Raw genomic sequence first — 57,671 nt, forward strand, 5'->3', positions numbered from 1 at the left:
TTATTAAATTAACTAAAAAATATTATGGCTAATATATTTGAAGTTCCTAATCCAGGTAAAGATCTTTTAGAAAAAGCTGACCAAGTTCGTTTGGCATCAATAAACATAAGTCAGACTGAAAATAAAAATAGAATTAAAGCTTTAAATTTTATGGCTGATAATCTAGAAAAAAATACTAAAGAAATTTTAGAGGCTAACAGTGAGGACTATAAAATTGCAGAAAGGAAAGGAATATCAAAGGCTTTACTCTCTAGATTAAAGCTTTCGAAAGAAAAATTGAATTCAGGAATCGAAGGAGTAAGAAAAGTCGGAGACTTGGCTGATCCTGTAAATCAAGTTCAAATTAAAAGAGAGCTTTCAAAAGGGCTGATCCTAGAAAGAAAAACAGTGCCTATTGGAGTCTTAGGAGTTATTTTTGAATCTAGACCTGATGCTGTTATGCAGATTAGTTCTCTAGCAATAAGATCAGGTAATGGAGTAATGCTAAAGGGCGGTAGTGAAGCAAATTTAACAAACAGTGCAATAGTCAATGCCTTACAACAGGGGTTATACAAATCAGGGCTTGATAAAAATGCAATATGCTTACTTACTAGTAGAAAAGATAGTATGTCGATGTTAAATCTCGAGAACTATATCAATTTAATAATTCCAAGAGGAAGTAATGAATTAGTTAAATTTATTCAAGATAATACAAGAATTCCGGTGCTAGGTCATGCTGATGGAATTTGTCACTTGTTTATAGATACTGAGGCAAATCTTGAAATGGCTTTATCAGTCGCTCTAGATAGTAAAATTCAATATCCTGCAGCATGTAATGCTATTGAAACTTTATTAGTGCATAAAGATATTGCACCAGCTTTTCTTGAAAAGGCTATTCCATTATTTGGATCTAATGATGTAAAGTTAATAGGAGACAAAAGATCTTTGGAATTAGGGTTGAAGTATGAAGCTTGTCTCGAAGACTGGCAAACTGAATATTTGGATTTAATCTTATCTATAAAAATTGTTGAAGATTTTGACGAGGCAATTACTCATATTCAAAAATTTAGTTCAAAACATACAGATGGAATAATTACTGAAAATTTAACTACTGCTAATAAATTCATGAATATAGTTGATAGTGCAGGTGTTTTTCATAATTGCTCTACTAGGTTTGCAGATGGCTTTAGATATGGATTCGGAGCTGAGGTTGGTATATCTACTCAAACTCTCCCACCAAGAGGACCTGTAGGCCTAGAAGGTTTAGTAACGTATAAATATTTCTTAAAAGGCGATGGAAATGTAGTTGATGATTTTTCATCCGGTAATGCTATCTATACTCATAAAGATCTTTAAAAGTGTTGAAGATGGAAACGTTTTTAAAAATTGAGGATATAAGACTTTGGGCTAGGGTTGGTGTTCTTGATGAAGAAAGAAAATTAGGTCAATTATTTTGTTTGGATATATTCTTATGGACTGATTTCGAAAAGTGTACCGTAAGTGATGATGTAAAAAAAACAGTTGATTATTCAAAATTAGTTCAAATTTTAAAAGATCAATCAAAAAAAATTTATTGTTTCACAATCGAAAAATATTCAAACGCGATTTTAGAAATCATTGATCATGAATTTAAGCTTTCTAAAATTAAAATTATTTTGACAAAATGTAATCCTCCAATTACAGGTTTTGATGGGAAGGTTTCAATAGTAAGAATTCTTGAAAATAATTAAAAGTATTGGAAAAAAGAAATCCCATCATATTGATTCATGGACTGTGGAATACTTCAAGTATTTTTTCTTCTATTACCTCAAAACTTGATGAAATTGGAATTGAATATTTTGCTCCAAATCTTAATCATTCATATGGAATGACTTCAATTATTGATTTAACAAATATAGTAAATGAATTAATTCTAGAGAAATACGGTCTAGAAAAAAAAATAGATATTTTAGGATTCTCTATGGGAGGAATAATTGGTAGGTATTGGCTGCAAAAATTTAATGGATATAAAAGAACAAGAAGATTCATATCTATAGGAGCCCCTCATAAAGGAACATTGATAGCGCAATTAGTACCTAAATTCCCATTTAGAGGAATTTCAGAAATGAAAATAAATAGTTATTTCTTGCGAGAACTTGCAAAGAATGAGTTTTTGCTTAATGATATTGAGTGTATAAATTTCTTTACTTATTGGGATCTAATGGTTTTCCCTGGCTGGTGGACTAACTTGAATTTAGGAAAACAAATATCACTAAAAGTATATAAACATAGAAATCTTGTTAGAAATAAATCTGTAGTAGAAAAAATAATAAATGAAATTATTATCTAGCTCCTGATAAACCCAAGTGTCTTATCAAGGAATCTGTTTGAGGCTCTCTTCCCCTGAATAGCTTGAAAATGTCTAATGGAGGTAAGCTGCCACCCAAGCTAAGTATCGTATCTTTAAATTTCTTTCCGATGAACTTTAAATCTTCAGAGTTTTCTAGATCAGCTTCTTCGAACATAGAAAAAGCATCAGCGCTTAGAACTTCAGCCCATTTATAAGAGTAATATCCTGCAGAGTATCCACCTGCAAATATATGACTAAAACAACAAAGAAATTGATCTTCTTGAATTGGAGCAATAACAGTAGTTTGTTTTGCAATTTCTCTTCTTATTTCATCTGCTGTTTTACCATCATTTTTATCAATACTACTGTGTAATCTAAGGTCTGTAATCGCAAAATGTAGTTGTCTAAGAGTAGCCATACCACAATTAAAAGTTCTATTCTTTAGAAGCTTCTCAAAATTTTCATCAGATAATTTTTCCCCTGTTTTATAGTGCTTAGCAATATTCAGAAGTGTATTTTTATGGAAACACCAGTTTTCCATAAATTGACTTGGAAGTTCGACTGCATCCCATTCGACATTATTGATGCCAGCTGCCTGAGGAAGATTTACAGTGGTAAGCATGTGTTGAAGACCATGACCAAATTCATGAAATAGTGTCTGAACTTCTTCAAAACTCATCAAACTAGGTTTGTCTTTTGACGGTGGAGTTTGATTACAAATAAGATAAGCTACCGGTAGGGTCTTTTTCCCAACATTATTTTTATTCAAACATTCATCCATCCAAGCCCCTCCTCTCTTTGTTTCCGGACGAGAATATGGATCGAGGTAAAAAGATGCTATTTTGTTATCTTCTTTATTGAGAATATTAAAAAATAAAATGTCATCATTCCATAAAGGTGCTTTATCAGTTGCCTCGACTACTTTAATTTCAAAAAGCTTTTCGCTTAATTTGAATAAACCATTCAACACATCATTTAGAGGAAACCAAGGTCTCAAAGACTCTTGATCTAAATTGAGATTTTCCTTCCTAAGTAGTTCAGACCAATAGCTAATATCCCATGGCTCAATAGTCTTCAATTTTGGAAAACCATTAGCTTTAGAAAACTTATTGAGCGTTTCTAATTCAATTTTTGCGGTTTTTAATGCAGGTTCTCTCAATTCTTCTAAAAGGTTTTCAACATTTTTAATTTCTTTGGCCATTTTCGTTGACAAACTTAGTTCTGCCCAACTTTTATAACCGAGAAGATTAGCCTTTTTAGTTCTAAGAGATAATATCTCTTCAATGATTTGAGAATTATTATTTTCTCCTTGAGACGCCCTACTTACGAATGCCTTATAAAGTTTTTCTCTAAGGTTACGGTTGTTGGCATATGTCATGAACGATGTATAAGTTGGAATATCTAGACTTAATTTCCAAGGACCATTTTTAATGTCAGCTTCACCATCTTTTTTTAAGTGATTGTGAGCAGAAATTGCCATCAATTCAAGTACTCGAGCAGGAAGACCATCAATTTCAGATTTTTTATTTAATATTAAAAACCATTTATTAGTTGCATCAAGAACATTGTTACTAAAATCAGTTGATAGCTTTCCAAGCTTTTCTGATATTTTGTTGAATTCTTCTTGATCATTTTTTTGTAGTGAAATTCCTCTATGTTGCATTTCAAGAATTTCTTTATCTAAAATTCTGTTTTTTATTTGATCAAAATCATTTGTCTCTTTAAGCTTTACTAAAGAATTGTAAATTATTTTACTTTGCCCGAATTTGTTACTTAAGCTAATTATCTTGGGTAGAAAGTTTGAATAAATATCTCTAAGACTTTCAGAATTATTTACTGCATTTAGGTGACTTATGACACCCCAGCTCCACCTTAGAATTTCATTGACTTCATTTAAAGGATTTATTACATTATTCCAATTTAAGTTATCTTGAATCAAATAATTAGATAAATTTTTCTCAATGTTTTTAAAATCTTCGGCAATCTTTTCTAGTACTAATGGAAATTGTTTATTGATATTTTCTGGGGTGAATTTATTGAATTCTGGTAATTCTCCATAATTAAAAATCGAGGTATCCATTTATTAAAAAAGATTAATTAGCTATTATTGGAATTATTCCTACTAACTTAGCTAAAGTTAGCTGCTGACTGAGAGCATTGGTTGAAGATTCGTATAAATTTATGGCGATTTTCGGCCAAAAACCTATTACTAAAGTAGGCAACAATAAGCTAAAACCAATTGTCAATTCTCTACCATTCATTTCCTTAACTGTTGCTAGTGCAGGGATTCTGGGTCCAAAAAATACTCTTCTACACATTGATAGTAGATATATTGGTGTTAGAACTAAACCGATAGCTGCAATAAGAATTGTGATTGATCTGAAGAGTGAACTGAAGCCTTCTTGACTTGTGATACCTAGAAATACAGTGATTTCACTTATAAAGCCGCTCATGCCAGGCAATGCAAGGGAAGCTAATGAGCTTGCTAGGAAAAAAGCAAAAGTTATTGGCAAGACCTTTGCTAAACCACCCATATTCGGAATTGAGAGAGTATTCGTTCTCTCATAGAATGATCCTGTAACAAAAAACATTGCTGCTGCGATAAGTCCGTGACTTATCATTTGGAGCATTGCTCCACTTATTCCTAAAGCATCTACCGCTCCGATCCCTAAGAGAACAAAACCCATATGGCTAATTGAGCTACATGCAATTCTTCTTTTGACATTATCCTGTGCAAATGCATTTAGTGCTCCGTAAATTATATTAATGATCCCAAGAATTATTAATGCAGGTGCAATTTGCAGGTGAACTTCAGGTAAAATTTGAACGTTGAATCTCAAGAGGGCATAGCCTCCCATTTTTAAAAGTATTCCCGCAAGTAACATAGATACGGGAGCATTAGCTTCTCCATGTGCATCGGGTAGCCAAGTATGTAATGGAAAGATAGGTAGTTTTACTCCAAAACCTATTAAAAATCCTAAATATGATAACAATGCTAAGCTGCCAGTTACGTGTTTATTAGTTAAGTCGCTGATATTTAGGGTAAAAGAATCACCACTCAAGGCAATGGCTAATCCGCTTATGAGTATTAGTAAAGAAGCTAAAGCTGTGTAAAGAATAAATTTAGTAGCTGCATATAATTTCTTTTTCCCTCCCCAAATGGCAATAAGAAGATAAACCGGAACCAATTCAAGTTCCCAAGCTAAGAAAAATAACAGGAAATCTTGTGAAAGGAAGACTAGTGCTTGAGCAGATGCTTGCACTAATAAAAGGGCAAAATATAAATTTGATTTTTTCTTTATTTTCCAACTTGCGGCAGCTGATAAAAATGTAATTAACCCACTTAAAGCTACTAGAGGAGCAGACAATCCATCAACTCCAAGTGACCACTCAAGGCCTATCGAGGGTAACCAAGTAGCTCTCTCCACAAGTTGCAAGGAGCTATCTGAAGTATTAAATTTCTGGAAAAGTACGCCTATTATAAGTAAAAAATCTATAAACAAAAAACTTAATGAGATATTTCTAGGGAGCGTATTATCTTCCCCTTCATTTGAACTCAAGAAAGGCATTATTAATGCCCCGATTAAAGGTAGTAAAACAATAAATGATAGCCAAGGGAAAGATTCTAAATTCATTTTGTAATGAATAATTTTTTTATTCTAGTTGAAGTTGCACTAGCTTGAGACTATAACACTAAAAATGCCTAAGTAAAACTACTTACCAGAGATAGTGCTGAATTGACTGCCAATTGTTTGTACGTTTAGGAATGGCGCTCTACTTGCTACACCTGACATCTCCCATGCTTTTACCATAGCTTGACTAACGTTTTTTCCATTTTCCTTTTTACACAAAGCTAAAATGCTTGGTCCAGCTCCACTAATTGCACATCCTAAAGCACCTGCTTGTAACGCGGCATCTTTGACTTCCAGCCCACCTTTTATAAGTTTCCATCGGTATGGTTCGTGCAGCTTATCAAACATCCCCTCTTTTATTAAATCATCATTTCCTGCTTTTAAACCATTTAGCAATAAAGTAAGTGCCCCCATATTAGTCACTGCATCAGATATAGGAACATTCTTAGGCATTACTTTCCTTGCCTCACTTGTGCTTAAACGAATAGCCGGTATTGCTACAACAGCTTTGATAGAATCGTGCCAATCACATCTTATTATTCTCCATCTTTGGGAAGAAGTACGGGCGGTCAAACAAAGCCCCCCTAAGAGAGAGGGAACTACATTATCAGGATGACCTTCAATATCAATAGCAAGTTCAAGAAGTTTTTCTTTTGACAGTGGAGAGTTCATTATTGCATTCGCTCCGATTAGTCCCGCAACTATAGCTGTAGCACTACTTCCAAGTCCTCGTGCTGGTGGAACAGCCAACTTAACTCTTGCTTCTAGTGCAAAAGGGTCCATATTTGCACTCTCCCATACTTTCTGAGCTGCTCTAAAAACTAAGTTATCTGGGCCCCCTCTTAAGTGATTACCATCTGTACTTTCCATTATCAAATCAAATCTATCTCCACCTCCTTCGATTCTTGTAAAAATAAATTCATTATATAAATCTAATGCTGCACCAAGGCAGTCGAAACCTGGCCCCAAATTTGCAGTTGTAGAAGGTACTGTTACTCTTATTTTTTTACCTACTTCAGGAATAGACATTTTTTACTTAGTTCTTAAAAGCATTTTTGCTCTGCAAGCTGCACTAAATAGTCCAAATTCTTCATCTAAAATTACTCTCAGAGGTATTGTTTTAAGAATATCTTTTAATCTTCCTTTATCAAAAAATTGTTTCATAAATAAATCTGATTTAAAATTTTTGAAATGTTTTGGAGCTGTTCCTCCAGAAATCCATAATCCTCCAAAGCATAATTCTTGAAGTGCGACATCTCCCAATAAAGAGGCATAAGCATCCAACCATATTCGCTCTACTTCAATCATTAGCTGATCCCCTCCGTTTGAAAGATCGCAAATTTTTTCAGGTAGTTCTTTTCTCGCATTATCAGAAATTTTAATTTCTTTTAAATATTTTTGTAGAGGATGGTTTTGGGCATCAGGTTTGCTTAGTCTCCATTCGGCAATTCTTGATAAACCAGTACCACTAACAATTCTTTCACAAGATATCCTTTCGACTTTTAGGTAATTTTTAAGCCAGTTCTTCAATTCCCATTCTAATTTTGACTTTGGCGAGTATTCAACATGACCACCTTCGCTAGCTAAAACTTTTATATCACTTCCTAGTATTATGCCTCTTGCAATGCCCAAACCAGTCCCCGCGCCAACAATGGCATGCAAATCATTATTAGCAACTTTAGAATTTGTTCCATTTTGAATAGTGGAATATTGATTTTTTTTTAAGAAAGGTATTCCATAAATTTGCACTGCGAAATCATTTATTAGCTCACAGCTTTGAAAATTAAATTTGTTCTGTAATGCTTTTTCGGAAATATCCCATGACAAATTCATGATTTTTGCTTTGTTATTAGACAAAGGACCAGCGACTGCAAAACATGCAGAAGAGGGATGGGTAATATTTTTACATTCATTTTTTAGAAAATTTTCTAAGATTGATTCAAAGGAATCCCACTCAGAAGATAAATATTTCTTTTTGAATACTAACTTGGGCGAATCATCATTTATATCTTTTCTAAATATTCCTAAAAGAACCTTGGTACCTCCTAAATCACAAGCTAGAAAATTCATTATATTTAAAATTATTCTGTTCTACCTTTTTTTTCTATTAATTCATCCATTAATTTGTATAAATTAGGTAAATCGAAAATTCCTAAATTTGTTCCATCTAAAGCTCTTACGGCGACTGAATTGATTTCCTCTTCTTTATCTCCAATAACTGCAATTAAGGGAACTCTCCCAAGAGTTGCCTCCCTTATCTTATATCCTATTTTTTCATTCCTAATATCAACTTTTGATCGGTAACCATTATTATTTATTAATTCATTAAACTTTAAACACTTTTCAATATTTCTATCAGTAATGCTCAATAAAATTATTTGATAAGGCGCAATCCAAATTGGGAATTTTGCCTCATATTGTTCAATTAAAATTCCGATAAATCTTTCAAAGGATCCTAAAATTGCTCTATGAAGCATAACTGGATTTCTTTTTTCATTATCAATGTCTACATAAGTTGCATCCAATCTAATAGGCATTGAGAAATCAACCTGAATAGTCCCGCATTGCCAGACTCTATTAAGACAATCTTTTAATGAGAATTCTATTTTAGGACCATAAAAAGCACCTTCACCAGGTTGGAGTTCCCATCTTAGGTTCTTATTATCTAGAGCTTTGGTAAGAGCTTCCTCTGATTTATCCCAAATCTCTTCACTACCTACCCTTTTTTTAGGACGAGTTGATAATTTAATGATGATTTCATCAAAACCAAAAGTTTTGTAAACCTCGAAAACAAGATCTATAAAAGTTGACACCTCTTCTTGAATTTGTTCTTCTGTGCAGAATATGTGCGCATCATCTTGAGTAAAGTTTCTTACTCTCATTAAGCCGTGTAGTGCACCAGAGGGCTCATTTCTGTGACAAGAACCAAATTCAGCAAGACGAATAGGTAAATCCTTATAACTTTTTAAACCTTGATTAAATACTTGAATATGGCATGGACAATTCATTGGTTTAATTGCATAAGTTCGATTTTCTGATGCAGTAGTGAACATATCGTCTCTAAATTTTTCCCAATGACCGGATTTTTCCCAAAGTGATTTATCAACAGCTTGTGGGGTTTTAATTTCTAAATAATCATTTTTTTTGAGTATTTCTCTTATGTACTTTTCCAGCACCTGGTAGATTGTCCATCCATTTGGATGCCAAAAAATCATTCCTGGAGATTCTTCTTGTATATGAAATAGTGAATGTTTTTTGCCAAGTTTTCTATGATCCCTTTTTTCCGCTTCTTCAATTCTTGTTAAGTAGTCATTGAGTTCTTTTTCTTTTGCCCATGCAGTTCCATATATTCTCTGTAATGATTCATTCTCACTATTCCCTCTCCAGTATGAACCTGATAATTTAAGTAATTTAAAGTGTCTCAAATGTCTAGTATTGGGTACGTGAGGCCCTCTACACATGTCGATATATTCTTCGTGCTTGTATAAATTGATGAGGCTTTCTTCAGGAATTTCTTCAATTATTCGTAATTTAAAAGTCTCATCTCTTTCTTTAAAAGTTTTAATTGCTTCTTCTTTAGAAACTTGTAAAATTTCAACGTCATAGTTTGTTTTTATTAATTTATTAATTCTATTTTCGATTTTTATTAAATCTTCAGGGGTAAATCTGTATTCAGAAAAAATATCGTAATAAAAACCATCTTCAATTACAGGCCCAATTGCCATTTTAATATCAGAGTAAATTTGTTTAACTGCATGACCAATAAGGTGAGCAAAGGAATGTCTTATTATTTCAATTCCTTCTTTATCTTTTGATGTGATGATTACAACTTTGGAATCTCTATTTATTGGAATAGTTGCATCAAGAAGAACATCATTTACTTTCCCAGCAATTGTAGCTTTAGCTAATCCAGCGCCTATACTCTGTGCAATTTCTAAAATAGTTACAGATTTTTCGAAAACCTTTTTTGAACCATCAGGTAAGGTAATTATTGGCATGAATTATTTCTCCATTTCGAAGAAACCTAATTTTGATTTAACTCTTTTTAAAGTCTGATTTGCTAAATCTTCAGCTTTTTCCTTCCCTTCATCAAGGATTTTATTTAATTGATAGGGATCATTAATTAATAATTTATACTTTTTCTGAATAGGTTCCAGAGATTCAATAAGTTGTTCTGTAATTAATTTTTTAAATGTCCCCCATCCAGTCTCTGAGAAATGATTTTCACATTGAGAAATTTCTTTGCCAGATAATATTGAATAAATCATCAAAAGATTTTTAGATTCTGGTCTCTCAGGATTGTTAAATTCAATTCCAATAGAACTGTCACTTTTTGCTCTTTTTATTTTTTTTGTAATTATTTCAGGAGCATCTAATAAGTTAATACGACTCCCCTCATTAGGATCACTTTTGCTCATCTTTTTTGAACCATCAATTAAACTCATTATTTTTGATCCATTCTTCATGATTATTGGTTGAGGGATTTTTAAAATATTTTTATCCTTACTAAATCTGGCATTAATTCTCTGTTGTGCAATATCTCGGGCAAGTTCAAGATGTTGTTTTTGATCCTCACCTACTGGTACAAAGTCTGCGTCATATAAAAGAATGTCTGCAGCCATTAGGATCGGATAGTCAAATAATCCAATGGATACATTATTTCCCTGTTGTGTCGATTTTTCTTTAAATTGAATCATTCTTTCCATCCAATTTATTGGGGTCATGCAATTTAATATCCAACAAAGTTCTGAATGTGCAGAAATCTGACTTTGGACAAAAATTGAGCATATTTTGGGATCTATCCCACAAGCTAAGTACAAAGCCGCAGTAGAAATAGTGTTTTTAGATAATTCTTTGGGGTCATATGAAGCTGTGATTGCGTGCAAATCAACTACACAAAGAAATGTTTCATATTTATCTTGAAGCGTAACCCAATTATTTATGGCCCCAAGCCAATTACCAATATGTAAATCACCAGTTGGTTGAACTCCCGAAAGAATTCTTTTTTTATTTGCCATCCTCTTCTACTTCGCTAGATTGGTTCTCTTCAGTTGATGTATTTTTTACAGGTCTTGCAAAGGGGTCAGGAGTTGTTCTTGTCTTTTCTTCATAAGGATTTTGTAATTGTCTATTCGGAGAAGAGTTTTTATTATTTTTAGCATATTCTGTGATTGATTCAATCAATTTTTCGTCTTTGATCATTTCGCTAAGTGTTCTTACAGAGAAACCCAGCACTGCAACGGTAGACCTTAATTGAAAGGTCTCTTGTATTGATTTAACAGCTTTCATTTCGTTATCACTCAATCTTATGCGAAATCCTCCTCCATCTCTTCTGCCGCCAGATCTATCTCTGAAATTAGATCTTTCATTATTAGAACGAGTTCTGTAATTTTCTTGTCCAGGATTATTGCCGAAATTTGAATTAGACATCTTGATGTTTCTTAAGTTATTTAAATAGTTTATTAATTTAGCATCTTGTTATGCAATAAATCTTTTTAAAAGCCTTAAATTTTTATCTTTTGATTAACGACTTATGTAATTTCGCTTTTCTCATTCACAACTTGCACTAAAATAAAATTAGAAAAATAAAGTATTGTGCTTGATATTAGTAAAGACAACCTTTTAAAAGATTTCATAAGGTCCCCCAAAAAAAATCTTCTTATTATTTTATTATTGTTAGGTTTTGGGGAATGGTTTGTCAGTGACTTAATTAATTTTGCAGGAGGCTCAATAGGATTTTTTGCGTTGTGTTTGGGGGGATATTTTTACTTGAAAAATGATAAGCCTAAATTTAATGAGCCAAATAATTTAGATGGTTGGATAAATCTATGTAATGAAGATTTAAATTTTTTTGAAGAACTTGAAGCAACAAATGAATTAGAAAAACAGAATTCAAAAAGACAAAAAATGCTTGAATCGATTCTTAATAGATGCGAAAAAGAAAAAATAAGTTGCATTGGACAAAAAGATTATCAGAGTTGTCAGTCTGTTTTAAAAAGTCATTTTAAAGCAGATAAGTTTGACTTTGATTTATATAAAAAACTGCCTAAATACAATTCTTCTCAAGTTATTCCAGAAGGAGCTTTGAAGAGTGATGCAATTTTGTATTTTATAAACTTGCCTTTGTCGGCAAATGATTTTTTGTGGCTGAAAAAGTTTCCTAAAAATATGCCAATCTGGTTGGTGGCTTTAACTTCCAACGAAATAGAAGCCAAAAATCAGATAGAAGACCTAAAGTCTCAAATTTCAAGTGACTTTATAAATAAAATTATTACTTTTGATGTGAATAAGAATGAAATAATAAATATACCTTTTTCGTTAAGGAAGTTTTTCATGAGTTCATCTAAAAATATTGAAAATACAAAAAAAAGGCTATTGAAAGAACTTCATATTGCCTTGCAATCTGAAATTGAAGGAATAAGAAGAATGCAATTAAAAGGTATACAAAGAAAAAATCAAATTCTTGTCGCGACATCTGTTTTCTTATCTCCTATCCCATCAATTGATGTTATGGCAATGACAGTACTAAATTCATTAATGATTAAAGAAATTAAGTCTATATGGGGATGTAATTGGTCTCCTGAAATTTTAGATAAAGTATCTAAAGAGATTTTAAAGACTGCGATTGCTCAGGGAGTTATTGAATGGAGTGGGCAGACTCTAATTGGCATAACAAAATTACATGGACCAAATTGGCTTGTTTCTGGAACATTTCAGGCTGTCAGTGCTGCTTATTTAACAAGAGTTGTATCAAGCTCTTTGGCTGATTTTATGGCAATAACAAAAGGAGTAGAAGAACCTGATTTGGACTTTATAAAGAAAAATTCTGAGAAAATTGTTGAAAAAGCTTTTGAAAAAGAAAAAATAAATTGGCAAGGATTTATTTCCGATCTTAGAAAACCACTTATGAAACTATCTTTTAGTTCATAATCTAAGGATGAAGGTTAAATATGAAAAAAAATATTATTTTTTTAAGTTTGTTACTTCTGCTTTCTCTTACTTCAGGCTCATGTAAGAGAATATCAAATAAAAATGAAAGTAAAGAAGTAATATTGGCAAGTTTCACTGTTTTGGCAGACATAGTTAGCAACATTACTAAAGATGATTTTATTGTTAGATCAATAACGAAACCTGGAGTTGAGGTTCATGGCTACCAGCCAACTCCAAGCGATTTGGTAAATGCCTCTAATGCTTTTGTTTTTATTGATAATGGATTTGGATTTGAATTATGGGCTGAAAAATTTGTTTCTAATTTAAAAGTTAAAAGAATTACTGTCGCGGAAGATTTAGATCCTATTTTTATCAGTGAAGATTTCTATAAAGGGAAACCCAATCCTCATGCCTGGATTTCTCCAAAAAGAGGGATCCTATACGTAGATATTCTCGTGGATTATTTATCAGAATTGAGGCCATCCAAAAGAACATTATTTGAAGAAAATGGAAAAATTTATAAAAATAAACTATCTAAATTAGATAAAGAATTCTCACTTTTTATTAATAACTTAAATAAAGAAAGGAGGTATCTAGTAAGTTGTGAAGGTGCTTTTTCATATCTAACAAATGATTATGGATTAGAGGAAGTTTATTTGTGGCCAGTTAATGCTGAGAGTCAAATTACTCCCAAAAGAATGACAAGAACAATCTCACTAGTTAAAGAAAAAAATGTCCCATCTGTATTTTGCGAAAGTACTGTAAGTAACGAATCTCAAATGGTTGTTGCAAACGAAGCTGGGGCTAATTTTGGAGGAAATCTTTTTGTTGATTCTTTATCTGATGATAGTGGGCCTGCTAGTTCCTATATAAAAATGCTTGAGCATAATTTGGATTTAATTAAAAAAGGGCTTTTTTGAATTATGGAATCAATCAATTATCAAAACTTTAGGATTGATGCAGAGAATATTTGTGTAGACTACAACGGTAAGGTGGCTTTGTATGATGCCAATTTAAGATTGAAACCTGGCCAGATTTGTGGGTTAGTAGGGATGAACGGCGCTGGTAAAACAACTTTTTTTAATGCTTTAACTGGCTTTGTAAATATTTCAAAGGGAAAAATTAGAATAAATGGAGAGTCTGTAAGATCTGCTCAAAAAGATCAGACAATTGCTTATGTTCCTCAGAATGAGGGGATTGATAGTCAATTTCCAATAAGTGTTTGGGATGTAGTGATGATGGGAAGATATGGTTCGATGAATATTTTTAGGTGTCCTAGAGAGTCTGATGTTCAGGCGGTTAAAGATGCTATTGAAAGAGTTGATCTCACGGATCATTTATCTACACCTCTTGGAAACTTATCTGGAGGTCAGAGAAAAAGAACTTTTTTAGCTAGAGCAATTGCGCAAAGAGCGTCAATATTACTTCTTGATGAGCCTTTTTCAGGTGTTGATATAAGAACTGAGAAACTTATCTCGGAATTATTTATTCAATTTAAAAATGAGGGGAAAACTATATTATTATCAACGCACGATATGATTCATGTCCGTGAATTTTGTGATTTGGTTCTTTTGATAAATAAAACTGTTGTAGCTTATGGCGAGACCTCTGAAGTGTTTACCCCTGAAAATATTACAACCACTTTTGGAGGGATCTCACCTGATTTCTTGTTTGGACCTGAATCCTAAATTTTAAATTATATGGAGCTCTGTCTTTTTTTAACTTTAGATTCATTCATAACAGATCCTCTAACTCATGACTTTATGAGAAAAGCACTTCTTATGAGTTCATTAGTTGCAGCTGTTTGTGGTTTTCTATCAAGTTATTTGACTCTTAAAGGATGGGCTTTAATGGGAGATGCAGTGTCGCATTCGGTAATGCCTGGTGTTGTGGTTGCTTATGCATTAGGTCTTCCTTTCTCCTTAGGGGCATTTATTTTCGGAGTTGGTTCTGTTGCATTGATAGGGTTTATTAAGCAGAAATCTAGAGTTAAGGAAGATACTGTTATTGGGTTGGTATTTACTGGATTTTTCGCTCTTGGAATCGTTTTAGTTTCTAAGATTAAAAGTAACATTGATTTGCACTCTATTCTTTTTGGTAGTCCATTAGGAATATCACTTTCAGATGTAAAACAAACTATATTTATTTCTTTATTGGTAGTAATCCTTTTATCAATCTTTAGAAAAGATTTAATGCTTTATTGTTTTGATCCTAGGCATGCAAAAACAGTTGGGATTAACGTACTTTTTCTTCATTATTTACTGCTCACATGCTTATCTTTGGCAGCTGTTGTGGGCTTGCAGTCTGTCGGAATTATTTTGGTAGTTGCAATGTTGATTACACCAGGAGCTACAGCATATTTACTTACGGATAAATTTGATAAAATGACAATAATTTCAGTATTAAGTGCAATTATCTCAAGCCTGATAGGAATCTATGTTAGTTTTTGGTTTGATCTTGAAACAGGTGGATCAATTGTCTTAGCACAAACTTTTATATTTTTATTTGCTTTTTTATTCGCTCCAAGATATGGAATATTTAAGTTAAAGAAATTATTTGCCGGGTATAAATGATAGTGTTGGAAGAAACTTTTAATAAAAAGTGGAATTGGTGGCCATTATTCCCCTTATATCCTTATGGAAAAAAGAAAACAATTTTAAGAGAATTAATTCCTGATCAAATATGGTCTTTGGAACAAATACAGGGATTATATTATGTTGCGGTTCCAATAAGAATGACGGTAATAAAGGTTGACAATGGATTGATGCTAATAAATCCACTGCCTCCGACAAAAGAATTAATAAATGAGTTAGAAAAATTAATTATGATACACGGCAACGTAAAAACAATAATTCTACCGAGTGCCTCTGGACTAGAACATAAAATCGGACTGCCAGCTCTTTCAAGAATTTTTAAAGATGCAGAAATTTGGCTTTGTCCTGGACAATGGAGTTTCCCCATAAATCTACCTCTAGATTTTTTAGGAATTCCATCAAAAAGATCAAGAATACTGTTTGAGGAAGGTACTCCACATACAAACTCCTTTAAATGGTCTTCATTAGGTCCACTTAATTTAGGACTTGGAAGATATCAGGAGATAAGCTGTTTCCATTATTCTACGAAAACTCTTCACGTAACAGATGCAATAGTTGGAATAGACTCTACACCACCTGAGATATTTAATTTTGATCCAACTCCACTTCTTTTTCATTCTAGAGAGAGAGGAGATGAGCCTTTAATTGACTCGATTGAACAAAGAAAAAAAGGATGGAAAAGGTTAGTCTTATTTTCATCTTTTTTGAAACCAGGTAAATTAAATATTCCACCTTTAAAAAAAATATTAAAGTATTCATTCAAAAAAGATCTTAGAAATTGGAGATCTCATTTCGGTATTTATCCCTTTTTATGGGACGCAGATTGGGAATCCTCTCTTGTTGAAATAATGGGTAAAGACACTCCTAAGATTCAAATTGCACCAGTTTTACAAAAATTAATTTTTCCGCGTTCTAAAGAGGTTTTAATTATGTGGTTAGAAAATATCAAGTCTTTTAAAGATATGGAATATTTAATTCCCTCTCATTTTACTGCACCCATAAAATTTACAATAAATGATTGTCAAAAATTAATTGATGAAATTAATTCACAAAAATGGGACAAATCACCAGAAGATAATAAATTTTTGATAAGTTTGTACAAAAAATTGTTTGATCTAGGAATAATTCCTAAAGAAGTTAATCTCTAAAAAATATTATTCTTCGATAGACATGTTTTCGTCATTTTTAAGAGTTTGTTCTAACTCTTTTCTTTGCTCCATTTGCCTTAAGAAATATCCTGTCATCATTGCCGAAGATAGTAAATTGGCTATGTTTTCCTTTGAGGATGTTATTTTTACATCAAACTGATCTGAAGGGAGCATTCCAAGAAGACCCTGAACATTATGTCTTATAATTTCTTGAATATCTTCACTAGCTGATGTTGCTACTCTTTGCAAAACTTCTGGTGATTGTTTTTGCAAGTATTGAATTAAATCATTATCATCATTCGGATCATTATTTTCAGTAGCAAGAAATTCTGGATTAAACATTTCTACAACTTCAAGATATAAAAACCCTACAACATCATGTACCCATTAATCTAAATTATTAAGGGCAGGGAACCGAATAGGTCCAATTTTATTAAACGGCCAATATCTAAAAATAGCTTTACCAATAACCTTTTCATAGGGTAAAAATCCCCAAATATGTGAGTCCATACTGTTATTTCTATTATCTCCCATCACCCATAATGACTCTTCAGGGACAATAAAAGGCCCTATAGAATAATTAATATTGTTGTCAAAAACGTAATTCTTTTGAGCGATATCGTTTAAGTAAAGGTTACCGTCTCTTACTTCTACCTTGTCTCCGGGTATTCCAATTACTCTTTTTATTAGTGCAGTATCTGCTTCATAACCAGCATTAATTAATTGTTCCGGAACGTTAAAAACAACTATTTTATTTTTTAATGTTGAAAGATTTGACTTGGATGTGATTTTGGGAGTTACTTTCTCAACAAGAATTTTATCTTGTATTTGAAGAGTTGGAAGCATTGAACCGGATGGGATCCATCTTGGCTCTATAACCTGCCATCGTATAATTAAAGCTATAGATATCCAGATTAAAAGATTTTTTAAATCCTTTAATATTGAATTTCTTTTTTCTTGAGTTGTAGACATGTTTTATTTAATTCAGTTATAAGAAAAATCCCAAAGCATTTATATAAATTATGACATCATCTATTGAATGCAAAAATTTTCTTAGAAGTTTACAACTTTTGAATCTTCTTATGAAAATAGGAGTTCAAAATTTAATATTATGCCCTGGAAGTAGATCAGCACCTTTAGCAATAGCTGCAGGAGAATTAAATAAATTAGGGCTGGTAAATATTTTTAATTCAATAGATGAGAGATCTGCGGGATTCCACTCTCTTGGGATTTCTGCTGCATCAGGTAATCTTTCTTTAGTTATTACCACTTCTGGGACTGCCGTAAGTAACTTATTGCCAGCAGCAGTAGAGGCAGACCGATCTTGTAAAGGTATTATATTTCTTACTGCAGATAGACCCTTAAGATTAAAAGATTGTGGCGCTAATCAAACAGTAAATCAAGAAGATTTTTTGAGTTCAGTCTGCAGAAGAGTCTTAAGTACAAATCTAAATGGACTTCATGAAACACAAGAAAATGAAATCTTGAATTTAGTTCGAATTACTGAGAAACAAATATCAACCTTTCCTGGTCCTATTCATTTAAATATTCCTATTGAAAAGCCTTTAGGTATTTCATTTTTTAATAAAAAAAATGTTTTAGAGGTTTTTGAGAGAATTTATTTAAAGAAAAAATATATATTTCAGGAAGTTGAAATAAAGTCTGATAAAAACAAATTCTTAGAAATTTCAAAAAGTTTAAATTTAGATAAATCCGGCATTATTTTGGTAGGTCCTTATCAAGGTTCAATAAATGATTTGACTTCTTTCAATAAATCTATAGAACGATTACAAGAAATTACTGGTTGGCCAGTATTCGCTGATCCTGTTTCAGGAGTTTATTCTGATTTAAGAGGATTAGTTGTGAATTGGGAATTAGTCTTAAGGAAAAATAAAAATTCAATAAATTGTCATCAACTTTTGAGGCTTGGCCCTATGTCATCCTCTATTGATTTGGAGAAGTTTTTAATAAACTTCGAAGGGATACAAATTCTTATAAAAGAAAAAAACTATAGAAAATTAGACCCTATAAAAAAATCATTTGAATATGATTTTGGGCTATCAAATTTTACTAATCTATTGTTAGAAAAATTATCAATTAAAGAAAAAAACAAAAAGCCTCTTACTTCGATGGCACTAGATCTGATAGAGGAAGGTGAGCAGATTAAAAAAATTTTAAAAGAAAAAATTACTCAAGATAATCAAATTACTGAGTATATGCTTGCAAATCTTGTCCCAAAACTTTGGCCAGCTGAAAATCCTATAATGCTCTCCGCGAGTAGCCCGATTAGAGATTGGCTTACATTTTCTGAAAATGGCACTTTAACAAGAAATTGTTTCAGCTTTAGGGGAGCTTCTGGTATAGATGGTACTTTATCTCTTGCATTAGGTATTTCTAGAATTAAAAATCCTCTACTTCTTGTGACTGGAGATTTGGCTTTTATTCATGATATAAACGGTTGGCTGATTGAAAATTCAATCGATATGAATTTAACAATTCTTCTAATAGATAATAATGGCGGAAATATATTTAATCGTATTTATAAAGAAAATTTAAAAGAAGAAGAATTAAAAAAACTTTTTCTTATGCCAAAAGAAATAAAATGGCCAAAACTCGCAGAGGGTTTTCAAGTAGAATTTAAAAGTGTGGCAAATTTTAAAAAATTACGAGAGGCATTCGATTGGAGCATTTCTATCCAGAAATCTGTAATAATTAAAGTTGATATTGATCCAGAAAATGAAATTTGTGAAAAAAATGCCCTTCTAAAAAAAATAATTGGCAGCTAAATTCATCATTTTCTATCTTTGAATAATTAGGTTTCATGAAAGTATTACCTGGTAAAACAACTTTAAATTGGTCAGAATGCAAATCTTATGAAGACATATTGTTTCACAAATCAGATGAGGGAATTGCGAGAATTGCAATTAATCGGCCTGAAAAAAGAAATGCATTTAGGCCACAAACTGTAGATGAACTCATTAATGCATTTGATATCGTAAGAAATGATGAAACTATTGGCGTAGTTCTATTTACAGGTGCGGGACCTGATAAGAAAGGTATTTATTCTTTTTGCTCTGGAGGTGATCAGAGTGTAAGGGGTGAAAATGGATATAAAAATGATGAAGGGAAGCAGAGATTAAATGTACTTGAACTTCAAAGATTAATAAGAAGTTTGCCTAAAGTGGTTATTGCCTTAGTTCCTGGTTTTGCAATTGGAGGAGGCCAGGTACTTCATCTAATTTGTGATCTCAGTATCGCCTCCGAAAATGCAATATTTGGTCAAACAGGTCCAAGAGTTGGTAGTTTTGATGCGGGTTTTGGATCTAGTTATTTGGCAAGAATTGTTGGGCAAAGAAAAGCAAAAGAAATTTGGTTTTTATGTAGAAAATATAATTCCAAGGAAGCTCTTAAGATGGGCTTGATAAATGCAATTACAAAGATTGAAGAATTAGAAGCTGAGGGTGTAATCTGGGCAAGAGAGATTTTACGAAATAGTCCAACTGCTATTCGTATTCTTAAAGCTTCATTCAATGCGGAGAATGATGGGATTGCAGGTATTCAAGAATTATCTGGATACACAACTCAATTATTCTACTCGACTGAAGAAGCTCAAGAAGGTAGAGATGCCTTTCTTGAAAAGCGTCCACCAGACTTTTCTGACTACAAGTGGACTTCCTAGTTTATTTTTCAAAAGAACTTTTTTAAATAATTATCAATGAGAATTCTTCTTGCCGCTGCTGAATGTGCTCCAATGATCAAAGTTGGAGGTATGGGAGATGTGGTTGGTTCGTTACCTCCATCTTTGATAAAACTTGGTCACGATGTAAGGGTAATAATTCCAGGGTATGGAAAATTGTGGAGTCTTTTAGAGGTATCGAATGAACCAGTCTTTAGAGCAAATACAATGGGCACTGATTTCGCCGTATATGAAGCAAAACATCCCATTCATAATTATGTGATTTACCTAGTGGGTCATCCAACTTTTGACTCTGACCAAATATACGGAGGCGAAAATGAGGACTGGCGCTTTACCTTTTTTGCTAGTGCCACTTCTGAATTTGCCTGGAATTGTTGGAAACCTCAAGTTCTCCATTGCCATGATTGGCATACTGGAATGATTCCTGTGTGGATGCATCAGGACCCCGAAATTAGTACTGTCTTCACAATTCATAATTTAAAATACCAAGGCCCTTGGAGGTGGAAACTTGAAAAAATGACTTGGTGTCCTTGGTATATGCATGGAGACCACACAATGGCTTCGGCAATGTTGTATGCAGATAGGGTCAATGCTGTTTCTCCGACCTATGCAGATGAAATTAAAACCCATGAATACGGGGAGAGTCTTGAAGGATTACTTAATTATATTTCTGGTAAATTAAGGGGAATTCTTAATGGCATAGATCTTGATGAATGGAATCCAGCCAAAGATCCAGTTTTGCCTGCAAAATTCAGTATTAAGAATTTAGGAAATAGAATAGAAAATAAAAAAATTCTTCAAAGAGAAATGGGTCTCGAAGTTAATTCTAAAAAATATCTTTTAGGTATGGTCAGTAGGTTAGTTGATCAGAAAGGGGTTGACTTACTTTTACAAGTTTCCAGAAGACTTTTAGCATATACAGATTCGCAAATAGCTGTTTTAGGTACTGGAGATAGATACTTAGAGTCAGGATTATGGCAACTGGCATTAGATTACCCTGGTAGATTTTCAGTATTCCTTACCTATGATGATTCTTTATCAAGGCTTATATATGGTGGCTCTGATGCATTCTTAATGCCAAGTAGATTTGAACCTTGTGGGATTAGTCAACTTCTTGCTATGAGGTATGGCTCAATTCCAATAGTAAGGCGAGTTGGAGGTTTAGTTGATACAGTCTTACCTCATGACCCAGAAAATAATAGTGGTACAGGTTTTTGCTTTGATCGCTTTGAACCAATAGATTTCTATACTTCTTTAGTTAGGTCTTGGGAGGCCTTCAGACATAAAGATAGTTGGGAATTACTGCAAAAAAGAGCTATGAGCCAAGAGTTTAGTTGGCAAAGATCGGCTCTCGAATACGAAATTATGTATAAAGATGTTTGTGGAATAAAGGAACCATCCCCAGATGTTGCTGAAGTTGAAAAATTTTCTTACGGACAATCAGCGGATCCATCTTTAAGAAAAAGTATGACTTAATTTTTTAATGGAATTCTCTTTATCAGAATTAAACTATGTTTTGGGGGATATAAAAAATCTTGGCGATGAAAAAAAAGATTTATTGAATTTTAAAAATATAAGTATTGATAGTAGAACTTTATTAAGTAGTGATCTTTTTATTGCGATCAAAGGTAAAAATTTTGACGGACATAGTTTTCTCTCAGAGGTTTTAAATAAAGGAGTTCAATCAGTAGTAATTAAAAAAGGTATGCAAAAATTACTTCCTAGTGAATTCCCTTGTTGGGTTGTAGATGATACCTTAGAGGCCTTTCAAAAACTAACATTGCTAAAAAGAAAAAAATTAAATATCCCTATTGTTGCGATAACTGGTTCAGTGGGTAAAACGACAACAAAAGAAATGATTGGCGAAGTTTTAAAGAAACTTGGAAGAATTAAAGTATCCAGAGAAAATTGCAACAATGAAATTGGCGTTGGTCTTACTATCCTTGGGACCGATATAAAAGATAAAGTTTTGGTTCTTGAGATGGGAATGAGAGGTCTTGGACAAATTGAAAATTTATCTAAATATAGCGAACCAGACATTGCAGTTATTACTAACATTGGGACAGCCCATATTGGATTGTTAGGATCGAAAAAAAATATTACTTACGCAAAGTGTGAAATTAGCAAGTTTTTAAATCCTAAAGGAGTCGTAATCATACCAGCCAATGATTCATTACTAGAGAAAACTTTAAAAGAAGACTGGAGAGGTAGAGTAATAAAAGTAGAGCTGTTAAATATAGAAAATCAAAATGAGAATTTTAAGAGAGATTATAATTTGCGAGGATTTTATAATCCTTCGAATAAAACAATTTTAATTGAAGAAAATACCTTTGAAATTTCATTTGAGGGATTTCACAATGCTTCGAATTTCTTGTTTGCTTATGCAGCTGCTAAAGAGTTAGGCATTGATTTTAAAAGTTTTAATAAATTTGATTTTGTAAGTTTAGGTGGAAGGAATAAAGTTCTTAAATCAGTTAAAACAACAATATATGATGAATCATATAATGCTTCGCCAGAGTCAGTAAAAGCATGTATTGAAAACCTGCTTGAAAAACCAAGAAATAAATTTTTCATATTTGGAAGTATGCAAGAATTGGGAAAAGAATCTGAAAAATATCACAAGGAAATATTCAACTTAATAAATAATTCAGAAATAGAAAAGTGCTTATTTATTTGCGATAAAAAAAATGAAAAAATTTACACCAATTATCTGAAAGATAAGAAAAAGTTCGTAGTTTTAAATCATATTAAAGATGTCCCTTTTGAGATAAACAAATCTACTAAAAAAGGTGATTCTATTCTTATTAAAGGGAGCAGATTTTGGCAACTTGAAAAAATTATTGAATTAATTAACTAGACTAGGATTTCTTTCTTTCCCAATTTTCTATATTTACTTGCTTAGTTCTTGAGATTGCTAATGAATTATCTTTGGAGTCTTTTGTGATCACTGAACCAGCTCCTGTTGTAACTGATTCCCCGAGATTTATTGGAGCTACAAAAACTGTATTTGCACCAATACTGGAATTTTTACCAATTTTTGTTTGATGTTTTTTCTGACCATCAAAATTTGCAGTAATAGTGCCTGCTCCAATATTTGTAGATCTTCCAATAATAGAATCGCCAATATAACTCAAATGGTTTACTTTAGATTCTTCCTCTAATTGACTATTTTTTATTTCAACAAAATTACCTATTTTGCTAAAGGAAGATATTTTGGAATTAGGTCTTATATGACTGTAGGGACCAATTTTTATATGATCTATTATTTGCGAATCATAAACGGTGGAATTTGAGATTTCACAATTTAATCCTATTTTAGAATTTTCAATAAAAGTATTTGGTCCAATAACGCAATTATTAAATATTTTGGTATTCCCTCTTATGTGAGTATTAGCCTCTATAATTACATCTTTGCCAATCTCCGCTTCTTCACTAATTGAACAACTTGCTTTATTGATGAATGTTACACCATTAAGCATATGTTTTTCCTTGATTAAATTCTGAATAATTTCTTCGCACGTTGATAGTTGTATTCTATTGTTAATACCTTGAAGCTCTCCATCATCATCTATTTCTAGGCTTATTGAATTCTTTAGTAAAGATATAGTATCAGTTAAATAAATTTCTTTCTGGTTATTATTACTCTGTAATTTATTTATGATTTTTGACAAATTTTCCCAGTTGAAACAGTAAACACCTGCATTTATTAATAAATTAAGGCGTTCTTGATTAGTGCAATCTTTTTCTTCAACAATTCTTTCTATTAAATCCTCTTTCAAAAAAACTCTGCCATACCCATGAGGATTTTTTTTACTTGTTGTTATCAAAGAAACATCAGCATTTTTTGAATTATGTAAATTTAAAAGCCTATTTAAAGTATCAGGCTTAATAAGAGGTACATCTCCATTGAGCACCAAAAGTTTTCCTTTATTTTCTTTTACTTCTTTACAAAGTACCTGTATAGCATGACCAGTTCCTAATTGAGGATCTTGAATTACAAAATGGATTTTTTTATTGTTTTGGATTGAGTCTTGGACTTCTTTTGATTTGTGTCCAGTAATTACGAAGATTTGATCGGGATTTAATTCAATACATGAATCAATTACTCTCTGTAAAAGACTTTTGCCAGAAATTTTATGTAAAACTTTTGGCAATGAGCTTTCCATCCGAGTACCCTTGCCTGCAGCTAATATGGCAACACTAAGCATATTTTTTTGAATATATATCTAAATCTAACTCCTAGAGGCCGACTTCGTCATTCCCCATTTTGTTCTCCATTTTTTTGTAGATAAAAGATTTGAGGATAATTGCTCATCTAATCTTTTACTAATGATATCTTCCTTACTTGAGTTTAAATTTTGATCTCGATAAGGAATACTTGCTTTTGTTAAAAGATGTTCCTCTTCCATGACAGATAACTTATCGAAATTTGAATTGAGTTTAAATTTAAACTTATCAAATTTTGCTATAGCGACAGTACCCTGACTCCAATAATTTCTAGAATTCAAATTTGGTTTAATTGTAAAAATCTCTAAACCTAGATTTCTTAATGTCTTTCTCACTGCCGCTGAAGAGGAATAAGTTATTAAATATCCCTGAGGATTGAGTTTTTGCGACACCTTAGATAAAAATTCAATCGTCCAAACTTGTGGGCATTTTTGAGGGGAAAACCCATCTAAATATATCAGATCGAATTTTTTTGTAGCAGGAATAATATTAATTTTTTCTCTAGCATCGCCCCACAAAATTTTGCAGTTAAAAAATTTATCCTCAAAGCAATTTTTTCGATACAATGATGAAAATATTTGTTGGATTTTTGGAGCCCATAAATTCTGAAATGATTGATTCTTTAGCGCATATTCAAGAGGCTTTTTATCTATCTCTAAGGCATACCAATTTAAATACGATTTTTGTTTAATTAATTCGTTTATTAAAGAAGCAGTATTATATCCTAACCCAAAACATATATCCAAAACTTCAAGAGATCTGCCCTCGAATCTTTGCAAATCAGAAGGGACTGTAAACTTTTTTTTTGTTTCCTCTAATGCTCCTAATAAGCTATGAAAATTCTCTTGAAAAAAAACACTTCTTAAAGAGTAACTCCCATCTTTTGTTAAAACTTCTATTAATTCGGACAAAAAAATTTTTAGTTAACTAATTTTGCAAGATCATCCCAAAAAGCAGGATATGAAACATTAGATGCATCTGCTCTTATTATCTTTGAGGTGCCTTTGGCAAGAAGTGAAGCAATAGCAAGACTCATTGAAACTCTATGATCAGTCTCACTGTCTACCTCCGCAGAATTAAATTGTGATTGTCCATTTATAATTAATCCATCCTCTTTCTCTGATATTTCAGCACCGAATTTGCGTAGCTGTCTTGTCATAACTTTTAATCGGTCTGTTTCCTTAACTCTTAATTCCTGAGCATCCTTAATTTCAGAAACTCCATCACAAAAACAGGCCGCTACCGTGAGAATAGGAATTTCATCTATAAGTTTTGGCAGGAGATCTCCCTCAATAGTGAATGATTGTAAATTATTTGCAGTCTTCACTTTGATAGATCCAATAGGTTCTCCAGCAACTATTGATTTATCTAAAACCTCATAATTGCAACCCATTGAATCCATTACATTTAATATTCCTGTTCTAGTAGGGTTTAATCCAACATTCTTAATTAAAATCTCTGAATTTGGAACAATAGATGCAGCAATCATCCAAAAGGATGCAGAGCTTATATCTCCAGGGATTAATATTTTTTGACCAATTAAGTTAGCCCCTGACTTAATTACTACATTTCTTCCAAATTCCCCTCTAACACTTATATCTGCCCCAAATGCTTTTAACATTCTTTCGGTATGATCTCTTGAAGATGCTGGCTCAATAACGGAAGTAGTTCCAGAAGCCTTGAGGCCTGCTAATAATATTGCAGATTTTACTTGCGCACTTGCTACAGGGGTTCCAATAAGACATCCTTTAAGTTTTTTCCCCTCAATTGAGATTGGAGCTTTGTTACCTCTTTCTCTCCCTAAGATTTTGCCACCCATCAAAGATAATGGTTTACCTACTCTTCCCATCGGTCTCTCATTAAGAGAACTATCCCCAGTTAAAATGAAATTCTTATGTTCTTGACCAGCTAATAATCCCATTAATAACCTCATAGTGGTTCCAGAATTGCCACAATTGAGAATTTCTTCGGGCTCTTTTAATCCATTTAGGCCTACGCCTGAAATAGTAAATGGCTCATCTTTTTTTATTTCTGGAATATTTACACCTAATTTCCTAAGACAATCAGCAGTTGAAAGTGGATCTTCAGAATGTAAAAAGCCCTCAATAGTAGTCTCACCTTGCGCAATACTCCCGATTATCAATGCTCTGTGAGAAATAGATTTGTCCCCTGATACTTTTATTTTTCCTCTTAAATTTCCTCCACCTTTAATTGTGCGGATATTATTCATTTTCAAACTAGTACTTAAATAGATTTTTACTTATGCAAACTAGATATATCTTATCAATAAGTTTGTTTTTTAAAAAAAAATATTCAAAGTAAGTAACTGTTTTCTATAATAAAGCCAGAAAAGGGATTTAATCATTAATCTTACTTATTATCACGTTGCAAATGATGTTCCAGAAATAAGTCCAGATATTGCAGTTGTAATAGATGTTTTAAGAGCCACAACTACAATTTCTTGGGCTTTAAAAAATGGAGCTGACTCAATACAAGTATTTGCAGATTTAGACTTGTTGAAAGAATCTGCGAATAAATGGCATTCTCATCAGAGAATAATGCTTGGAGAGAGAGGGGGCAAGAAAATTGAAGGATTTGATTTAGGTAATTCTCCTTTATCAGTTACGAAAAAAGTAGTTAAAGGTAAAAGACTATTTATGAGTACGACTAATGGTACTAAATCGCTACAAAAAGTTCAAAATGCAAAGCATTTATTTGCTATGGGACTTCCAAATAGAAGAGCAGTTGCAGAAAAAATTATCTCATTAAAAAGTGAAAATGTTCTAATACTTGGGAGTGGCTGGGAAGGTTCATATTCGCTTGAAGATTCTTTAGCTGCTGGTGCACTGGCCTCATACTTGGAAAGAAACTGTGAATTTGAAGTTAATATTATTAATGACGAATTACAAGCTGCTTTGGCTCTTTGGAATTCTTGGAAAAATGATATTATGAAATGTTTAAAAACTGCAACTCATGGTAAAAGATTGACAAACCTTGGTAATTATGAAGAAGATTTTAAATGTTGCTCTGAACTTGATTGCTTAGATATTGTTCCTGCTCAAGTTGAAAGAGGTGTAATTCGTGCCTCATAATTTACGAATTAATTTATCAGGAGTAATGTTTTGACTGATTTTTTGGTAGCTGCATTGCAAATTACGAGTACTTCAAATTTCGAAGCGAATTTTGTTGCAGCAGAAGAACAGATTGAGGTAGCAGCTAGAAGAGGCGCTGAATTAATCGGATTACCTGAGAATTTTGCCTTTTTGGGAGGAGATGATGAAAAACTTAGATTAGCCTCTGAACTATCAATAAAGTGTACAAATTTCCTCAAAACCATGGCACAAAGATATCAAGTATTTCTGTTGGGAGGAGGATATCCTGTTCCTGCTGGAGATGATAGTCATACTCTAAATAGGTCAGCACTCTTTGGAAGGGATGGACAGGTCCTAGCAAAATATGACAAAATCCACCTGTTTGATGTTGATTTACCTGACGGGAATTTATATAAGGAATCGTCTACTATTCTTTCAGGAGAAGAATATCCTCCAGTTGTAGATGTTCCTGGTTTATGCAAGGTTGGATTATCAATTTGTTACGATGTTAGGTTCCCTGAACTTTATAGATATTTGTCTGCGAATGGTGCGGAGTTAATTATGATTCCAGCAGCTTTTACAGCATTTACTGGGAAAGATCATTGGCAAATCCTATTACAGGCAAGAGCGATTGAAAATACAGCATATATAGTTGCTCCAGCGCAAACTGGAATTCATTACGGAAGAAGGCAAAGTCATGGCCATGCAATGGTAATCGATCCATGGGGTACCGTCTTGTCTGATGCTGGAAAAACTCAAGGTGCTGCAATAGCACCGGCTGATAAAGAGAGAGTCAAGAAAATTAGGGAGCAGATGCCTAGTCTCAAACATAGAAAAAATAAATTGTTTGCAAACTAATGGCAAAGTTTTTAAATAGTAAACTTTTTCGCTGCTTATCTGTTTTTATATTTTTAAATTCTACGATCTCCCCATTAAAGTCATCTAGTGCTTTAGCTGCATGGGAGTTAGATAATAATGGGGTTTTAGAATTAAGAACTAAGTCAAATACAAATTTAAAAGCATACTTTCAAAAGTCTAACCAGATCTTTGGAGATAGATTCTGGATAGATTTCCCAGGAGAATTAAGAAATCCAAGAACAATAAAAGGTAATGGTCCAATCAAAGAAATTAGGTTAGGCAAACCAAAAAAGGGCTCAACAAGACTAGTAATTGAATTTAAGGAAGCAACTGATTTAAGTCCTTTGACTTGGCGATTGATTGGCTTAAATCAAAATAGGTGGAAAATTAAATTATTCAAACCAAAATATCCATTTAAGAAAATAAGTGAAGGAGTTGTGGAAAAGAGCATAAGAAATGTTAAGGCAAATCAAAAATCAACTTATATAAAGAAGAGAGGTCATGATTCATTGCAATTGCCCAACGTAAAACAAAATAAATATTCCGTTGTTATAGATCCAGGACATGGAGGACCTGATCCAGGCGCAATAGGGATTGGAGGTTTAAGAGAAACAGATATTGTACTAGAGGTTGCCAAAATAGTTGAAAAGTTACTTTCTGAGAAAGGTGTCAAAGTAAGGCTAACTAGAAAAAATGAAGTCGATTTGGATTTAGCTCCAAGAGTTTCCTTCGCTAACAGGATAGATGCAGATATCTTTGTAAGTATTCATGCAAATGCTTCAAGAGGAAAAAGGAGGGATATTAATGGATTAGAGACTTTTTACTATAGAGGGTGGAGAGGTCGACTACTTGCTAAAAGAATTCAAAAAGAAATTCTAAGAGTTTCTCCTGGGAGTCCTGATCGAGGAGTTAAACAAGGTAGATTTTATGTAATTAAAAATACTAAGATGCCTGCAGTTCTTGTGGAAATTGGTTTTTTAACAGGAAGATTAGATGCGAGAAGATTAGAAAAGACTACCCATCGTAAAAGAATTGCTTATGCAATTTCGAAAGGCATTCTTGAATATCTTTCTAAAATAAGGTGAAACTCAAAGTAGGTATATTTGACAGTGGTATAGGTGGTTTTACTGTCCTTAATTCTTTACTTAAAACTCGTAAAGATGTTGAAGTTTTTTATTTAGCTGATACAAAGAGAATTCCCTATGGGAATAAAAATCCTAAAGAGATAAGAATAATTGCAAAAGAGATTTGTACTTTTTTTGAAGACAAGAATTTAGATGCACTTTTAATAGCTTGTAATACAACAAATGCATGTGCACTAGATATTATAGAAAAATACTTAAGTATTCCTTGTTTTGACCTTATAAACTCAGTCTCAGAAATAGTTAATAAACAAATAATTGGTGTCTTGGCAACACCAACAACAGTTAAATCATCATATTACAAAAATTCTATTAGTTCTAAAAAAGCAAATTTGAAAATATTTCAACAAGAATGTCCAGAATTTGTATCAGAAATTGAAAAAGAAAAGCTAAATTTTGATAAGTTAGATTACTTTTCGAATTTGTATCTCGGACCTCTATTAAATAAAAATATTGAAGAATTAATACTTGGATGTAGTCATTATCCTTTAATTTATGACTTTTTAAGAAATAAAATTGACTCAAATATAAAAATCATTGATCCAGCAGAAGCGTTAATAAAAAAATTTAATCAATCTTTTATTAATTCAGAAATTGACGGCTATGAAAGTATTTCTAGAGATAATATAAAATTCTTTGTTACTTCAGATAAAGATAAATTTTACAGAAAAATTAAAATTTGGCTTGAAATTAATAAAGAAATTAGGTTGGTTAACCTCACAAGCAATGTTTGATTCCTTAATATATATGAGAGGTCAATCATGAACACAGTAACAGAACTACTACAACCAGTTGAAAATGATCTTGATGATCTTATTCTTGAACTGAAAAATCTAATTGGAGCTGGTCATCCAATTCTTCAAGCGGCAGCAGAGCACTTATTTAGTGCTGGAGGAAAAAGACTGAGGCCTGGAATAGTTTTGTTGATTTCAAAGGCTATATCCCCAGAATTGATTCTAAAAGATAAACATAAAAGACTTGCTGAAATAACTGAAATGATTCATACAGCATCATTAGTTCACGATGATGTTGTTGATGAGGCTTCTACGAGAAGAGGTGTTGATACTGTTCATAGTAGATTTAATACTAGAGTAGCTGTATTGGCCGGTGACTTTTTATTCGCTCAAGCAAGTTGGCACTTGGCAAATCTTGATAATGTAAATGTTGTTAAATTACTTAGCAGGGTAATAATGGATTTAGCTGAAGGTGAAATCAAGCAAAATCTAAATAGGTTCGATTCTGCTCAATCATTTTCTAAATACATAAACAAAAGTTACTGTAAAACTGCATCTTTAATAGCTAATAGTTGTAAGGCAGCTGGGGTTCTAAGTGATTTAGATGGTGAAAGGTTAAACTCACTTTACGATTTTGGTAAGAATATTGGTTTGGCATTCCAAGTCGTAGATGACATACTTGATTTCACTGGGAATGATAAACAACTTGGGAAACCTGCTGTAAGTGATCTTGCTAGCGGATATCTTACTGCACCAGTTTTATATGCTTTAGAAGAGAATAAGAAACTGTCCGTTCTTATAAATAGAGAACTTGCTGAAAAAGATGATTTGGATAATGCTCTAAGTATCATTATGAACTCTAATGCAATCGAAAGTTCCAGAAAACTAGCTGAGGATTTTGCAATGCTTTCTAAAGAAGCCATAGCTTGGATTCCAGACTCGGAATACAAAAGGGCATTAATGGCTTTGCCAGAATTTGTCCTTGGCCGCATTTATTAAATCTTTAAAAAAATTTACAGCTAAATTATTATTAAAATTTTTGAAAATCACAAATTTTTCGATTAAGTTTATAAAACATATAATTATTTAATGTCATTAGATAAAAAAAATTCAATTAACAATATCCTAGAAGAAAATAGAATTTTTCCACCTTCAAAAGAATTTTCAGAAAACTCAAATATTAGATCTCAAAAAGAATTATTTAGTTTAAAAAAACAAGCACTAGATGATCCAATTCAATTTTGGGAATCTTTTGCAAAATCTGAATTAGATTGGTTCGAGTCCTTTCAAACTGTACTGGATACCGATAATGCACCATTTTTTAAATGGTTTAAAGAAGGAAAACTCAATATTACATATAACTGCTTAGATAGGCATATTAAACAAGGACTTGGAGAGAAAACTGCACTGATATGGGAAGGCGAACCTGGAGATAGTAAAAAATATACTTATAAAGAACTTCTAAAAGAAGTCTGTAAAGCGGCAAATGCATTGAAAGCTATTGGAGTAAAAAAAGGAAATTTAGTATGTATTTATATGCCAATGATTCCTGAAGCAATGTTTGCGATGTTGGCTTGTGCAAGAATTGGAGCTCCACATTCAGTTGTCTTTGGGGGATTCTCTTCAGAAGCTTTAAAAGATAGATTAATTGATGGAAATGCTAAATTTGTTATCACTGCAGATGGTGGATTTAGAAAAGATAAGGTGATCGAGCTTAAAGAAGCTGTTGATAAGGCAATTGTAAGTGGGGCAGATAAAGTCGTTGAAAAAGTAATCGTTGTTCAAAGAACTAAAAAAAATATTTCTATGGTAGAAAATAGAGATTTTTGGTGGCACGAATTATTAAAAGATCGCAAAGATTGGTGTGAGCCTGAAATTATGAAAAGCGAAGATAGACTTTTTATTCTTTATACTTCAGGCTCTACGGGAAAACCTAAAGGTGTAGTTCACACTACGGGTGGTTATAATCTTTGGACACATTTGACCTTTAAATGGATTTTTGATTTAAAAGACGATGATATTTACTGGTGTACTGCTGATGTTGGTTGGATTACAGGCCATAGTTATATAGTCTATGGCCCCTTATCTAATGGCGCTACAACTCTAATGTTTGAGGGAGTACCAAGACCTTCTAATTTAGGAGCTTTTTGGGAAATTGTTCAGAAATATAAGGTTTCCATTTTTTATACTGCGCCAACTGCGATAAGGGCATTTATGAAGTCTGGTCGAGAAATTCCTGATAAATATAATCTTGAGAGTCTTAGACTTTTGGGTACTGTTGGAGAACCAATCAATCCCGAAGCTTGGATATGGTACAAAGATGTAATTGGCAAAAATAAATGCCCCATAGTCGACACATGGTGGCAAACTGAAACTGGCGGCGTAATGATAAGCCCTTTGCCAGGAGTGGTTCCAACAAAGCCAGGTTCTGCTACTTACCCGTTACCTGGAATTGAAGTTGAAGTTGTTGATAAGAATGGGAATAAGGTAATGGAGAACGAGGGTGGTTATTTAATTATTAAGAAGCCTTGGCCAGGAATGATGAGAACAATTCATGGTAACCAACAGAGATACTTGGAGAGTTATTGGGAATATATTTCTTTTAAAGGAGAAAAGAATGTTTATTTCGCTGGAGATGGAGCACGTATTGATAAAGATGGATACATATGGATTATGGGGAGAGTTGATGACGTTATAAGTGTCTCAGGGCATCGGTTAGGAACTATGGAAATAGAATCAGCTTTGGTTAGTCATAAATCAGTTGCGGAAGCTGCTGTTGTAGGGAGAAGAGATGATTTAAAAGGTGAAGTAATAGTCGCTTTTGTCTCTTTAGAAAAAAATGTTAATACTTCTTCAGAATTAGAAGATGAATTAAAGAAACATGTTGTTAAAGAAATTGGAATTATTGCCAAGCCAGAAAAAATTATAATTTCTGAATCTCTCCCAAAAACACGAAGTGGGAAAATTATGAGGAGAATTTTGAGATCTTTAGCTGCTGGAGAAAAAATAAGTGGTGATATTAGTACTCTTGAAGATAGTTCTGTGTTGGAAAAGTTGAAAGAAAAATCTTAATCGCATTCATCAATTAAATTTGAAATTTTTTTTATAGTATTCCTTTTTAAATCATCGTCTGCCCAATCTCCTAAAAAATTTTCTCTTAGTCCTGCACTTGCAATAATAGTGTGAGTTCCTTTTAAGATTATCCCCTGAGAATCGTCTTCTTTTCTTGCTTTAAGACAAGAAAATAATTTATCTGTTTGATCTAATTCGTCTGATTTGAATTTTATTAGGAAGTTATTTTTTTGACTATAAGTTTTTTCAATTATCCGTAAAGTCTTTTCTGGACTTGGGCTGAATTCACTCCTGAATTCTAATTTTTGAGCAAGCTGTTTCAATAATGGAATTGATTTGCTTGCACTAAAGTTATTGAAACTAATTGATATAAATTTTTCACAATTCCTTCCACCATCAGGAGAAATTAAGTGAAGTTTGCAGCCTAGGCTATGACCAATTCTTATTGAAGGAATTGATGAACCTATTCTTTTAGATAAGGACATTCTGCAATTTTTAAAATCCTTCCATGCCTTAATGGCAATTTGTTGGTGGTCAAATTGTGGAGTGTACTTGTATGCGTGTACTGCATAATTTTTATGAATTAGGCTCTCTATGAATCTTCTATAGGTTAAATCTGGTTTAGAAGCTAAATAACTTCCACCGATAAATTCCACAATTTTCTTGGGTCTTGAAGGCCAATAACAAAAATTGTTAAATTGATATTTTGTAAAAGTCATTTTTATAAGTTTATTTTTTTAATCTAAAAATGTTTTAAGGCTTATTTTCTTTTAAATTTGTTTAATTAATATTAATTTAAAAGAAATTCTTATGAAATGCGTCAAGATAAATGAAAGTGTCTTCAGCTAATTGGAACTATTTAAAAAAAAAGAATTAAATCAATTAGATTTTCTTCAGGGCCAAATTAATAGTAAACCTTCTGAAAAAAGTGTTACTAATCAAAATAAAAAAATTAAAAAAATTTTAATTATTGATACTGAAACAACAGGTTTAGATGAAAATAAAGATGAAGTTATAGAAATAGGTGGTATTTTATTTGATGTATCTTTTAAATGTGTACTTTCACAGGTCTCATTTTTATTACCAGTAAATAATAATGAAGCTGAAGATGTAAATGGTATATCTCCAGAAGTAACTAATATCTCACAACCGTGGGAATATGGGTTGAATTTCTTTTTGAAACTTGTTGATTCTTCCGATTTGATAGTCGCGCATAATGTAGAGTTTGATAAGAAATGGTTTGGCAAAGGAAGATTGCCCAAACTTAATAAAAAATGGATATGCAGTTTAGAGGATATTAATTGGTCTTTTCAAAAATCACTAAAAAATAGACCTTCAGTAACTGATTTGGCTTTATCTTTTTCAATACCTGTTTGGAATTTACATAGAGCTTTATCTGATTGCTTTTACATATCTGAGGTCTTCAAAAAATGCGACAATTTAGAAGAACTTTTACTTAAAGCAACTGAACCGAGGTTTTTATATAAGGCATTGGTTAGTTATGAAGATAGGTCTTTAGCTAAAAATGCTGGTTTTAGATGGAATAGTCCTGTGCAAGGAGCTTGGTCAAGAAAATTAACTACTGAAGAGGCAGAAAATCTTGATTTTAGAGTTGAGATTTTAAATTGATATTTAATTAATTTTTGTCTAAGAAGTTATCTAGTGCGTTTTACAGGGCATCCATTTATTACCCATTTTATGTGCTCCGACACATCCGTATTTTGAAGCAGCCTTTTCAGCTTCTTGTTTAGTATTAAATAGATCTAAAGTAAGATTTTCTTTTTTTGAATTAGAAATTTGTTTGGAATGTCTATGATGATTACTTTGAGAACTAGGTGAATACTCCCATACTCCCATAGTAGTAACCCCAGCAGAGATAATTCCCATCCCAACTACTGATAAATTCACTATCCCCATTGCTACCGCACCAAAAGAAAATACACCCATTGGAACTACTCCAATACTTATTACTCCCATTGGCACTATTCCAACTGAAACGATTCCAAGGGGTGCTATTCCAAAAGCAATCTTTTTTGGTTTTGTACCACAATGTTGATTATTATTATTTTTAATAATTCCCAATGGTTTTTCTAAATGTTAAATTAAAATTATCTCATAGAACAATCAATCAAAATTTAATTTCTTTTAAAATAAAAAATTTTGAATTATTTCACAGAACTTTGAATAACTTAAAAAATCTTAGAGGAACGGTAGACCTATTACCTAATCAATTAATAAAGTGGCAAAATGTTGAGAAAATTGTTTTGGAGCAACTTTCAAGAGCATCTATCAAAGAAATAAGAACACCAATATTAGAAATGACTGAGTTATTTATAAGAGGAATAGGTGAAGGAACTGATGTTGTCAGTAAGGAAATGTATACATTTCTAGATAGAGGAGAGAGGTCTTGCACTCTTAGGCCTGAAGGGACTGCCTCTGTCGTACGAGCATTAATACAAAATGGAATGTCCTCTAATCCTCTTCAGAAACTTTGGTACATGGGCCCTATGTTTAGATATGAAAGGCCTCAAGCAGGGAGGCAAAGACAGTTTCATCAGTTAGGTGTTGAGTTTGTAGGATATGAATCAGTGAGAAGCGATGTTGAAATTATTGCTTTGGCTTGGGATATCTTAGGAAAATTAGGAATTAAAGAACTTAATCTTGAAATAAATACCTTGGGCGACCAAGATGATAGATTGAAATTTCAAAAATCTTTTTTAGGATGGCTAGAAAAAAATAAAAATTCTTTAGATTTAGATTCTCAGAATAGGATTAATAAAAACCCTTTAAGAATTTTAGACTCTAAGAATATTCAAACAAAGAAAATCCTCGCAAATGCCCCAAGACTATTTAATTTCTTGTCTGAAAAAAGTCAAAAAAGATATTCTGAATTAAAAAATCAATTAGATAGTTTAAAAATACCTTACTTGGAAAACCATAATTTAGTGAGAGGTTTAGATTATTACAACCATACAGCCTTTGAAATTACTAGTGGTGCTCTAGGATCACAAGCTACAGTTTGCGGAGGAGGAAGATATGACGATTTAATAAAACAAATGGGGGGTGCAAACACTCCTGCAATTGGATTCGCGATTGGTTTAGAAAGATTAATTCTACTGGCAGGGAAAGAGCTTGAAGTTCCAAGAAATACCGATATTTATATTATTAATCAAGGTTTAATTGCTGAAACGTTAGCCATAGATTTATCTAGAAAATTAAGAAATTATGATTTATTGGTCGAATTAGATTCAAGTGGATCCTCTTTTTCTAAACAATTTAAAAAAGCTAATAAACTAAAATCCAAAAGTATTATAGTAATAGGTGATGATGAGGCAGCTAAAAAAGAATTTATTATTAGATTGTTTGATAAATCAAGTGATGGAAATAAAGAAGAGGTTATATCTTTTGAGAATAATACTAAGTTGGAAAATTGGCTAAATAATAACTTACTTTTAAAGTGATGATAATAGGATTAACGATAATTTTTATTTTTATAATAATTTTCTACCATTGGAAAAATTTTATTAAATTCTGTAGGAAAAAAAAAGTTATTAAGTCAAATAATTTAACAACCTTTAATAAGAAAAATCTCAATAATTGGATGAATTTAACAAAAAAAGAAAGATATAATTTATCTAAACAAGACTCAATTACATATTTGGATAAAAGAAGAATTCTTTTGGCTGAAATTAGAAAAGAATATAAAAATATATCTCAAGTAAATTCTAAGAAGAGCATAAATCAAAAATAACTATGGAAAATTGCTGGACTTCTAACAAACCCATAAATGGATTGAGACATTTTGTTTTGGTTAATGAGACGAAAGAAAAAGGGAATATGATTTTTTTGCTGGTTTCAGTTATTGATTCTGAAATTAATTTAAAAGTTACGTATGGTGAATTAATAAATAGTGGAAATTGGAAAAAAGGATGGCTTAATCTTACTAAGATTGAATCGATTACTAAAGAATATGCTGATTATAAAATCTGCAAAAAAGTGGAAGGTATAGATGAGATATTCGTTAACCAAGATTCTTTATTTAATATTTCTTAATTTGATATATATCTTTTAAATCATTTTTCTCTATAAATACTAGGTTTTTTCTTACTTAATAATTATTTATAAAATTTACCCCTTTCAAAAAAATAAAATAAACGTTATCAAGGATTAACAATATTTACTTAATTCATGTTAGGAGATATCTGGATCTCTTCTGAGTTGACCGCAGAAAAATTAGGAATAACTGAAATTAAACTTTCTTTTTTACGTGAAAATGGAATACTAAAACCTGGAATTCATTGGAAAAGCTCTCCGCTGGGTCAGAAAAAACCTTGGAAACCTAAAGCGCTTTATAATATAAAAGTGTGCAGTAACATTATTAATAAATTTTATTTTGAAGAAAACGATAATATTGCAGCCTAAAAAATATATTTTTTAAAGATAAATATACATTTGTTATGTAAAATTTCTATTCGATTAGATTTTCATCCTTACACTCGATTAGGGTATTTTGCAAAGTTGGATATAAGTTAATCATTTTTATATATTGTTGTGATTTTCTATAAGATTTTGCTGCTTTTTTGTAATGAACTTCCGATTTCATTTCTAGTGAAATTTTTCTAGAAGACTTTTGAGAAGTAGTCATGATGTTTTATGTCTTAACCCCTTTTTAATAATTGTTTGAGAATGAGGCAATAAATAAAATGACTTAATGAAACAAAACATCATTTAATGTCAGCAAAAAGAAATTTATTAAACATATTTGAATTGAAAAATGCTGATCTCTTTTGCGAAACTTATATTTCTTAGAATAATATTTCTTCATTAAATCTACCTTCTTTGCTCTTTAGATAGCCCGAGTAAGGTTTTTTGTTAATCAATAGCTAGGATTACTAACCTTTACAATTTTGTTATGAATTCAACTGTTTGGTGAAATATAAAGTATTCTCAAAACGTTTAAGCTAATCAATTCCTAAATGCAAACCTATGGAAACCCAGATACCACCTATGGATGGTGGGCTGGTAACTCAGGTGTAGCAAATCGCTCAGGAAAATTCATTGCTGCTCATGTAGCTCATGCAGGATTAATTGTTTTCTGGGCGGGTGCGTTCACCCTTTTTGAACTTTCACGATTCGACCCAAGCGTCCCAATGGGTCATCAACCTTTAATCGTTCTTCCTCATTTAGCAACTCTTGGAATAGGGTTTGATGCTAATGGCGTTGCGATGGGAGATACTAAGCCTGTTCTAGCTATAGCAATAGTTCACTTAGTTTCTTCTATGGTTTTAGCAGCCGGGGGACTTTTACATTCTTTATTGCTTCCTGGGAATTTAGAAGATTCTGATGTTGCAAGAGCTAGAAAATTCAATATTGAATGGGATAATCCTGACAAATTGACATTTATTCTTGGCCATCATCTAATTATTCTTGGTTTCGCAGTTATAGCTTTTGTTGAATGGGCAAGGGTTCATGGAATTTATGATCCAGCTATTGGTTCTGTAAGACAGGTTGAGTATGAATTAAATTTGGCCAAAATTTGGAATCACCAAACAGACTTTTTGACTATTGATAGTCTTGAAGAAGTAATGGGAGGTCATGCTTTCCTTGCCTTCGTTGAAATTACTGGTGGTGCTTGGCATATTGCTACTAAGCAAGTTGGTGAATATACCAAATTCAAAGGTAAAGGACTTCTCTCCGCAGAAGCTGTTCTATCTTGGTCTCTTGCCGGAATAGGCTGGATGGCTATTATTGCAGCCTTCTGGAGTGCAGCTAACACAACAGTTTATCCTACCGAGTTCTTTGGTGAACCACTTGAACTGAAATTTAGTATTTCTCCTTATTGGGTTGATACTGTTGATCTTCCTGATGGTGAATACACTTCAAGGGCGTGGCTAGCTAATGTTCATTACTATTTTGGCTTCTTCTTTATTCAAGGTCATCTATGGCACGCTTTAAGAGCACTAGGCTTTGATTTCAAGAGAGTAACAAACGCTATCAGTAATATTGATAGTGCAACAGTAACTCTTAAAGATTAATCCTTAAATTTCATTACTAATATCAAAGGGCTCCTGTTTAGGGAGCCTTTTTTATTTGAAAAATTTTGTTTATTAATTTAGATTTATAATTATATGTTTTTGAAATCATTGAATATTTTTTCTCTACAGAATAAAGATATTTTTTCAAATTCTCTTTTAATAAGTTTTCTGGGATTATTAATTATATTTTTTTTATTGATATTTGGGAGGAAATTTAAACTGGCTGTTCAACTTGAGAGATTTGGATTGCCAATAGCAGTTATATCAGGAATTTTTGGTATATCTATAGGTCCCTTCGGAGCAATACACTTTTTGCCAAAAGAAATAATCAATGTTTGGAGTAATTTCCCTACTCCTCTTCTATCATTAGTCTTTGCAACTTTGATGATGGGAAGACCTATTCCAAATATAAATGGTTTAGTTAAACCAATTTTTAATCAATTTCTACTAGCTCTTTCTCTAGGTTTCGGACAATTTTTTGTTGGCGGTTTAGTTGTTAAATATTTTTTACCTCCATCTATGGATGCAAATCCTCTAATGGGATGTTTAATAGAGGTTGGTTTTGAAGGTGGTCATGGTGCTGCATCAATAATTGGCGAAAGTTTTAATAAACTTGGTTTCCCAAATGGTTTAGATCTTGGTTTGGCTATGGCAACAATGGGTCTTTTGTCATCATCTATATTGGGTAGCATATTTATTTTTCTTGGGAGAACTTTAGGTCTTTCAGATACTAAGGAAATTATTGAAAAAAAAGATAGTCTAAAAGAAAAAAATAAGACAGGAATTTTTGCAGATTTAAGAATTTTAATAATAAATCTTGGATTCTCAGGTTTGTCAATTTCTTTTGGTGTTTTGCTTCTTAGATTTTTAAGGTATATTTCAAGTCACTTTGGTAATTTTTCGAAGGAAATTATTTTTTCACTTCCTGTATTCCCTTTTATCCTTATAGGTTCCCTACTTATTAGATATATTTTAGAGAAAACTAAAAATACGAAATTAATTTCTAATATCCTGCAAAGGGAGATTGGTATTTTATCTACAGACTTATTGATTTTTACAGCTATGGCGAGTTTAGATATTGCTGTTGTGTTTGATAATTGGATACTAATTTTAGTGTTTACTATTTTTGGTTTATTTTGGAATTTAATTTGCATTGCTTATTTTGCATACTTTATTTTTGATGATTACTGGTTTGAAAAAAGTTTGATAGAGTTTGGAAATTCTACAGGTGTAGTAGCTTCTGGATTACTTCTTTTGAGGCTTGCAGATCCTAAAAACATTTCTAAGACGTTACCAATTTTTACATCAAAACAACTTTTTGCTCAGTTAGTTCTTTCAGGTGGACTATTCACAGTTTTGGCCCCATTACTGATTTCTAAAATTGGACTTGATTATTGGACAGAAATTTGTGCCCTAATTACATTCGCAATTCTTTTTATTGCATTGATTTTTAATAAAGTAGGGATGAAAAATTTTCAATAATAACCCTAGAATGGTTTTAAGCTTATTTTTATTTTGATGTCATTTACTCACTACGATATTCCACCGCAAGAAAATAAAGGGAAGTGGTTTAGGAGTCATTTACTTGGCAGAGAAATTGAACTTGGTGAATTGTATACTCTTGGGTCAAATGATTTGGATTTGCTTATGGCGGAGACTGCAGAAATCAGAAGCGATCTTGACTTTAAGGAAAAAAATATAGGAAAATTTAGGACCGCAGGATATTTTTTGGAGTTAGCAAGAATAATTGAGAAAAGGAAGTTATTGGAAACTTAATTATAGGGAAAATAATTCTTTCTAGAATATTGTTCCCATAAGTCATATTTATACATTAAGGATTTAAATTTTCTATTATTTTCAAAGGTATTTAACCAGTTTCTTATTGAGGGCTCCAAATAATTTGTTCTTTTTTGACTTTCACAAGCAATTTTAAATTGTCTTATAAAAGGCCAAATAGACCAATCAGCGATTGTAGGTTTATCTCCAAAAAAGTATTTATTTTCTGCAAGAAGTTTGTTCCATTTCTTAATAAATTTAATTGCATTTGTAAAATGAAATTCTTCATTACTATTCTGATATCTAGGAGCATATTTAAATCGATCTAAATGATATTTGAATTCATTATCATTTTCATTAATTATTTCAAGAATAGCTTCCTTTTTATTATCAGGAAAATAAATTAATTTAATGTTTTCCTTTTTTGACTCAGAGAGTGCCCATAGGATGATTTCGAGACTTTCTTCAATAACTTCACTATTTTTTTTAATAAGTATTGGAACAGTTTTTGTCTTTGATTTTTTTAGAAAATCTAGGGGTTTATTTTTTAAATCAATTTCTCTTATCTCAACTTTTATTTCACAAATTAATAGGGCCCATCTAGCACGAATAGCATATGGACATCTTCGAAATGAATATAAAATATCTTTTGTCATTTTGTAAAAACTTTTAATTTCTTCTTTTCTTTTAGTATCATCTAGATAGGAACAGAATTAATTTTACAACGAAAATGTCAGGATATGTTTATCTTATTAGAGTTGGAGACCTACATAGAATTGGGAAAACCGATAATCTTGAAAAGAAAATTAAGAAATTAAAACCAGATGAATTATTAACATCAATTTTGACGAAGGAGCCAGAAACTCTTGAAGCAAGGTTACTAAGAAAATATAAGTCGCAAAGAATTCCTGAAACTGGTTATTTGAAGCTTTCTATAAGACAAATTAGAGAATGCAAAAAACAATTTGAATTAAAGGGAAGCTTACCTCACACTTTAGATGCTGAAGTTTCTATTACTCTATTTGCATCTTTTTTATTGTTTTCATTAAGTTCATTGATTTTTTATTATTTAAATTTTGGGTTTGCAAAAGCTATATCTTATTCTTTTGGCATGGCATCTCTACCAATGGTTGTATTATTTATAACAGGTAGTTTTGGAGGATACTTTTCTGAAGATTTATCTCTTTTTTCATTGTTAACTAATCGAATAAAAGGTCTTTTTATAGCAATTGCAATGCTCGCAATGGCTTACTTGATTTTCAATTTAGGTTAAATTTCATAATTACAATTTAAGGCAATTTCAAATGGAACTGATTGGGTCGGTAACTTAAGGATAGTTGAGCATATCTCAGCAATATCTTCTGGTTGTGTCATGCTTGATTTTTCTATTGAAGAGATATTTTGGGCCATTTCTGTATTAACCCAGCTTGGGCAAATTGCTGAAATTCTTATATTTTCATCCCAACCTTTATTTCTCATTGTTTGGCATAATCCCATCAAAGCAAACTTTGAAGAAGAATATGCGGCTAAATCCCCTTTAGATCTTTTCCCACTCATTGAAACTAAAACGATAATTCTTCCTTTGCCTGATGCACATAAATGATCCCAAGAAAGCCTACATAAATTCCAGATTGCTAAAAAATTGATATTAAGAGTATTCATAATGTCTTCTTCATCACCATCTTTGAATAAGAAAGGAACTTTCGATAATACTCCAGAACAATTAATTATTGAATCAAATCCCCCAAACTTATCTAAAGTATTTTTTATCCAATTTTCGGCTGTGAATTTTTTTAATGCATCATAGTGGTTGACTATTATTCTCCCTTTTGGCCATTTTTTTGGATCAATAAAGCTTCCTTTTAAAGATTCTAAATCTCGAATACCAACACTAATTCTATTGCCTTCTTTTAATTCTTTATGTGCAATGTTTAGTCCAATACCCCTATTAGCTCCACTTATTAATATGGTTCTCATTTTTAAACTATATATTAGGAAATATTATCCTAACCAACATCTTAAATTCTCTACCATGCATAATCATCAGACCTTTCTTTACACTCCATGGAGCCTTTAAAAACATTATGCACATTGCGTATACAATCTCTCTTAAAGATAAAGTATCAGTGAGAAAACCATACCATTGATTTTTAGGTAATTTGAAAAAACTGCCAAAAAATTCTCTAAGAAGTTTCTCGTCAAATCTCATGAGTTTTTCTAATCCAAATTGGTAAAGTGATTTCTTTCTAATTAATTCTTTTGACCATAAAGTTTCCCAACCTTTTCTGGCAATATGATAAGTGCTAAGATTTTTGTTTTTAATTGCTTCTGATACTGCTTTTGCAACAAGTGGAGCTCTTCTTAAAACATTACCAATTAAGTATCCAGATGCAGGATGCACCATTGAAGCAGCACCACCATATCCAAGTATTTGCTGTTTGAAATCTGGAATAGGCATATTCATTGGTAGAAACAAACCGAGCTCTTCGTGTTGCATGCTTGTGATGGATATATCTCGATAAGATAGTCTTTTCTCAAGTCTCTCTTTTAAATTTTCCATTGTTAGAGGATTTACTAAACCAAGTGATGTTTCTTCTAGAAAATATTTCCCATTCCCCATATCCATGGCATAAAGAAAAGTGGGAGGTTCCTTTTTTTGCTCTTCATTAAGATGGTCATTTCTATAGTCCATTAGTACAAACTGCCCTTTTTTAAGTGGAGGCTTACTAAAATTACCCACTATCCCGTAACAAGTTTGAACTGCTAAAGGACCACATGATTTTAATTTAAGAAAAACAGGGTCATATCCTGTTGCATCTACTACTAATCTTGCAGAGTAAGTCTTGCCATCTTTTGTTGTTACTGTACTTTTGTATTTGTCAAAATGTATTTCATCTGCAAAGCCTTGATGCCATTTTATGAAAGATTTATTGCATTCATTAAACCAAAAATTGTGGAGTTTCTTTTTATCAAACAGTCCATAATCTAATGAATGTTCCGTAGCTTTATTCTCGTCATCTTGTTCTTCTAAAGCGCCATGCCCAAAAAAACTTACAGTATTTTTCCATCTATATTCAAGTAGATCCTGAAGCCCAAGTTGATCAACTTCTTTCCCCCAAATACCATAAGTGTTTGGCCATGGTTCATCTGGACCATTTGGAGAAAGCACTTCAACATCTAATTTTTCCTTCCCTAAAGCTGATGCAATTGCCATACCTGCAGGCCCTGCACCCAAAACAAGAACATCTGGCATTCTTTCTATTGACATTAAATATAAATCTTAAGATTAATGAAATTTATGGAACAAAGTAATATTTCTGCTACTGGCTTTTTATACTTCATCCAATACTCATAATTAAAGTAGATTTATACTAATCAAATTAGTCATTTACTAGTGACTAATTTTCCAGTGTTTTAACAATAATTTATAAGATTACAAAATAAAAAAACTTATGTAATTTTTTTTATCATTAAAAAATATATAAGTTTTTAAATGATTAAAAATAAGAATATTTTAATTACTGGAGGAAATTCAGGTATAGGGTTTTTTGCAGTTATTAATTTACTAAAGACTAAAAATAATTTATTTATCATTATTAAATCTGAATTAAGAAAGAAAGAATTTATCAAAAAAATTGAGAAATATTTCGATAAAAATTATCTAAGTAATTATTTAAATATTATTGAAAATTCTGATCTATCTGATCTAGAGAATATTACAAAAATTAAAGATTATTTTGTTAGTAAAAAGATTGTTTTAGATGTAGTTGTTTTAAATGCAGGATTACAATATACAGGTTCTTTTTACCCTAAAGTATCTAAACAAGGGATAGAACTAACTTTTGCAGTAAATCATCTTGCACATTTTTATTTGGTAAACATCTTAAAAGAATTTATTAGAGATAACGAAGATTCTAGAATCATTATTACATCATCTGATGTTCACGACCCCAAAAGCTCAGGTGGAAATATAGGAAAGAGAGCAGGACTTAATAATCTAAATAATTTTAGAAAAAAAATTTCTAGGGAATTTTTAAATTTTAATGCTGATGAATCTTATAAAAATAGTAAGTTATGTAATATTTTATTTGCCAAAGAACTTGCAAAAAAATTAAAAATATCCTCTAGTAAAATTTCTGTAATTACTTGGGCTCCTGGTCTCGTAATACCAAATGATGAATCAGGTTTTTTTAGATATAGTAAACGTTTTAACCTATTTGGATATTTGATTTTTTCTAAAGTCGCAAAAAATATTTTAGGAATTTCTGAAAGTACAGAAAATGCAGGAAAGATACTTTCTGAAATCGTACTTGATTCAAATTTAAATAATATTGGTTTTATGCATTTAAGTAATAAACTTATATCTTTTAAAAAACATAAATTAGTTGAAAGTAATGTGAGTGATGAAGCAAATAGTCCTGAGTTGGCATCAAAACTCTGGATTTTAAGTGAAGAGATTTGCGGATCATTTGGCTTTATTACTTTCAATATTTAAGGTTTGTGTTGGGAATGCAAACTCAATATTATTAACTGCAAATTCCTCAATTATTTTTAAATTTATTGATTGTTGAGCTTCCATTGCAGCAAGATAATTATTTGTTGGTATGTAATAAACAAGTTCGAAATTAAGACTGAAGTCGCCAAAATCTGTGAAATGACATCTATCAAAAGAAGCATCTTTTGTCTCTTCAACTATTTTTTTTATTATTGTTGGAATCAATTTCATAAGTTTTGGTGAGGTTTCATAAACAACTCCCAATTTATGCACTAACCTCCTTTTTTCCATTTGTGCGTAATTTGAAATTATGCCATTTGTTAGTGCGCTGTTGCTCATTACTATTACTTCTCCATTAATACTTCTTATCCTTGAGGATCTTACTCCTACTCTTTCAACCATTCCTAGGACTCCATCAGATTTTATAAACTCACCTTTTTGAAAAGGTTTATCAAGTAAAATTGTTATATATTCGAAAAACTCCTGGACTGGATCTTTCAAAGCCAATCCTGCTCCAATGCCGCCCGCACTTAGTAAAGCCCAAATAGCAGTCATTTGAACACCTATATTTTGTAAGAAAAATATTGAACCAATAGTCCACGTTAATGCTTTTATCAAAGGAGTTAGCGAAGATATCATTGAACTGATTGAGGAATCATTAATTTTCGATGTCGATTCTGTTAAAGATCTTATTAAAACTTTGTTTAGAGCTTTTATAAAAATAATTAATATAAATAATTTCAGGATATTCAATAGAACAGAGATAAAAGTTATTTCATCAGCAAATAAATAGTCAATTGAAAAATAAAATGAAAGGAGAAATCCTATAGGTTTTATAATTCCGGAGATCACCTCGAAAATAAAATCATCAAAATTTGTTTTTGTCTTTTTGGAGATCTTTTTAAAAAATATTTTTGAAAGTTTAGAAATTATTATTGAAAATAAAATTCCAATAATAAAAATAGATATTGCAAGAAGGAAGTTTTCAGTAACTAATTTCATATTCAAAAAAACCTTAAAAATTTATCTCTACTAAAATTTTAAATTATCTCTAAACAACAAACCAGTCTTGATTTTTTTTTAACTAATTATTATGTTTCTAATTTCTTTAAATTCTTTTCTATCCGCAGTTTTGCATAATTCAAAAATTATTGATTCAGTAGTTGTTAAAATTGCCCCCCTCTGAGTCATTCTCTGTAATGCTATTTCGTGATCTAACCTATTCCGACTGCTCATGGCATCTGATATTAGGATAACTTCAAATCCTTTTTGTAAACAATCTAAAACTGTTTGTTGAATACAAATATGCGTTTCGATACCACAAACTATCAAATTTGTAATTTTTTTATTTTTAAGTTCTTTTATAAATTCTGGTATGTTAGCTAGGCTAAATTCCATCTTTTCAATTTTTTTAAAACTTGTTTTAGGTAATGATTCAGGGATTGTTACTCCCAATTTGAGTGGGTTCTGTTCTGATACAATTATGTTTTCCTCTAGAATTTGGTAAGCATTTATAAGATTTTTGATGTTTTTGATTATTGAATCCTTATTAAAAATTGGTTTTATTATTTTTCCCTGAATATCAATAATTAGCAACGCGTTTACTTTTGGCGATATTTTTTTAGAGGAGCTTTCATAATCCTTCATCATTACTATATAAAGTTATATCCAACATAATATTTGGGAGAACTTTAGTAAACATTTTAAATCAAAAAGTTGTTTTACTCTCATCTAAAGTTATTATTGAGAATAGCCATGGGTTAACTTTTGTCATTATCCTCTCAATACAATGTCATTACATCCCCTCTCGGCGATGGTTTACATAAAGATGGGAAGAGGTTAACTCCACAAAGGCTTAAAGTTCTAAATTTGTTTGAAAATATTGGCTCTGGGAAACATCTTAGTGCTGAAGAGGTTCATGAGAAGTTAGTCAAATCAAGTTCCAAAGTCTCACTTGCAACAATTTATAGAACTTTAAGACTTTTAGTGCAAATGGGTTTGCTTCATGAATTGGAGCTTAGTGAAGGAGGACACAGATATGAATTGCTTAGTAACGAGACGCCTGATCATCATCACTTGATTTGTATTAGATGTGGAAGAACAGAAGAATTCGAAAATGACGAAGTTTTAGAAGCAGGAAGAGTTGCAGCAAAAGTTAATGGATTTAAACTAATTGAATCATCTTTAAATGTAAGAGCGATATGTCCTAATTGCATTTAGCAGATTTTATTAACTTAAAGTCCCTCCGCAACTTGATCCTGCACCTGCAGTGCACGCAAAACAATGTTCTTTTACCGCTACGCCGTAGTCAAAAGCGAATGATTCATCCAACAGATCAGAAAGTGTCTTTGGTCCTTTATTCTCTCGGAAATTTATCTGTTGGTTAAAGTCACAATCATAAATTTCTCCTAGCCAATTTACACTAATAGTTTTTTTGCACATAAGATTTTCTAAATTTTTTTCATTAAAATTTTCTTTTAGTAATTTGTAATAAGTATTTAGTTTCCCTTCTCTTCTCAGAGATTCTTCATATCTGTTTATTGGCATATTAGTTATTGTGTATAAACTATTAAAAACAATATTATATTTTTCGAATAGTATTTTTTTATAATCCTTTTCCAATATTTCCTGAGAAGGAGGCAGAATTGGGTTTACCGGATTGTAAACAAGATTTAATTGCAATCCATTGTCTTTCTTTCCATAGCCTAAATCATTAAGAATTTTTATAGCATTGATACTTTTTTTAAAAACCCCAATACCTCTTTGAAACTCAACATTATCTTTTTCGTAACATGGTAGCGAAGCAGTAACTATTACTTTATTCTTTGCAAGAAATTGAGGAATATCTTCATAACCTTCTTCAAAGAAAATTGTTAAATTGCATCTATCAATAATATCAACTTGTTTTGTGCTCAAACTAGCTATTAGGTTTTTAAATTCTGGATGCAGTTCTGGCGCGCCACCTGTTATATCTAAAGTCTTGATTTTGTACTTATCAATTATTTTTGGAATAAGAGATATTATTTCATTAGACATCTTTTCAGTCCTTAGGGGACTTGAATTGACATGACAATGCTTACAAGCCTGATTGCATTTATAACCTATATTGATTTGCAATGTTTCTATAGGTTCTTTGTATATTGAGGGGAATTTTTCTTTCATAAATCTATTATTTATAAATTGTAATTGGAAAATTAAAAAGTCAACTATTTTTTTTAAAGTTTGATCTCTTGTTAGCAAGTTCAATAAACCAACTTATATATTCTTTGGGGCCATTTTGAAAAACCATATCAAACTTTAAGTTGTCATAAACATCACTGATGCCTGTTAAACCACTTTTTTTTGTAGAAGGTCTTTCAACTTCACCAGAACTACTATCTACAAAAATTATTTTATTATTAATACCAAATTCATTACCTAGAATTTGTATAAATTCTAAAAAAGATCTGTCACTCCCTCCTCTCAAATAACTCTTCTCACCATTATTTTTTTTTGATGTTACTGTATCACCAACCCCTACAATTAATGGCATATTTTCTTTTTGAATAGTTCTTTTGCATAAATCAATTTTTCCTGTAATAGAATTTGGAGAGTTTCTAAAATTAAAATTATTTCCAAAAGGAGCTTTACCAGTTTTATCCGCAATAAATTTATTTAAAAGAAATAAAACTCCAGAATCTTTAACTGCGCCTTTAATAAGTAATTGTATATCTGTTGATCCAATATCATCTTTAGAAGAAAGTTTAATTGTTTCTTTACCATTTTTATTTCCTAAATTTGGTGAAATATGGAGGAAAAATGAGTTTTTGAGGCCTTCGGATTCAGCTTTTAAGATGATTTCGTTCATCATTTTTTCAAAACTAATTTGAATAAGCTTTCTTTTATCAGGATTATTATTAACTAAATCAAATAGACTATTGAAATTAATCGTTGGCGAGAAGCGTGTTTCACATATTGATTTTATTGCATGAAAATTTATATCTTCTTGGCTAAGTTCAGGAAAAATATTCCTAACTATAAAATTAAACTTTGGTCTTATTAAACTAGGTACTCTAGATAAAAAATTTAGTTCTTTTTCTGAGACACCTTCAAAACTTATTTCACCGTTGTTGTCTTGATACTCTACTCCACAGGCTGCTAAACCTCTTAAATATAGTTCTTTGTTTTTAGGTTCAGTAGTGCTTCTTAAACTCCTTTCTATTATTCTGTTAACCCCTCTTGGACCTTCATGTTCCCCGCAAGTTAATACAAAGAATTCCTTGGCAAATTCTTTAACTGCATAGATATATTTTGATTCTAGTTCTCTAGTCATAGGATCTTTAACTAAAGGAATACATACTCCGTCAATGTCTTGAATAATTAAGATATTTTTAGAAGAAATTAATAGTTTTTGAAACTTTAAATTACTCGCCATATATTCCATATTTATAATTATTTCTCTTTTAATTTAATTTCTATATTTCATAGGAATTATAAATTAAAAAATTCAATATTTACAATAAATAATTTGCTATGGTCAAGAATTGCTTTAATGTAGAAAAATGTTGGTATGAATTAGAAATTAAAAAATTATCAAGTATTTCCAAAAATGAAGAATAATTTTATAGAAAACATAAATGATGAAAAATATTTTTATTCATTGATTGAAGATATAGAGAACAGCAAAGTTGGGTTCTATAGTGTTGGTTTATATCCTGCATCATTAGCATACAACTGTGCGATGCATAGAAAATCAAATAATATTCTCTTGGCTCCTCGAGAAGATAGAGATTTGTTGGGGGCTTTCTCAAATGATGTCCTTTCTGATATGGATAATGAGACTATTAAAAAGATTAAGAGAATGGGACATTATTCTTCAGAGGGTATAAGAAAGTCTTTTGATCTAAAAGATCTTCTCTTGGAATGTGAGATAGTTATTCTTGCTTCAAACAGTAACCACATACAAGATGATGTTAAACATGCTTTAAAACTAAGAAAAACTTTAAAAAGAGAAAATGTGGTTCTTGGCTGTCTCGTCGGCTCTTTTTGCATTGATAATAAAAACAAGAAACCTTTTATTCTCTGTCATAAATATCCAAATTTAGCTTTTTTTACAGGATTTCATCGTCACGGAGCTTTGCGAAATCCTAATGATAGTTTTACTGCAAATTTCTGCCATCCTGATGCCCTAACTGCTTTAATAGGAGCTCGAATTTTGAATCAATTGTCACCGAAAATCCAAGTTTCTCCTGGAGTGCATAATATTGAATGTCAATATATAAAATCAATAAAAAACATCTCATCCATATTTGCAGGTTTTGTAAATAACTTTCATTCCGATAAGCCAGGAATGCTACCTACTATTAATACGATTTTGTTAACTCAATGTTTGGATCAGGCCGCATCAGTTTCATTACAAGTTAGAAAAGAAAATAAATTAGATAATAAATATATATCATTAAAAGAACTTGGTTATGGTGAAGAAATAATTAGTGCAAAGGAAATAATAGATGATAAATTTTGTGAAAAGGGGGATTATACTTTCTCTCAACTAAATGCTGTTAAGGCTGATGTATTAGGGAGTATGACTCTACCAACTGAAGGAAGACCAACAAGGAATTTTCAGGCAGGACAAGTTTTATCAGATATGCTTTTGCAACTCCAAAGATGTCCAAAGGATGTATCAGAATTTTTAAATTGGTGTAATAAATACTCTCTAAGTCAAGGTGGTTTAGAAGGTCTAAAATCCTTAAAATTTTGGCCAGATATTTATAAAGAATTCAAAATCAGAAATAATAAATGTTCAATGATTAATCTGATTTATTTATGCTTTAATGCTAATTCAGAAGAAAAAAAAGAAATTTATAAGGTTTTAATAAGTTCAGAAGAAATAACTAATTTTTGCCAAGAATCTGTGAAATCTGAATTATCTTTAGAACTAAATGAAAAATTAAAAGGAGATTATATTTTTAATGATGTTGAAATCCTTTACAAGAAATTTTTTATTGGCACAGAAGAAAATGATCTTAAAAAAAATGAATATATCAATCAAATTTTAAAAAAAGATCCAAGTTATATAAATGTATTGAAAATTATTAATAAGTATTTTGATAATTGATTATTTATTTAATTTACTAAAAAGCTAAATTCCTCATTTATTTACTAATCTTGGTCACAGGGGTAGAATTATTATGGTTTTAAAAGGTTTTTTTTGAAAAAGGAATTATCACATCGTTCTCATGAACTGAAAGCTCTTGGATGGAATCAAGAAGACTTAACAAGATACGAAGATTTATGGGAATACAGTCAAAGATGGGGATTAATAAATTTAGAAAGAGAAGATAGACAGTTTTTAAAGAAAGCAGATAAGTTGCTACCAAAGATCCAAAATAAAAAGATATCCGTCAAAAAAACTATTGAAGAAAAATCATATTATTTATGGTTAAAATTTTACCTTGATGAAATTAATATTTTTAGTAATTCTAATCTTCCAAAAAATAAATATTGTGTTTGGACACTTTTAATAGAAGAGGAAATAAAACTTCTAAGAGAGTTGCAACCAGTTATGGGTCTTCCAGATACGATAAAAGCCAAAAATCTATTTGAAAATAGAAAAGAGCTCATAAATAAAGCCTTTATAGAATTTGATGCTAAAAACAATGATAAGAGTTTCAATTTTGAAGAGATTCTAAACAACTCTGAAAAAGATGTTGGTAAGAATTGGAAATCAATAACTGAAAAAGATCCTGAGGCTAATAAAACTTTTCCAATAATAGACAGTAAAAATATTGAGAAACTTAGATCTGTGATAAAAGAAGATTTGAGTTTATATATGAAAGATAACTATCCCTCACTAAAAGAGGAATTATAAATATTTATCTTTTTTTTGTTTTTTTTTTGGACTTTTTTAAGTTAAATAGATAATAGGATTATTTAAAAAATTTTGAGCAACCAAAAGTTCGAGACTCTTCAGTTACATGCAGGCCAGGTACCTGATCCAACTACAAATTCTAGAGCAGTCCCCATTTATCAAACCAGTTCTTATGTCTTTGATAACGCAGAACATGGAGCAAATCTATTTGGATTGAAAGAATTTGGAAATATTTATACTAGACTTATGAATCCCACTACAGATGTCTTCGAAAAAAGGATGGCAGCTTTGGAGGGAGGCATGGCAGCTCTCGCAACATCATCAGGTCAAGCGGCTCAGTTCTTGGCTATTGTAAACTGTATGACAGCAGGAGATAATTTTGTCTCTACATCCTTTCTATATGGTGGGACCTATAATCAATTTAAAGTACAATTTCCAAGATTAGGAATAGAAGTTAAATTTGCTGATGGTGATAGTATTGATAGCTTTAGGAATAAAATTGATGATAAAACCAAAGCAATATACGTCGAATCAATGGGAAATCCTCGGTTCAATATTCCTGATTTTGAAGGACTCTCTAAATTGGCAAAGGAAAATGGAATCCCTTTAATAGTGGATAATACTCTTGGTGCGGGGGGTGCTTTAATAAGACCAATTGATTTTGGCGCAGATGTTGTTGTAGAAAGTGCGACTAAATGGATCGGTGGACATGGAACTAGTATTGGAGGAGTAATTGTTGATGCAGGTACTTTTGATTGGGGTAATGGTAAATTCCCATTAATGAGTGACCCAAGCGCTGCTTATCATGGGCTCGTTCATTGGGACGCTTTTGGATTCGGTAGTGATATCTGTAAATCTTTGGGAGTACCTGATAATAGAAATATAGCTTTTGCGTTAAGAGCAAGACTTGAATGCCTCAGGGACTGGGGTTCAGCGCAGAGTCCTTTTAATTCGTTCTTATTATTGCAGGGTTTGGAAACTCTAAGTTTAAGGATAGAGAGGCAAACTTCTAATGCTCTTGAATTGGCAAAATGGTTAGATAATAATTCTAATGTAAGTAGCGTTAATTATCCTGGCCTAGAATCCGATCCCTATTATTCAAGTGCTAAAAAATATACTACTGGAAGAGGAATGGGTTGCATGCTGATGTTCTCTCTAAATGGAGGTTATGAAAATGCCGTTAAATTTATTGATTCTTTAAAATTAGCAAGTCACCTTGCTAATGTAGGAGACTCAAAAACTTTAGTAATTCATCCTGCTTCAACCACTCATCAGCAATTATCTGAAGAAGAGCAATTATCTGCAGGGGTTACTCCCACTATGGTAAGAGTTTCTGTGGGAATTGAGCATATTGATGATATAAAAGCAGATTTCGATCAAGCACTTTCACAAATCACTTAAGAAAGGAGATTTATTGGCTTTAATAATTCCTAGCAATTATCACAAGATAAGTGATGTTGAGAAAAATCATATATCTTGGATCGAACCAGAATTGGCAAAAAGACAGGATATCCGTCCTCTTAGGATTGGTATTTTGAATATTATGCCTCTTGGAAAGCAGTATGAATTTAATTTATTACATCCACTTGGGTTATCTCCTCTGCAAATAGAGCCAGTTTGGATTAAGCTCAAAACACACTCTTATAAAACATGGGATCTTACTCATCTAAATAATCTTTATATAACTTGGGAAGAGGCAAACAATCCTGAACCATTAGATGGAATTATTATTACTGGAGCACCTATTGAACACCTTGCTTTTGAAGATGTTAGATATTGGGATGAATTTGTAAAAATTGTAAATGAAGCAAGAAATACTTGTGCAAGTACTCTTGGGTTATGTTGGGCGGGTTTTGCTTTGGCTTATTTAGAAGGAGTTGATAAGAAAGTTTTTGATAGGAAATTATTTGGGGTCTTTCCTTTAAAAAGTCTTGTTCCTGGGCATCCTTTGATGGGTACACAAGATGATGAATTTATATGTCCTCAAAGTAGATTTGCAGGATTATCTGATTTGGATATGGAGAAGGCTCAAGATGAAGGGAAATTAAATTTACTGGCATATGGAGAAAACGTAGGATATACAATTTTCGAAACTAATGATCAAAAACAACTTATGCATTTAGGTCACCCTGAATATACGGTTCATAGAATTATTAGCGAAATTAAGAGGGATAAAGAGAAGGGAGATGTACCTCCACCTGAAAATTTTGATATAAATAGTTCAAAAACTGCTTGGAGATCTCATAGGAATTTGCTTTTTCAGCAATGGCTTTGGTTTTGTTATCAACAAGTTAGTCTTAATTAAATTTTTTTAATGAGCACTTTCAATACCACCTAGTCTCTCAAATAAGTTAAGACTTTCTTTATTTAACCCTACAATTTCAACTTTTGAACCACCATTCTGGAATTTTCTAATGATTTGCTCAAGAGCAACTACGCCACTTTGATCCCAAATATGAGCTAAAGACATGTCAATTACAATATTTTCTGGATGTTCATGAATATCAAATCCTTGTAAAAAATAAATTTTACTTACAAAAAATAATTGACCTTTTACTTTGTAGGTAGTTAAATTATTTTCTTTCGATCTTGAGACAGTTATAACTTTTGCGACTTTTCTGCTGAAAAGAATTGCAGCTAAGGCAACTCCTGCAATAACTCCAAGTGCAAGATTATGAGGTTTTGTAAGCATAGTAACGGCAAAAGTCATAATCATGACTGCAGTATCGCTTTTAGGTATCTTTCTAATATTTTTTAATCCATTTATATCTGCTGTACTAATTGCGATCGTTATCATTATTGCCACTAATGCAGCCATTGGTATTGCTCCAATCCAAGACTTCAAGAGGATAATCATAATTAAAAGAGATATACCTGAGGAGAGGGTTGATAATCTAGATTTGCCACCATTCTCAGTATTCATTACTGATTGCCCAACCAAGGCACATCCTGCCATTCCTCCAAATAAGGACGCCACAATATTTGCGATTCCCTGTCCTCTTGCTTCTTTATTTTTATTAGAACTTGTATCAGTTACATCGTCTAAAATGTCTTGAGTTAAAAAGGTCTCCATTAAACCCACGAGAGATATTGCAAGTGAGGTTGGCAAAATTATCCCTAATGTTTCAAAACTAAAAGGTACTTTCCCATTTTCTATTGATCCAAAAGGCAGAGAAATACTTGGTAATCCATCAGGTAATTTACCCAAATCGCTAACTGTTGGGACATCTAGATTAAAGAAAATGCTTATAAAAGTAATTACTACTATTGCGATTAGTTGAGATGGGATTACTTTTGTGATTTTTGGAAGACCATAGATAACTACTAACCCAAGGATTACAAGGATCCAAACTACTGGAATCTGAGAGTTAACTGGATATTGACTTAAAGTTTGTTCAACTAATCCTTTTGATTCTTTAATACCTATTCCTAACTGCGGTAGTTGTGCTTGAAATATTAAAAGTGCAAGTGCATTTACAAATCCACTTAATACTCCTGTTGGCACGAATCGCATTTGGTAGGCAAGTCTTAAATATCCCCATAAAATTTGGAAAATTCCAGTTAATATTCCAGCTGCAATAAGATATGGTACTCCTAATCCAGGAGCTTGTGATTCTCCATAAGTAACAAGTCCAGTCATCAAAAGAGCTGTTGAACCTGTTGCTGAAGTGATCATCCCCCTTCTTCCTCCAACAATCGCAATTGTTATAGATAAGCAAAATGCACCAAAAAGGCCAACTTTAGGATCTACACCAGCTATACCTGAAAAAGCAATTGCTTCTGGGATCATTGCAAAAGCAACAACTAAGCCAGAGAGAATATTTGACTTTGGATCATCTAACCAATTTTTAGATAAATATCTTGAAAAATTTGACATTATAAGTTTATTTATAATTATGAAGTTACCTTATAAAGGAGGCAAAATACCTTGTGGGTCAAAAATATTCTTTAAAGTTTTCAATTCATTCATTCTACTTCCAAAAGCTAATGTAAGTTCTTCCTCATGAGAATTTAAATGATTATGCAATTGGGCCAAGTGAATATTTGGATAAAATCTTTTTAGGTTATTCCACGATTTATAAATCCAGTCTAAAGCTACTTCCTTTTCTTGAAGATCATTTTTTTTCCATGATGCATATATCCAAGGTTTCCAAGTACTTTTTCTATGAACAAAAAAGCTTGAGCCATGATTTAACTTTTTAGTTTTGCAACCTAGTTGTTGAGAAGCAACATAACATGAATTATTTGGTTTATTGTTCATTATTTCATTCAAACATTTTATAAAAATTGGGATATTGTTTTTTAAATCTTCTCCAAGAAGACTAATTACCTCAGAATGGTTATTCTTATTTAGATCATATAAATTCAATGTCTTTGGGAAGAAATTTACTTTGTTAAAGTTCTCATAAAATTTCTTTTTTAGAGCGGGGAATTTGTCCAGAGGCATTAATGATTCTTCTGTTCTTTTATCTTCTAAATTATTTTTGAGTTCAGCAAAAACATATACGTAAATTTTTTGGGCATAAATCCATTGAAGACTAATATTTTCTGGAAATAACTCTGATAGTTTTATTATTTCTGATAGTTCATCTAGATTTACAAATCCTTCAATAACCTTAATTGGATTAGATTGGAAAGTCTTAAGTTCTATTTCGGTAATGATTGAGAAGAAGGGCGCTGCGCCCTTAATCGCTTCCCAAATTAGTTGTTTTTCTGGATTTATTTGATTTTTTTTTAAAGAGATAAATTTGCCATTACCTAAGAAACCTTTTATTGATTCAATATTATCAATGGCTAATCCATAGGCTCTACTAAGCGGACTCACTCCACCAGTAAGTATATAGCCAGCTCCAGGAAGTTTAGAAAGTCCGATAGGAAAACTTCGATTATGTTTTTCTAAATAATTTATAAGATCTCCCATTATTACTCCACCGCCAATTGTTACTAAATTGCTTTCTCTATCCAGGTGAATTTTGCTGTAATTTTTTCTTAGATCAAGAGTTTTAAAACCATTTTTAGCACAGCTAGAAGTTGTTCCTCCACTACATATACAAAGGTGCTCTAATTTTTTCTTAGAATAA

57 protein-coding genes (1 of these 57 only partly in view) are annotated in these 57,671 nt (G+C 31.7%); 33 read left to right on the forward strand and 24 right to left on the reverse strand.

The window, feature by feature from the left end; genetic code table 11:
• Positions 1–24 precede the first annotated feature (24 nt).
• Genes HA144_RS03240 through HA144_RS03250 form a run of 3 tightly spaced genes read left to right on the forward strand, consistent with a single transcriptional unit; the run spans position 25 to position 2,308 of the window.
• Positions 25–1,335, forward strand: coding sequence for a glutamate-5-semialdehyde dehydrogenase (locus tag HA144_RS03240; RefSeq protein ID WP_209042373.1), 1,311 nt, complete (start codon positions 25–27; stop codon positions 1,333–1,335).
• 11 nt (positions 1,336–1,346) lie between these two features.
• Complete coding sequence (folB, locus tag HA144_RS03245; protein WP_209042376.1) at positions 1,347–1,709, forward strand: dihydroneopterin aldolase; 363 nt, start codon at positions 1,347–1,349, stop codon at positions 1,707–1,709.
• A gap of 5 nt (positions 1,710–1,714) precedes the next feature.
• Complete coding sequence (locus HA144_RS03250) at positions 1,715–2,308, forward strand: esterase/lipase family protein (RefSeq protein WP_209042378.1); 594 nt, start codon at positions 1,715–1,717, stop codon at positions 2,306–2,308.
• On the opposite strand, the gene HA144_RS03255 is transcribed toward HA144_RS03250, so the two are convergent.
• The 7 genes from HA144_RS03255 to HA144_RS03285 all read right to left on the reverse strand — a co-directional run bounded on the left by HA144_RS03255 (position 2,301) and on the right by HA144_RS03285 (position 11,370).
• The gene (locus HA144_RS03255) at positions 2,301–4,388 is read right to left on the reverse strand and encodes a M3 family metallopeptidase (RefSeq protein ID WP_209042381.1); all 2,088 of its coding nucleotides are present in this window, start codon (positions 4,386–4,388) and stop codon (positions 2,301–2,303) included. The two genes, HA144_RS03250 and HA144_RS03255, sit on opposite strands and share 8 nt — an antisense overlap.
• Before the next feature lie 13 nt (positions 4,389–4,401).
• Positions 4,402–5,943: an NAD(P)H-quinone oxidoreductase subunit 4 gene (locus HA144_RS03260; RefSeq protein ID WP_209042382.1), complete on the reverse strand. Its 1,542-nt coding sequence runs from the start codon at positions 5,941–5,943 to the stop codon at positions 4,402–4,404.
• Between the two features lie 78 nt (positions 5,944–6,021).
• Positions 6,022–6,969, reverse strand: a complete 948-nt coding sequence (gene thrB, locus HA144_RS03265; protein ID WP_209042384.1) for a homoserine kinase — start codon at positions 6,967–6,969, stop codon at positions 6,022–6,024.
• A 3-nt stretch (positions 6,970–6,972) separates the two neighbouring features.
• Complete coding sequence (locus tag HA144_RS03270) at positions 6,973–8,010, reverse strand: glucokinase (protein WP_209042386.1); 1,038 nt, start codon at positions 8,008–8,010, stop codon at positions 6,973–6,975.
• A gap of 11 nt (positions 8,011–8,021) precedes the next feature.
• Positions 8,022–9,938 (reverse strand): threonine--tRNA ligase, encoded by a 1,917-nt coding sequence (gene thrS, locus HA144_RS03275; protein WP_209042388.1) that lies wholly within the window; start codon positions 9,936–9,938, stop codon positions 8,022–8,024.
• 3 nt (positions 9,939–9,941) lie between these two features.
• On the reverse strand, positions 9,942–10,958 hold the full coding sequence (gene trpS, locus HA144_RS03280; RefSeq protein WP_209042390.1) for a tryptophan--tRNA ligase: 1,017 nt from the start codon (positions 10,956–10,958) through the stop codon (positions 9,942–9,944).
• Positions 10,948–11,370: a hypothetical protein gene (locus tag HA144_RS03285; protein ID WP_209042392.1), complete on the reverse strand. Its 423-nt coding sequence runs from the start codon at positions 11,368–11,370 to the stop codon at positions 10,948–10,950. Before HA144_RS03285 ends, trpS begins: the two co-directional genes overlap by 11 nt.
• A 165-nt stretch (positions 11,371–11,535) precedes the next feature.
• On the opposite strand from HA144_RS03285, the gene HA144_RS03290 reads away from it, so the two are divergent.
• The 5 genes from HA144_RS03290 to HA144_RS03310 are packed head-to-tail and all read left to right on the forward strand — an operon-like array spanning position 11,536 to position 16,612.
• Positions 11,536–12,870 (forward strand): DUF697 domain-containing protein, encoded by a 1,335-nt coding sequence (locus tag HA144_RS03290; protein WP_209042394.1) that lies wholly within the window; start codon positions 11,536–11,538, stop codon positions 12,868–12,870.
• Positions 12,871–12,890: 20 nt separating this feature from the next.
• The gene (locus HA144_RS03295) at positions 12,891–13,790 is read left to right on the forward strand and encodes a metal ABC transporter substrate-binding protein (RefSeq protein ID WP_209042396.1); all 900 of its coding nucleotides are present in this window, start codon (positions 12,891–12,893) and stop codon (positions 13,788–13,790) included.
• 3 nt (positions 13,791–13,793) lie between these two features.
• A complete protein-coding gene (locus HA144_RS03300) occupies positions 13,794–14,558 on the forward strand; it encodes a metal ABC transporter ATP-binding protein (RefSeq protein ID WP_209042398.1) in 765 nt (254 codons plus the stop codon).
• Between the two features lie 12 nt (positions 14,559–14,570).
• Complete coding sequence (locus HA144_RS03305) at positions 14,571–15,443, forward strand: metal ABC transporter permease (protein WP_209042400.1); 873 nt, start codon at positions 14,571–14,573, stop codon at positions 15,441–15,443.
• Complete coding sequence (locus HA144_RS03310) at positions 15,440–16,612, forward strand: DUF4336 domain-containing protein (protein ID WP_209042402.1); 1,173 nt, start codon at positions 15,440–15,442, stop codon at positions 16,610–16,612. The genes HA144_RS03305 and HA144_RS03310 overlap by 4 nt, the downstream gene beginning before the upstream one ends.
• Before the next feature lie 6 nt (positions 16,613–16,618).
• On the opposite strand, the gene HA144_RS03315 is transcribed toward HA144_RS03310, so the two are convergent.
• Positions 16,619–16,954 carry a DUF760 domain-containing protein gene (locus HA144_RS03315; protein ID WP_209042404.1) on the reverse strand — a complete coding sequence of 112 codons (336 nt, stop codon included), beginning with the start codon at positions 16,952–16,954 and terminating at the stop codon, positions 16,619–16,621.
• Positions 16,955–16,999: 45 nt separating this feature from the next.
• A complete protein-coding gene (gene lepB, locus HA144_RS03320; protein WP_209042406.1) occupies positions 17,000–17,584 on the reverse strand; it encodes a signal peptidase I in 585 nt (194 codons plus the stop codon).
• Between the two features lie 50 nt (positions 17,585–17,634).
• On the opposite strand from lepB, the gene menD reads away from it, so the two are divergent.
• From menD to HA144_RS03340, 4 genes are read left to right on the forward strand one after another with little or no spacing between them, the layout of a single operon-like run.
• Positions 17,635–19,398 (forward strand): 2-succinyl-5-enolpyruvyl-6-hydroxy-3-cyclohexene-1-carboxylic-acid synthase, encoded by a 1,764-nt coding sequence (gene menD, locus HA144_RS03325; protein ID WP_209042408.1) that lies wholly within the window; start codon positions 17,635–17,637, stop codon positions 19,396–19,398.
• Positions 19,399–19,433: 35 nt separating this feature from the next.
• Positions 19,434–20,291 carry a 1,4-dihydroxy-2-naphthoyl-CoA synthase gene (menB, locus tag HA144_RS03330; protein ID WP_209042410.1) on the forward strand — a complete coding sequence of 286 codons (858 nt, stop codon included), beginning with the start codon at positions 19,434–19,436 and terminating at the stop codon, positions 20,289–20,291.
• A gap of 36 nt (positions 20,292–20,327) precedes the next feature.
• Positions 20,328–21,785: a glycogen synthase GlgA gene (gene glgA, locus HA144_RS03335; RefSeq protein ID WP_209042412.1), complete on the forward strand. Its 1,458-nt coding sequence runs from the start codon at positions 20,328–20,330 to the stop codon at positions 21,783–21,785.
• A 7-nt stretch (positions 21,786–21,792) separates the two neighbouring features.
• Positions 21,793–23,166, forward strand: a complete 1,374-nt coding sequence (locus tag HA144_RS03340) for a UDP-N-acetylmuramoyl-tripeptide--D-alanyl-D-alanine ligase (RefSeq protein ID WP_209042414.1) — start codon at positions 21,793–21,795, stop codon at positions 23,164–23,166.
• Position 23,167: 1 nt separating this feature from the next.
• Here the strand turns inward: HA144_RS03340 and glmU are convergent, their stop codons facing one another.
• The 3 genes from glmU to aroA are packed head-to-tail and all read right to left on the reverse strand — an operon-like array spanning position 23,168 to position 26,772.
• Positions 23,168–24,517 (reverse strand): bifunctional UDP-N-acetylglucosamine diphosphorylase/glucosamine-1-phosphate N-acetyltransferase GlmU, encoded by a 1,350-nt coding sequence (glmU, locus tag HA144_RS03345; protein ID WP_209042415.1) that lies wholly within the window; start codon positions 24,515–24,517, stop codon positions 23,168–23,170.
• A gap of 24 nt (positions 24,518–24,541) precedes the next feature.
• Positions 24,542–25,447 carry a tRNA (5-methylaminomethyl-2-thiouridine)(34)-methyltransferase MnmD gene (locus HA144_RS03350; RefSeq protein ID WP_209042417.1) on the reverse strand — a complete coding sequence of 302 codons (906 nt, stop codon included), beginning with the start codon at positions 25,445–25,447 and terminating at the stop codon, positions 24,542–24,544.
• Positions 25,448–25,455: 8 nt separating this feature from the next.
• A complete protein-coding gene (gene aroA / locus HA144_RS03355) occupies positions 25,456–26,772 on the reverse strand; it encodes a 3-phosphoshikimate 1-carboxyvinyltransferase (protein WP_209042419.1) in 1,317 nt (438 codons plus the stop codon).
• A gap of 127 nt (positions 26,773–26,899) precedes the next feature.
• Between aroA and HA144_RS03360 the strand changes: the two genes are divergently transcribed.
• The 6 genes from HA144_RS03360 to acs all read left to right on the forward strand — a co-directional run bounded on the left by HA144_RS03360 (position 26,900) and on the right by acs (position 33,434).
• Positions 26,900–27,628: a 2-phosphosulfolactate phosphatase family protein gene (locus tag HA144_RS03360; RefSeq protein WP_209042572.1), complete on the forward strand. Its 729-nt coding sequence runs from the start codon at positions 26,900–26,902 to the stop codon at positions 27,626–27,628.
• Positions 27,629–27,658: 30 nt separating this feature from the next.
• Positions 27,659–28,486: a carbon-nitrogen hydrolase family protein gene (locus HA144_RS03365; RefSeq protein ID WP_209042421.1), complete on the forward strand. Its 828-nt coding sequence runs from the start codon at positions 27,659–27,661 to the stop codon at positions 28,484–28,486.
• Positions 28,486–29,571 (forward strand): N-acetylmuramoyl-L-alanine amidase, encoded by a 1,086-nt coding sequence (locus tag HA144_RS03370; protein WP_209042422.1) that lies wholly within the window; start codon positions 28,486–28,488, stop codon positions 29,569–29,571. Before HA144_RS03365 ends, HA144_RS03370 begins: the two co-directional genes overlap by 1 nt.
• Complete coding sequence (gene murI, locus HA144_RS03375) at positions 29,568–30,362, forward strand: glutamate racemase (RefSeq protein ID WP_209042424.1); 795 nt, start codon at positions 29,568–29,570, stop codon at positions 30,360–30,362. The genes HA144_RS03370 and murI overlap by 4 nt, the downstream gene beginning before the upstream one ends.
• A gap of 27 nt (positions 30,363–30,389) precedes the next feature.
• Positions 30,390–31,361 (forward strand): solanesyl diphosphate synthase, encoded by a 972-nt coding sequence (gene sds / locus HA144_RS03380; protein WP_209042426.1) that lies wholly within the window; start codon positions 30,390–30,392, stop codon positions 31,359–31,361.
• A 90-nt stretch (positions 31,362–31,451) separates the two neighbouring features.
• Complete coding sequence (gene acs, locus HA144_RS03385) at positions 31,452–33,434, forward strand: acetate--CoA ligase (protein WP_209042428.1); 1,983 nt, start codon at positions 31,452–31,454, stop codon at positions 33,432–33,434.
• Here the strand turns inward: acs and HA144_RS03390 are convergent.
• Positions 33,431–34,153: a DUF1350 family protein gene (locus HA144_RS03390; protein ID WP_209042430.1), complete on the reverse strand. Its 723-nt coding sequence runs from the start codon at positions 34,151–34,153 to the stop codon at positions 33,431–33,433. The genes acs and HA144_RS03390 overlap by 4 nt on opposite strands.
• 130 nt (positions 34,154–34,283) lie before the next feature.
• Between HA144_RS03390 and HA144_RS03395 the strand changes: the two genes are divergently transcribed.
• Positions 34,284–35,063 carry a 3'-5' exonuclease gene (locus HA144_RS03395; RefSeq protein ID WP_209042432.1) on the forward strand — a complete coding sequence of 260 codons (780 nt, stop codon included), beginning with the start codon at positions 34,284–34,286 and terminating at the stop codon, positions 35,061–35,063.
• A gap of 30 nt (positions 35,064–35,093) precedes the next feature.
• Here HA144_RS03395 and HA144_RS03400 read toward each other — a convergent pair whose 3' ends face one another.
• The gene (locus HA144_RS03400) at positions 35,094–35,516 is read right to left on the reverse strand and encodes a hypothetical protein (RefSeq protein WP_209042434.1); all 423 of its coding nucleotides are present in this window, start codon (positions 35,514–35,516) and stop codon (positions 35,094–35,096) included.
• 98 nt (positions 35,517–35,614) lie between these two features.
• On the opposite strand from HA144_RS03400, the gene hisS reads away from it, so the two are divergent.
• The 4 genes from hisS (at position 35,615) to HA144_RS03420 (ending at position 37,856) form a co-directional block, all read left to right on the forward strand.
• The gene (gene hisS / locus HA144_RS03405) at positions 35,615–36,895 is read left to right on the forward strand and encodes a histidine--tRNA ligase (RefSeq protein WP_209042574.1); all 1,281 of its coding nucleotides are present in this window, start codon (positions 35,615–35,617) and stop codon (positions 36,893–36,895) included.
• Between the two features lie 140 nt (positions 36,896–37,035).
• Positions 37,036–37,185: a hypothetical protein gene (locus HA144_RS09495; protein WP_245152807.1), complete on the forward strand. Its 150-nt coding sequence runs from the start codon at positions 37,036–37,038 to the stop codon at positions 37,183–37,185.
• Between the two features lie 2 nt (positions 37,186–37,187).
• Positions 37,188–37,487, forward strand: a complete 300-nt coding sequence (locus tag HA144_RS03415; RefSeq protein ID WP_209042438.1) for a TIGR02450 family Trp-rich protein — start codon at positions 37,188–37,190, stop codon at positions 37,485–37,487.
• A 135-nt stretch (positions 37,488–37,622) separates the two neighbouring features.
• Positions 37,623–37,856 carry a hypothetical protein gene (locus HA144_RS03420; protein ID WP_209042440.1) on the forward strand — a complete coding sequence of 78 codons (234 nt, stop codon included), beginning with the start codon at positions 37,623–37,625 and terminating at the stop codon, positions 37,854–37,856.
• A 46-nt stretch (positions 37,857–37,902) separates the two neighbouring features.
• Here HA144_RS03420 and HA144_RS03425 read toward each other — a convergent pair whose 3' ends face one another.
• Complete coding sequence (locus tag HA144_RS03425) at positions 37,903–38,079, reverse strand: hypothetical protein (RefSeq protein WP_209042442.1); 177 nt, start codon at positions 38,077–38,079, stop codon at positions 37,903–37,905.
• Positions 38,080–38,410: 331 nt separating this feature from the next.
• Between HA144_RS03425 and HA144_RS03430 the strand changes: the two genes are divergently transcribed.
• The 3 genes from HA144_RS03430 (at position 38,411) to HA144_RS03440 (ending at position 41,245) form a co-directional block, all read left to right on the forward strand.
• Entirely contained in the window at positions 38,411–39,469 is a 1,059-nt protein-coding gene (locus HA144_RS03430) for a chlorophyll a/b binding light-harvesting protein (RefSeq protein ID WP_011818131.1), read from the forward strand.
• A 93-nt stretch (positions 39,470–39,562) separates the two neighbouring features.
• A complete protein-coding gene (locus HA144_RS03435) occupies positions 39,563–40,951 on the forward strand; it encodes a sodium:solute symporter (RefSeq protein ID WP_209042444.1) in 1,389 nt (462 codons plus the stop codon).
• 36 nt (positions 40,952–40,987) lie between these two features.
• Entirely contained in the window at positions 40,988–41,245 is a 258-nt protein-coding gene (locus tag HA144_RS03440; protein WP_209042446.1) for a hypothetical protein, read from the forward strand.
• Here the strand turns inward: HA144_RS03440 and HA144_RS03445 are convergent.
• On the reverse strand, positions 41,242–41,901 hold the full coding sequence (locus tag HA144_RS03445) for a glutathione S-transferase (RefSeq protein WP_209042449.1): 660 nt from the start codon (positions 41,899–41,901) through the stop codon (positions 41,242–41,244). The two genes, HA144_RS03440 and HA144_RS03445, sit on opposite strands and share 4 nt — an antisense overlap.
• Before the next feature lie 74 nt (positions 41,902–41,975).
• Between HA144_RS03445 and HA144_RS03450 the strand changes: the two genes are divergently transcribed.
• Positions 41,976–42,518 carry a GIY-YIG nuclease family protein gene (locus HA144_RS03450; RefSeq protein WP_209042451.1) on the forward strand — a complete coding sequence of 181 codons (543 nt, stop codon included), beginning with the start codon at positions 41,976–41,978 and terminating at the stop codon, positions 42,516–42,518.
• On the opposite strand, the gene HA144_RS03455 is transcribed toward HA144_RS03450, so the two are convergent.
• Both HA144_RS03455 and crtL read right to left on the reverse strand, forming a co-directional pair.
• Complete coding sequence (locus HA144_RS03455) at positions 42,515–43,222, reverse strand: SDR family NAD(P)-dependent oxidoreductase (protein WP_209042453.1); 708 nt, start codon at positions 43,220–43,222, stop codon at positions 42,515–42,517. The genes HA144_RS03450 and HA144_RS03455 overlap by 4 nt on opposite strands.
• 7 nt (positions 43,223–43,229) lie before the next feature.
• Positions 43,230–44,513: a lycopene beta cyclase gene (crtL, locus tag HA144_RS03460; RefSeq protein ID WP_209042455.1), complete on the reverse strand. Its 1,284-nt coding sequence runs from the start codon at positions 44,511–44,513 to the stop codon at positions 43,230–43,232.
• Positions 44,514–44,738: 225 nt separating this feature from the next.
• Between crtL and HA144_RS03465 the strand changes: the two genes are divergently transcribed.
• On the forward strand, positions 44,739–45,740 hold the full coding sequence (locus HA144_RS03465) for an SDR family NAD(P)-dependent oxidoreductase (RefSeq protein WP_209042457.1): 1,002 nt from the start codon (positions 44,739–44,741) through the stop codon (positions 45,738–45,740).
• Here the strand turns inward: HA144_RS03465 and HA144_RS03470 are convergent.
• Together HA144_RS03470 and HA144_RS03475 are read right to left on the reverse strand one after the other, a co-directional pair.
• On the reverse strand, positions 45,711–46,742 hold the full coding sequence (locus HA144_RS03470) for a mechanosensitive ion channel family protein (RefSeq protein ID WP_209042460.1): 1,032 nt from the start codon (positions 46,740–46,742) through the stop codon (positions 45,711–45,713). The genes HA144_RS03465 and HA144_RS03470 overlap by 30 nt on opposite strands.
• Positions 46,743–46,820: 78 nt before the next feature.
• Positions 46,821–47,387 carry a hydrolase gene (locus HA144_RS03475; protein ID WP_209042576.1) on the reverse strand — a complete coding sequence of 189 codons (567 nt, stop codon included), beginning with the start codon at positions 47,385–47,387 and terminating at the stop codon, positions 46,821–46,823.
• 120 nt (positions 47,388–47,507) lie between these two features.
• Between HA144_RS03475 and HA144_RS03480 the strand changes: the two genes are divergently transcribed.
• Positions 47,508–47,960 (forward strand): Fur family transcriptional regulator, encoded by a 453-nt coding sequence (locus HA144_RS03480; protein ID WP_209042462.1) that lies wholly within the window; start codon positions 47,508–47,510, stop codon positions 47,958–47,960.
• 9 nt (positions 47,961–47,969) lie between these two features.
• Here the strand turns inward: HA144_RS03480 and arsS are convergent, their stop codons facing one another.
• Together arsS and stpA are read right to left on the reverse strand one after the other, a co-directional pair.
• A complete protein-coding gene (arsS, locus tag HA144_RS03485) occupies positions 47,970–48,902 on the reverse strand; it encodes an arsenosugar biosynthesis radical SAM (seleno)protein ArsS (RefSeq protein ID WP_209042578.1) in 933 nt (310 codons plus the stop codon).
• Between the two features lie 40 nt (positions 48,903–48,942).
• Positions 48,943–50,163, reverse strand: a complete 1,221-nt coding sequence (stpA, locus tag HA144_RS03490) for a glucosylglycerol 3-phosphatase (RefSeq protein WP_209042464.1) — start codon at positions 50,161–50,163, stop codon at positions 48,943–48,945.
• A gap of 165 nt (positions 50,164–50,328) precedes the next feature.
• On the opposite strand from stpA, the gene HA144_RS03495 reads away from it, so the two are divergent.
• The 4 genes from HA144_RS03495 to HA144_RS03510 all read left to right on the forward strand — a co-directional run bounded on the left by HA144_RS03495 (position 50,329) and on the right by HA144_RS03510 (position 54,895).
• Positions 50,329–51,837 (forward strand): hypothetical protein, encoded by a 1,509-nt coding sequence (locus tag HA144_RS03495; RefSeq protein WP_209042466.1) that lies wholly within the window; start codon positions 50,329–50,331, stop codon positions 51,835–51,837.
• Positions 51,838–51,930: 93 nt separating this feature from the next.
• Positions 51,931–52,590: a hypothetical protein gene (locus HA144_RS03500; protein WP_209042468.1), complete on the forward strand. Its 660-nt coding sequence runs from the start codon at positions 51,931–51,933 to the stop codon at positions 52,588–52,590.
• Positions 52,591–52,662: 72 nt separating this feature from the next.
• Complete coding sequence (locus HA144_RS03505; protein WP_209042470.1) at positions 52,663–53,991, forward strand: O-acetylhomoserine aminocarboxypropyltransferase/cysteine synthase family protein; 1,329 nt, start codon at positions 52,663–52,665, stop codon at positions 53,989–53,991.
• Positions 53,992–54,004: 13 nt separating this feature from the next.
• Positions 54,005–54,895 carry a homoserine O-succinyltransferase gene (locus tag HA144_RS03510; protein WP_209042472.1) on the forward strand — a complete coding sequence of 297 codons (891 nt, stop codon included), beginning with the start codon at positions 54,005–54,007 and terminating at the stop codon, positions 54,893–54,895.
• Between the two features lie 6 nt (positions 54,896–54,901).
• Here the strand turns inward: HA144_RS03510 and HA144_RS03515 are convergent, their stop codons facing one another.
• Positions 54,902–56,467 carry a SulP family inorganic anion transporter gene (locus tag HA144_RS03515; protein ID WP_209042474.1) on the reverse strand — a complete coding sequence of 522 codons (1,566 nt, stop codon included), beginning with the start codon at positions 56,465–56,467 and terminating at the stop codon, positions 54,902–54,904.
• Between the two features lie 30 nt (positions 56,468–56,497).
• Positions 56,498–57,671: the 3' portion of an FAD-binding oxidoreductase gene (locus HA144_RS03520; protein ID WP_209042476.1), read on the reverse strand. 107 nt of this gene lie beyond the right edge of the window; only the last 1,174 of its 1,281 coding nucleotides appear in the window; its start codon lies beyond the right edge, outside the window; the stop codon is at positions 56,498–56,500.

Source organism: Prochlorococcus marinus XMU1404 (assembly GCF_017696175.1).
Lineage (GTDB): Bacteria > Cyanobacteriota > Cyanobacteriia > PCC-6307 > Cyanobiaceae > Prochlorococcus_A > Prochlorococcus_A marinus_X.

Coding starts and splice junctions, on each gene's coding strand:
- HA144_RS03305 (WP_209042400.1), top strand. CDS start 14,571: ATGGAGCTCTGTCTTTTTTTAACTTTAGATTCATTCATAACAGATCCT.
- HA144_RS03435 (WP_209042444.1), top strand. CDS start 39,563: ATGTTTTTGAAATCATTGAATATTTTTTCTCTACAGAATAAAGATATT.
- HA144_RS03470 (WP_209042460.1), bottom strand. CDS start 46,742: ATGAAATTAGTTACTGAAAACTTCCTTCTTGCAATATCTATTTTTATT.
- glmU (WP_209042415.1), bottom strand. CDS start 24,517: ATGCTTAGTGTTGCCATATTAGCTGCAGGCAAGGGTACTCGGATGGAA.
- acs (WP_209042428.1), top strand. CDS start 31,452: ATGTCATTAGATAAAAAAAATTCAATTAACAATATCCTAGAAGAAAAT.
- HA144_RS03495 (WP_209042466.1), top strand. CDS start 50,329: ATGAAGAATAATTTTATAGAAAACATAAATGATGAAAAATATTTTTAT.
- HA144_RS03450 (WP_209042451.1), top strand. CDS start 41,976: ATGTCAGGATATGTTTATCTTATTAGAGTTGGAGACCTACATAGAATT.
- HA144_RS03240 (WP_209042373.1), top strand. CDS start 25: ATGGCTAATATATTTGAAGTTCCTAATCCAGGTAAAGATCTTTTAGAA.
- HA144_RS03455 (WP_209042453.1), bottom strand. CDS start 43,222: ATGAGAACCATATTAATAAGTGGAGCTAATAGGGGTATTGGACTAAAC.
- HA144_RS03285 (WP_209042392.1), bottom strand. CDS start 11,370: ATGTCTAATTCAAATTTCGGCAATAATCCTGGACAAGAAAATTACAGA.
- HA144_RS03310 (WP_209042402.1), top strand. CDS start 15,440: ATGATAGTGTTGGAAGAAACTTTTAATAAAAAGTGGAATTGGTGGCCA.
- crtL (WP_209042455.1), bottom strand. CDS start 44,513: ATGTCAATAGAAAGAATGCCAGATGTTCTTGTTTTGGGTGCAGGGCCT.
- HA144_RS03340 (WP_209042414.1), top strand. CDS start 21,793: ATGGAATTCTCTTTATCAGAATTAAACTATGTTTTGGGGGATATAAAA.
- HA144_RS03390 (WP_209042430.1), bottom strand. CDS start 34,153: ATGACTTTTACAAAATATCAATTTAACAATTTTTGTTATTGGCCTTCA.
- thrB (WP_209042384.1), bottom strand. CDS start 6,969: ATGTCTATTCCTGAAGTAGGTAAAAAAATAAGAGTAACAGTACCTTCT.
- folB (WP_209042376.1), top strand. CDS start 1,347: ATGGAAACGTTTTTAAAAATTGAGGATATAAGACTTTGGGCTAGGGTT.
- HA144_RS09495 (WP_245152807.1), top strand. CDS start 37,036: ATGAATTTAACAAAAAAAGAAAGATATAATTTATCTAAACAAGACTCA.
- stpA (WP_209042464.1), bottom strand. CDS start 50,163: ATGGAATATATGGCGAGTAATTTAAAGTTTCAAAAACTATTAATTTCT.
- HA144_RS03445 (WP_209042449.1), bottom strand. CDS start 41,901: ATGACAAAAGATATTTTATATTCATTTCGAAGATGTCCATATGCTATT.
- menB (WP_209042410.1), top strand. CDS start 19,434: ATGAAAGTATTACCTGGTAAAACAACTTTAAATTGGTCAGAATGCAAA.
- HA144_RS03440 (WP_209042446.1), top strand. CDS start 40,988: ATGTCATTTACTCACTACGATATTCCACCGCAAGAAAATAAAGGGAAG.
- menD (WP_209042408.1), top strand. CDS start 17,635: ATGACATCATCTATTGAATGCAAAAATTTTCTTAGAAGTTTACAACTT.
- HA144_RS03300 (WP_209042398.1), top strand. CDS start 13,794: ATGGAATCAATCAATTATCAAAACTTTAGGATTGATGCAGAGAATATT.
- HA144_RS03370 (WP_209042422.1), top strand. CDS start 28,486: ATGGCAAAGTTTTTAAATAGTAAACTTTTTCGCTGCTTATCTGTTTTT.
- HA144_RS03260 (WP_209042382.1), bottom strand. CDS start 5,943: ATGAATTTAGAATCTTTCCCTTGGCTATCATTTATTGTTTTACTACCT.
- HA144_RS03465 (WP_209042457.1), top strand. CDS start 44,739: ATGATTAAAAATAAGAATATTTTAATTACTGGAGGAAATTCAGGTATA.
- lepB (WP_209042406.1), bottom strand. CDS start 17,584: ATGTCTACAACTCAAGAAAAAAGAAATTCAATATTAAAGGATTTAAAA.
- HA144_RS03315 (WP_209042404.1), bottom strand. CDS start 16,954: ATGTTTAATCCAGAATTTCTTGCTACTGAAAATAATGATCCGAATGAT.
- HA144_RS03270 (WP_209042386.1), bottom strand. CDS start 8,010: ATGAATTTTCTAGCTTGTGATTTAGGAGGTACCAAGGTTCTTTTAGGA.
- HA144_RS03420 (WP_209042440.1), top strand. CDS start 37,623: ATGTTAGGAGATATCTGGATCTCTTCTGAGTTGACCGCAGAAAAATTA.
- HA144_RS03430 (WP_011818131.1), top strand. CDS start 38,411: ATGCAAACCTATGGAAACCCAGATACCACCTATGGATGGTGGGCTGGT.
- HA144_RS03515 (WP_209042474.1), bottom strand. CDS start 56,467: ATGTCAAATTTTTCAAGATATTTATCTAAAAATTGGTTAGATGATCCA.
- sds (WP_209042426.1), top strand. CDS start 30,390: ATGAACACAGTAACAGAACTACTACAACCAGTTGAAAATGATCTTGAT.
- trpS (WP_209042390.1), bottom strand. CDS start 10,958: ATGGCAAATAAAAAAAGAATTCTTTCGGGAGTTCAACCAACTGGTGAT.
- HA144_RS03425 (WP_209042442.1), bottom strand. CDS start 38,079: ATGACTACTTCTCAAAAGTCTTCTAGAAAAATTTCACTAGAAATGAAA.
- thrS (WP_209042388.1), bottom strand. CDS start 9,938: ATGCCAATAATTACCTTACCTGATGGTTCAAAAAAGGTTTTCGAAAAA.
- HA144_RS03415 (WP_209042438.1), top strand. CDS start 37,188: ATGGAAAATTGCTGGACTTCTAACAAACCCATAAATGGATTGAGACAT.
- HA144_RS03475 (WP_209042576.1), bottom strand. CDS start 47,387: ATGAAGGATTATGAAAGCTCCTCTAAAAAAATATCGCCAAAAGTAAAC.
- HA144_RS03295 (WP_209042396.1), top strand. CDS start 12,891: ATGAAAAAAAATATTATTTTTTTAAGTTTGTTACTTCTGCTTTCTCTT.
- arsS (WP_209042578.1), bottom strand. CDS start 48,902: ATGAAAGAAAAATTCCCCTCAATATACAAAGAACCTATAGAAACATTG.
- HA144_RS03255 (WP_209042381.1), bottom strand. CDS start 4,388: ATGGATACCTCGATTTTTAATTATGGAGAATTACCAGAATTCAATAAA.
- glgA (WP_209042412.1), top strand. CDS start 20,328: ATGAGAATTCTTCTTGCCGCTGCTGAATGTGCTCCAATGATCAAAGTT.